The organism is Thalassotalea litorea (assembly GCF_043642205.1).
In the GTDB taxonomy this organism is placed as follows: Bacteria; Pseudomonadota; Gammaproteobacteria; order Enterobacterales; family Alteromonadaceae; genus Thalassotalea_A; species Thalassotalea_A litorea.
In genome coordinates this window covers 1-57,671 of the sequence record NZ_JBHZSG010000016.1, presented here as the reverse complement: position 1 = coordinate 57,671, position 57,671 = coordinate 1, and the positions used below count along the sequence as shown (strand labels likewise).

54 protein-coding genes (1 of these 54 running past the window's edge) are annotated in these 57,671 nt (G+C 44.1%); 24 read left to right on the top strand and 30 right to left on the bottom strand.

The window, feature by feature from the left end; all coding sequences use genetic code 11:
* A protein-coding gene (locus ACHUFQ_RS09530) for a M20 family peptidase (RefSeq protein WP_394175043.1) crosses the window boundary here: on the bottom strand, window positions 1–556 show its start. Its footprint begins 971 nt before the window's first position; only the first 556 of its 1,527 coding nucleotides appear in the window; its start codon is at window positions 554–556; its stop codon lies beyond the left edge, outside the window.
* A gap of 472 nt (window positions 557–1,028) precedes the next feature.
* On the opposite strand from ACHUFQ_RS09530, the gene folA reads away from it, so the two are divergent.
* From folA to ACHUFQ_RS09515, 3 genes are all read left to right on the top strand, one after another.
* Window positions 1,029–1,520, top strand: a complete 492-nt coding sequence (folA, locus tag ACHUFQ_RS09525; RefSeq protein ID WP_394175041.1) for a type 3 dihydrofolate reductase — start codon at window positions 1,029–1,031, stop codon at window positions 1,518–1,520.
* Window positions 1,521–1,781: 261 nt separating this feature from the next.
* A complete protein-coding gene (locus ACHUFQ_RS09520; RefSeq protein ID WP_394175040.1) occupies window positions 1,782–2,504 on the top strand; it encodes a hypothetical protein in 723 nt (240 codons plus the stop codon).
* Entirely contained in the window at window positions 2,497–3,270 is a 774-nt protein-coding gene (locus ACHUFQ_RS09515; RefSeq protein ID WP_394175038.1) for a sulfotransferase family protein, read from the top strand. The genes ACHUFQ_RS09520 and ACHUFQ_RS09515 overlap by 8 nt, the downstream gene beginning before the upstream one ends.
* A gap of 142 nt (window positions 3,271–3,412) precedes the next feature.
* Here the strand turns inward: ACHUFQ_RS09515 and ACHUFQ_RS09510 are convergent, their stop codons facing one another.
* The 3 genes from ACHUFQ_RS09510 to ACHUFQ_RS09500 form a co-directional block, all read right to left on the bottom strand.
* Window positions 3,413–5,107 (bottom strand): NAD-dependent malic enzyme, encoded by a 1,695-nt coding sequence (locus ACHUFQ_RS09510; RefSeq protein WP_394175036.1) that lies wholly within the window; start codon window positions 5,105–5,107, stop codon window positions 3,413–3,415.
* A 159-nt stretch (window positions 5,108–5,266) separates the two neighbouring features.
* Window positions 5,267–5,467, bottom strand: coding sequence for a Fe-S cluster assembly protein IscX (gene iscX / locus ACHUFQ_RS09505; protein ID WP_394175034.1), 201 nt, complete (start codon window positions 5,465–5,467; stop codon window positions 5,267–5,269).
* A gap of 116 nt (window positions 5,468–5,583) precedes the next feature.
* Window positions 5,584–7,893 carry an aminotransferase class V-fold PLP-dependent enzyme gene (locus ACHUFQ_RS09500; protein ID WP_394175032.1) on the bottom strand — a complete coding sequence of 770 codons (2,310 nt, stop codon included), beginning with the start codon at window positions 7,891–7,893 and terminating at the stop codon, window positions 5,584–5,586.
* Window positions 7,894–8,127: 234 nt separating this feature from the next.
* Here ACHUFQ_RS09500 and ACHUFQ_RS09495 point away from each other — a divergent pair, with 234 nt between their 5' ends.
* Both ACHUFQ_RS09495 and ACHUFQ_RS09490 read left to right on the top strand, forming a co-directional pair.
* Entirely contained in the window at window positions 8,128–9,303 is a 1,176-nt protein-coding gene (locus ACHUFQ_RS09495; protein WP_394175030.1) for a porin, read from the top strand.
* A 131-nt stretch (window positions 9,304–9,434) separates the two neighbouring features.
* Entirely contained in the window at window positions 9,435–10,388 is a 954-nt protein-coding gene (locus ACHUFQ_RS09490; protein ID WP_394175028.1) for a D-2-hydroxyacid dehydrogenase, read from the top strand.
* Window positions 10,389–10,562: 174 nt separating this feature from the next.
* On the opposite strand, the gene ACHUFQ_RS09485 is transcribed toward ACHUFQ_RS09490, so the two are convergent.
* Window positions 10,563–10,766, bottom strand: a complete 204-nt coding sequence (locus ACHUFQ_RS09485; RefSeq protein ID WP_394175027.1) for a TIGR02922 family protein — start codon at window positions 10,764–10,766, stop codon at window positions 10,563–10,565.
* Between the two features lie 189 nt (window positions 10,767–10,955).
* Entirely contained in the window at window positions 10,956–12,287 is a 1,332-nt protein-coding gene (locus ACHUFQ_RS09480; RefSeq protein WP_394175025.1) for an NAD(P)/FAD-dependent oxidoreductase, read from the bottom strand.
* Window positions 12,288–12,386: 99 nt separating this feature from the next.
* On the opposite strand from ACHUFQ_RS09480, the gene ACHUFQ_RS09475 reads away from it, so the two are divergent.
* Window positions 12,387–12,953 carry a GNAT family N-acetyltransferase gene (locus ACHUFQ_RS09475; protein ID WP_394175023.1) on the top strand — a complete coding sequence of 189 codons (567 nt, stop codon included), beginning with the start codon at window positions 12,387–12,389 and terminating at the stop codon, window positions 12,951–12,953.
* A 317-nt stretch (window positions 12,954–13,270) separates the two neighbouring features.
* Here the strand turns inward: ACHUFQ_RS09475 and ung are convergent, their stop codons facing one another.
* The 6 genes from ung to ACHUFQ_RS09445 all read right to left on the bottom strand — a co-directional run bounded on the left by ung (window position 13,271) and on the right by ACHUFQ_RS09445 (window position 20,184).
* Window positions 13,271–13,993, bottom strand: a complete 723-nt coding sequence (ung, locus tag ACHUFQ_RS09470; RefSeq protein ID WP_394175021.1) for a uracil-DNA glycosylase — start codon at window positions 13,991–13,993, stop codon at window positions 13,271–13,273.
* Window positions 13,993–15,315: a threonine synthase gene (gene thrC / locus ACHUFQ_RS09465; RefSeq protein ID WP_394175019.1), complete on the bottom strand. Its 1,323-nt coding sequence runs from the start codon at window positions 15,313–15,315 to the stop codon at window positions 13,993–13,995. The genes ung and thrC overlap by 1 nt, the downstream gene beginning before the upstream one ends.
* Before the next feature lie 13 nt (window positions 15,316–15,328).
* On the bottom strand, window positions 15,329–16,276 hold the full coding sequence (gene thrB / locus ACHUFQ_RS09460) for a homoserine kinase (protein ID WP_394175017.1): 948 nt from the start codon (window positions 16,274–16,276) through the stop codon (window positions 15,329–15,331).
* A complete protein-coding gene (thrA, locus tag ACHUFQ_RS09455) occupies window positions 16,277–18,730 on the bottom strand; it encodes a bifunctional aspartate kinase/homoserine dehydrogenase I (protein ID WP_394175015.1) in 2,454 nt (817 codons plus the stop codon). It abuts the gene before it with no gap.
* 277 nt (window positions 18,731–19,007) lie between these two features.
* Entirely contained in the window at window positions 19,008–19,826 is an 819-nt protein-coding gene (locus ACHUFQ_RS09450; RefSeq protein WP_394175014.1) for a M48 family metallopeptidase, read from the bottom strand.
* A 19-nt stretch (window positions 19,827–19,845) separates the two neighbouring features.
* Window positions 19,846–20,184 carry a YebG family protein gene (locus ACHUFQ_RS09445; protein ID WP_394175013.1) on the bottom strand — a complete coding sequence of 113 codons (339 nt, stop codon included), beginning with the start codon at window positions 20,182–20,184 and terminating at the stop codon, window positions 19,846–19,848.
* A gap of 392 nt (window positions 20,185–20,576) precedes the next feature.
* Between ACHUFQ_RS09445 and ACHUFQ_RS09440 the strand changes: the two genes are divergently transcribed.
* Window positions 20,577–20,903 carry a DUF3718 domain-containing protein gene (locus ACHUFQ_RS09440; RefSeq protein ID WP_394175012.1) on the top strand — a complete coding sequence of 109 codons (327 nt, stop codon included), beginning with the start codon at window positions 20,577–20,579 and terminating at the stop codon, window positions 20,901–20,903.
* A 134-nt stretch (window positions 20,904–21,037) separates the two neighbouring features.
* On the opposite strand, the gene ACHUFQ_RS09435 is transcribed toward ACHUFQ_RS09440, so the two are convergent.
* The gene (locus tag ACHUFQ_RS09435; RefSeq protein ID WP_394175010.1) at window positions 21,038–21,784 is read right to left on the bottom strand and encodes an SDR family oxidoreductase; all 747 of its coding nucleotides are present in this window, start codon (window positions 21,782–21,784) and stop codon (window positions 21,038–21,040) included.
* Window positions 21,785–22,142: 358 nt separating this feature from the next.
* Between ACHUFQ_RS09435 and ACHUFQ_RS09430 the strand changes: the two genes are divergently transcribed.
* The gene (locus ACHUFQ_RS09430; protein ID WP_394175009.1) at window positions 22,143–22,334 is read left to right on the top strand and encodes a PA3496 family putative envelope integrity protein; all 192 of its coding nucleotides are present in this window, start codon (window positions 22,143–22,145) and stop codon (window positions 22,332–22,334) included.
* A 62-nt stretch (window positions 22,335–22,396) separates the two neighbouring features.
* Here the strand turns inward: ACHUFQ_RS09430 and rraB are convergent, their stop codons facing one another.
* From rraB to ACHUFQ_RS09365, 13 genes are all read right to left on the bottom strand, one after another.
* Window positions 22,397–22,747, bottom strand: a complete 351-nt coding sequence (gene rraB, locus ACHUFQ_RS09425; protein WP_394175008.1) for a ribonuclease E inhibitor RraB — start codon at window positions 22,745–22,747, stop codon at window positions 22,397–22,399.
* Window position 22,748: 1 nt separating this feature from the next.
* On the bottom strand, window positions 22,749–23,507 hold the full coding sequence (locus ACHUFQ_RS09420; protein ID WP_394175006.1) for a 1-acylglycerol-3-phosphate O-acyltransferase: 759 nt from the start codon (window positions 23,505–23,507) through the stop codon (window positions 22,749–22,751).
* A gap of 236 nt (window positions 23,508–23,743) precedes the next feature.
* The gene (gene parC / locus ACHUFQ_RS09415; RefSeq protein WP_394175005.1) at window positions 23,744–26,008 is read right to left on the bottom strand and encodes a DNA topoisomerase IV subunit A; all 2,265 of its coding nucleotides are present in this window, start codon (window positions 26,006–26,008) and stop codon (window positions 23,744–23,746) included.
* Between the two features lie 233 nt (window positions 26,009–26,241).
* On the bottom strand, window positions 26,242–26,682 hold the full coding sequence (locus tag ACHUFQ_RS09410) for a VOC family protein (protein WP_394175003.1): 441 nt from the start codon (window positions 26,680–26,682) through the stop codon (window positions 26,242–26,244).
* Window positions 26,683–26,816: 134 nt separating this feature from the next.
* Window positions 26,817–28,052 carry an organoarsenical effux MFS transporter ArsJ gene (gene arsJ, locus ACHUFQ_RS09405; protein WP_394175055.1) on the bottom strand — a complete coding sequence of 412 codons (1,236 nt, stop codon included), beginning with the start codon at window positions 28,050–28,052 and terminating at the stop codon, window positions 26,817–26,819.
* Window positions 28,053–28,054: 2 nt separating this feature from the next.
* Window positions 28,055–29,059, bottom strand: a complete 1,005-nt coding sequence (locus tag ACHUFQ_RS09400) for an ArsJ-associated glyceraldehyde-3-phosphate dehydrogenase (protein ID WP_394175002.1) — start codon at window positions 29,057–29,059, stop codon at window positions 28,055–28,057.
* Between the two features lie 57 nt (window positions 29,060–29,116).
* Complete coding sequence (locus ACHUFQ_RS09395; protein WP_394175000.1) at window positions 29,117–29,452, bottom strand: ArsR/SmtB family transcription factor; 336 nt, start codon at window positions 29,450–29,452, stop codon at window positions 29,117–29,119.
* 314 nt (window positions 29,453–29,766) lie between these two features.
* Window positions 29,767–30,318: a lipid-binding SYLF domain-containing protein gene (locus ACHUFQ_RS09390; protein WP_394174999.1), complete on the bottom strand. Its 552-nt coding sequence runs from the start codon at window positions 30,316–30,318 to the stop codon at window positions 29,767–29,769.
* A 34-nt stretch (window positions 30,319–30,352) separates the two neighbouring features.
* On the bottom strand, window positions 30,353–32,239 hold the full coding sequence (gene parE / locus ACHUFQ_RS09385) for a DNA topoisomerase IV subunit B (RefSeq protein WP_394174997.1): 1,887 nt from the start codon (window positions 32,237–32,239) through the stop codon (window positions 30,353–30,355).
* Window positions 32,236–32,865, bottom strand: a complete 630-nt coding sequence (locus ACHUFQ_RS09380) for a YqiA/YcfP family alpha/beta fold hydrolase (protein ID WP_394174995.1) — start codon at window positions 32,863–32,865, stop codon at window positions 32,236–32,238. Before ACHUFQ_RS09380 ends, parE begins: the two co-directional genes overlap by 4 nt.
* Window positions 32,866–32,904: 39 nt before the next feature.
* Window positions 32,905–33,666, bottom strand: coding sequence for a metallophosphoesterase (locus tag ACHUFQ_RS09375; RefSeq protein ID WP_394174994.1), 762 nt, complete (start codon window positions 33,664–33,666; stop codon window positions 32,905–32,907).
* 18 nt (window positions 33,667–33,684) lie between these two features.
* On the bottom strand, window positions 33,685–34,134 hold the full coding sequence (locus ACHUFQ_RS09370) for a DUF1249 domain-containing protein (protein ID WP_394174992.1): 450 nt from the start codon (window positions 34,132–34,134) through the stop codon (window positions 33,685–33,687).
* 15 nt (window positions 34,135–34,149) lie between these two features.
* The gene (locus ACHUFQ_RS09365) at window positions 34,150–34,785 is read right to left on the bottom strand and encodes an NUDIX domain-containing protein (protein ID WP_394174991.1); all 636 of its coding nucleotides are present in this window, start codon (window positions 34,783–34,785) and stop codon (window positions 34,150–34,152) included.
* A gap of 150 nt (window positions 34,786–34,935) precedes the next feature.
* Between ACHUFQ_RS09365 and tolC the strand changes: the two genes are divergently transcribed.
* Window positions 34,936–36,351: an outer membrane channel protein TolC gene (gene tolC / locus ACHUFQ_RS09360; RefSeq protein ID WP_394174989.1), complete on the top strand. Its 1,416-nt coding sequence runs from the start codon at window positions 34,936–34,938 to the stop codon at window positions 36,349–36,351.
* Between the two features lie 86 nt (window positions 36,352–36,437).
* On the opposite strand, the gene hldE is transcribed toward tolC, so the two are convergent.
* Window positions 36,438–37,865 carry a bifunctional D-glycero-beta-D-manno-heptose-7-phosphate kinase/D-glycero-beta-D-manno-heptose 1-phosphate adenylyltransferase HldE gene (gene hldE / locus ACHUFQ_RS09355; protein ID WP_394174988.1) on the bottom strand — a complete coding sequence of 476 codons (1,428 nt, stop codon included), beginning with the start codon at window positions 37,863–37,865 and terminating at the stop codon, window positions 36,438–36,440.
* 119 nt (window positions 37,866–37,984) lie between these two features.
* Between hldE and lpxL the strand changes: the two genes are divergently transcribed.
* Window positions 37,985–38,926, top strand: a complete 942-nt coding sequence (gene lpxL / locus ACHUFQ_RS09350; RefSeq protein WP_394174986.1) for an LpxL/LpxP family Kdo(2)-lipid IV(A) lauroyl/palmitoleoyl acyltransferase — start codon at window positions 37,985–37,987, stop codon at window positions 38,924–38,926.
* A gap of 35 nt (window positions 38,927–38,961) precedes the next feature.
* Here lpxL and glnE read toward each other — a convergent pair whose 3' ends face one another.
* A complete protein-coding gene (glnE, locus tag ACHUFQ_RS09345) occupies window positions 38,962–41,829 on the bottom strand; it encodes a bifunctional [glutamate--ammonia ligase]-adenylyl-L-tyrosine phosphorylase/[glutamate--ammonia-ligase] adenylyltransferase (protein WP_394174984.1) in 2,868 nt (955 codons plus the stop codon).
* A gap of 500 nt (window positions 41,830–42,329) precedes the next feature.
* Between glnE and ACHUFQ_RS09340 the strand changes: the two genes are divergently transcribed.
* The 5 genes from ACHUFQ_RS09340 (at window position 42,330) to ACHUFQ_RS09320 (ending at window position 45,789) form a co-directional block, all read left to right on the top strand.
* Entirely contained in the window at window positions 42,330–43,154 is an 825-nt protein-coding gene (locus tag ACHUFQ_RS09340; RefSeq protein WP_394174983.1) for a hypothetical protein, read from the top strand.
* A 27-nt stretch (window positions 43,155–43,181) separates the two neighbouring features.
* A complete protein-coding gene (locus ACHUFQ_RS09335; protein WP_394174982.1) occupies window positions 43,182–44,084 on the top strand; it encodes a DUF350 domain-containing protein in 903 nt (300 codons plus the stop codon).
* 177 nt (window positions 44,085–44,261) lie between these two features.
* Window positions 44,262–44,675 carry a YjfI family protein gene (locus ACHUFQ_RS09330; RefSeq protein WP_394174981.1) on the top strand — a complete coding sequence of 138 codons (414 nt, stop codon included), beginning with the start codon at window positions 44,262–44,264 and terminating at the stop codon, window positions 44,673–44,675.
* Between the two features lie 19 nt (window positions 44,676–44,694).
* Complete coding sequence (locus ACHUFQ_RS09325) at window positions 44,695–45,384, top strand: PspA/IM30 family protein (RefSeq protein ID WP_394174980.1); 690 nt, start codon at window positions 44,695–44,697, stop codon at window positions 45,382–45,384.
* Window positions 45,385–45,468: 84 nt separating this feature from the next.
* On the top strand, window positions 45,469–45,789 hold the full coding sequence (locus ACHUFQ_RS09320) for a hypothetical protein (protein WP_394174979.1): 321 nt from the start codon (window positions 45,469–45,471) through the stop codon (window positions 45,787–45,789).
* Window positions 45,790–45,846: 57 nt separating this feature from the next.
* On the opposite strand, the gene ACHUFQ_RS09315 is transcribed toward ACHUFQ_RS09320, so the two are convergent.
* Entirely contained in the window at window positions 45,847–47,358 is a 1,512-nt protein-coding gene (locus ACHUFQ_RS09315; RefSeq protein ID WP_394174978.1) for a CYTH domain-containing protein, read from the bottom strand.
* Window positions 47,359–47,646: 288 nt separating this feature from the next.
* Between ACHUFQ_RS09315 and ACHUFQ_RS09310 the strand changes: the two genes are divergently transcribed.
* From ACHUFQ_RS09310 to ACHUFQ_RS09290, 5 genes are all read left to right on the top strand, one after another.
* The gene (locus ACHUFQ_RS09310; RefSeq protein WP_394174977.1) at window positions 47,647–48,255 is read left to right on the top strand and encodes a TIGR04211 family SH3 domain-containing protein; all 609 of its coding nucleotides are present in this window, start codon (window positions 47,647–47,649) and stop codon (window positions 48,253–48,255) included.
* 11 nt (window positions 48,256–48,266) lie between these two features.
* Window positions 48,267–49,334, top strand: coding sequence for a CDP-glycerol glycerophosphotransferase family protein (locus tag ACHUFQ_RS09305; protein ID WP_394174976.1), 1,068 nt, complete (start codon window positions 48,267–48,269; stop codon window positions 49,332–49,334).
* 76 nt (window positions 49,335–49,410) lie between these two features.
* Entirely contained in the window at window positions 49,411–49,824 is a 414-nt protein-coding gene (locus ACHUFQ_RS09300) for an adenylyltransferase/cytidyltransferase family protein (RefSeq protein WP_394174975.1), read from the top strand.
* 16 nt (window positions 49,825–49,840) lie between these two features.
* Complete coding sequence (locus ACHUFQ_RS09295) at window positions 49,841–50,884, top strand: CDP-glycerol glycerophosphotransferase family protein (RefSeq protein ID WP_394174974.1); 1,044 nt, start codon at window positions 49,841–49,843, stop codon at window positions 50,882–50,884.
* A 198-nt stretch (window positions 50,885–51,082) separates the two neighbouring features.
* Window positions 51,083–52,123 (top strand): CDP-glycerol glycerophosphotransferase family protein, encoded by a 1,041-nt coding sequence (locus ACHUFQ_RS09290; RefSeq protein WP_394174973.1) that lies wholly within the window; start codon window positions 51,083–51,085, stop codon window positions 52,121–52,123.
* A gap of 19 nt (window positions 52,124–52,142) precedes the next feature.
* Here ACHUFQ_RS09290 and ACHUFQ_RS09285 read toward each other — a convergent pair whose 3' ends face one another.
* Window positions 52,143–52,541 carry an adenylyltransferase/cytidyltransferase family protein gene (locus ACHUFQ_RS09285; protein ID WP_138318546.1) on the bottom strand — a complete coding sequence of 133 codons (399 nt, stop codon included), beginning with the start codon at window positions 52,539–52,541 and terminating at the stop codon, window positions 52,143–52,145.
* 371 nt (window positions 52,542–52,912) lie between these two features.
* Between ACHUFQ_RS09285 and leuA the strand changes: the two genes are divergently transcribed.
* Genes leuA through leuD form a run of 4 tightly spaced genes read left to right on the top strand, consistent with a single transcriptional unit; the run spans window position 52,913 to window position 57,599 of the window.
* Entirely contained in the window at window positions 52,913–54,478 is a 1,566-nt protein-coding gene (gene leuA, locus ACHUFQ_RS09280; RefSeq protein WP_394174971.1) for a 2-isopropylmalate synthase, read from the top strand.
* A 10-nt stretch (window positions 54,479–54,488) separates the two neighbouring features.
* On the top strand, window positions 54,489–55,601 hold the full coding sequence (leuB, locus tag ACHUFQ_RS09275; protein WP_394175053.1) for a 3-isopropylmalate dehydrogenase: 1,113 nt from the start codon (window positions 54,489–54,491) through the stop codon (window positions 55,599–55,601).
* A complete protein-coding gene (leuC, locus tag ACHUFQ_RS09270) occupies window positions 55,594–57,000 on the top strand; it encodes a 3-isopropylmalate dehydratase large subunit (RefSeq protein WP_394174969.1) in 1,407 nt (468 codons plus the stop codon). Before leuB ends, leuC begins: the two co-directional genes overlap by 8 nt.
* Before the next feature lie 2 nt (window positions 57,001–57,002).
* Window positions 57,003–57,599: a 3-isopropylmalate dehydratase small subunit gene (gene leuD, locus ACHUFQ_RS09265; protein ID WP_394174968.1), complete on the top strand. Its 597-nt coding sequence runs from the start codon at window positions 57,003–57,005 to the stop codon at window positions 57,597–57,599.
* The last annotated feature ends 72 nt before the right edge of the window (window positions 57,600–57,671 follow it).

Here is a 57,671-nt window from a genome sequence, read left to right as displayed (position 1 = left end):
TGGAAGGCTGCCAGCCTTCTTTAAGTTTCATTTCAGCCGCTTCTAATATGGCATGTATTTGGTTCTTATCGTCTAAAACACCACGTCCCCAGATATAGCCATCTTTTACCGTACCTGCGAAAGGGTCTGCATGCCATTGATCTCTCGATTCATCAGGCACAGGAACCACATCCTGATGCGCGTATAGTAGTGCTGGTTGTAACGACGGGTCTTTACCTTCCCAGGTATAAAGCAAGCTATAAGGTCTAGGATCGCCCAGAACTTCTTTTTTTAGATTTTTATGAACATTTGGGTATGATTTTTCAATAAAGGCATGATAATCAGTAAATGCTTGTTCATCAAAGTCATTGCGATCCTGGTTAGAAATCGTTTTAAATGTAACCGCCTTTGATAAACGCTTTACTGCGCCGTCAAGATCAACGTCTACATCAATTTGTTCAACACCAGTCATCTGCATTGACGTAAAGTCAGATTCGTTATCGGCGCAGGCAAATTGGCTGATAGCAACAATTACGGCGGCAACAGCAATGTAAATAATGTTGGTTAGTCGCAACATGGTCGTTCCTTATAGCATAAATGTGTATATAACCTCATCATATTGAAAGCAATCTTAAGACGCCTTAGCGAAATGGCCGCATTTAATTGCTCACCTTAATTAAGATAGACGGTTTAACAATATTGACCAGTTAGGCTCTGCGTCTTGCCCAATACTGGTCGCGAAAAATTTGATTATGCAAGCGCAAGCCCTAAGCTGCTAGCCACTTTTTCAAGATTGCGTTAACGCGCCACAACCTAGATAACTGAGTATTGCTCTTCATAAGCAGTACGCTTAAAGACAAAAGCAATGAAAGGTAAGGTAATTGCTTGTCTGTCCTCTGGTAATTACCCGGTCGCTTGCCAAACGTCGCGTCCAGCATCTGAGGATTTTGCCATCCCGAGCCTACATCACCATTGCCGATAATCCCGATTCGTGACACAATTTGTGGTTAACCACTTACCGAATTAACAATTAAGCCAGCCGTATCACTATGCCTGTATTATCCATGATAGTTGCCCACGCCGCGGATCGCGTCATTGGCAAAGACAATAAAATGCCCTGGCATCTGCCAGCAGATCTTAAGTACTTTAAACAGACTACGTTGAAAAAACCCGTGGTCATGGGTCGTAAAACATTTGAATCTATAGGTTTCCCATTACCTGGGCGACGCAATATTGTTATATCCAGAGATAAGCACTATCGCGCTGAAGGTATTGAAGTGGTATCGAGTATCGATGCGGCACTGGCATGCGCTAAAGATTGCGAAGAAATTATGGTAATAGGAGGCGGTAGTATTTATGAGCACTGCCTGGCGTCAGCAGATCGTTTATATATCACAGAAATTGATTTGCAAACCGACGGAGATACCCGTTTTCCCGAATACCTAACCTGTGGTCAATGGCGATGTATCTCACAGCAAGCCCATCTGGCGGATGATAAAAATCCGCATGACTATACGTTTAAAGTCTATGAGCGCGCATAACGTTATTTTCTCCTAACACTCAGGTATTACCTCGATTTAAAGAGCCTGTAATGTTTATCGATACAGGCTTTACTACCCTGCCCGATTATCCTAACTTATTTTGTACCTCCGCAAAATTCTGGTCTAGACTCAAGTAATTAAATTACGTGATTTCAGCGTTCTAGCTATATCGTATATCGACCACATTAACATCAGGGATGATGACTGCTACACCCCTTGCTTCCCTCGATGTTAAGTTCACGGAAACGACAGAGGAAGGCAATGGCGAATCTAATCGACCATCTACTATTTTATTTGCGCAAGCCAAAAACCGTTTTAATTCATGTTGGCAAATGCGGTGGCGGTACCTTGCAAAAAACCCTGGCACGAGATCCACGAAAGATACGCTTCTACTCCATACATGTGGAAAAGCCAATTTATCGCAATAAGGATCGATATTATATTCTTGCCAGAGATCCCATCAGTCGGAGTATTTCAGCTTTTAACTGGCGTTATAAACTGGTTGTCGAAAGCAATGAACAAGCAGATAGGTTTCCCGGTGAATATCAAGCGTTAAGTAAACATAACAGCCTCAACAACCTTGCTGAATCCTTGTATGATGAACACGGCATCAGTAATCACCAGACGATGAAAGAGTTTGAGTCCATCCATCATCTTAAAGAAGACATAGGGTTTTATCTAAAAGATTTTTTGAAAAAATGCCCGGCCGAAAAAATTAAAGGAGTACTGATGCAAGAGTCTCTGAGCGCCGATATGCAAAAACTTTTTGCCGTCAAGAGCGAACAGATAGGCCACGATAAACGTAACCCATCATCGTCTAATGAGACATTGAGTATCCGCGCCAGAAAAAACTTGGTGCGTTATCTTGAAGATGATTACCACTGCCTTTTCAAGCTCCACAACCTCGGTTTAATTAACGACGAAACCATGCTCAATATCTACCAAAATGCCTTTTTAACGGATAAGGTTAGCACCTATGGTTAAGCGCAAACCCATCGTCAACTTTATCATTGCAGGCACCCAAAAAGGCGGTACTACGGCATTAGATTTTTACTTACGACAGCACCCTGAAATCGAGATGGCGAAAAAAAAAGAAGTGCATTTTTTTGACCGCGACGATAGATATCAGCGTTGGAGAAATATTGCCTACTACCATAAAAACTTTAATGTTAAGAGTAACAATGCGTTAATCGGCGAAGCGACACCGAGTTACATGTATAGTGGCGATGCCATCAAACGTATATACGAATACAACCCTGATATTAAACTCATTTGTGTGTTACGAAATCCCATAGAAAGAGCTTATTCGCACTGGAATATGGCACGGCAAAATCAGTTTGAAGCGCTGCCTTTTGGGCTGTCCATCGAAAAAGAAGCCGACAGGATCAGGCAACATCTACCGTCAATCTGCCAACGCTACTCATACATCGACCGAGGATTTTACAGCGAACAAATTCGCCGCATGCAACGTTATTTCAACGCTGAACAGCTGTTGTTTATTCGTCATGAATCATTAAAGCAATCCCCTACTGAAACGCTTGCAAAAGTTACCGACTTTTTACAAATATCGCCATTCCCTAAGATTCAGGCGAAAGATGTACACAGCAGACCTTATGAGACGACAATGAGTGCGACGGAAAGAGCTCGTTTGAATGATATTTATTATTATGAAATTAAACAATTGGAACGGATGTTGGGCTGGGATTGCAGTGCCTGGCTACCCCCTTCTTCTCAACAAAAAACCGTATAAAAAACCGGGCTATTGCCCGGCTTCTAATTTATCTGATATGTAACAAGTCACGGTAAGGACAAATGACCATGGCTTACGAAGCACTAGTCCAACCCTGTATTTGCGACTTCAGCCCAGTCAATATGACAGCGAAATGTCTCGACTAAATCGTTGAACGGCGGTATTGCCGATACTGCGGCTTCCAGAAATTCTTCTCGATGTTTTTCTGTAATTGCTCGTCACTGATCTCAAGCGCTAAACCTTGCGCTTGCGCCAGTTTGCCAATGCCAAAAGCGATTTTCTTACTCAACGAGGCTATCTGCGTCAAAGGTGGCAACAAATCACCGCTACCGGTATTTGCCAACGGTGATGCATCCGCGAGTGTTTCACTGGCAATCATTAACATTTCATCACTAATAAACTTAATATTGGCAGCCAAAACACCCAAACCGATCCCAGGAAAAATATAGGCATTGTTACACTGGGAAATCGAGTGGGTTTTCCCCTTATAGGTTACAGGCTCAAATGGGCTTCCGGTAGCCACAATAACCTCGCCATCCGTCCATTCAATGACTTGCTCAGGTCTCGCTTCCACCTGACGTGAAGGGTTACTTAACGGGAATACAATAGGTTTTGTACAGCCCAGTTTCATCGATTTAATCACTTGCTCGGTGAACAAGCCACCGACACCGGAAACCCCCACTAAGACAGTTGGTTTGATGTTTTCGATAACATCCAGCAAAGACGCTTGTTCGCCTTGTATGGCCCAATCGCTTAACAAAGCGTAAGGTTGCGCTAATCGTTGCTGGAAATCGCGCAGGCCATCCATATTATCCATCACCAAGCCATTGCGGTCGATCATAAATACCCGAGCGCGGGCTTCGGCATCAGATAACCCTTCCTGCTTCATTTGTGCGATTACCTGCTCGGCAATACCACAACCGGCGCTGCCGCCACCAACAAATACAACTCTTTGGTCCGACAACGATTCTTGTTTAGAACGGCATGCCGCCAGTAAAGTGCCAACAGTGACAGAAGCCGTCCCTTGGATATCATCATTAAAACAACAAATTTCGTTCTTATAACGCTGCAATAAAGGCATGGCATTTGGCTGCGCGAAATCTTCAAATTGCAACATCACATTCGGCCAACGGCGTTTCACTGCACGAATAAACAGTTCAACGAACTCGTTGTATTCTTCTTGGCTGATGCGCTTGTGGCGAGCCCCCATATACATTGGGTCATTAAGTAATTTTTCATTATTGGTGCCAACATCCAACATCACAGGTAACGTATACGCCGGACTAATACCTCCGCAGGCGGTATACAGCGACAGCTTACCAATCGGAATGCCCATACCACCGATGCCCTGATCACCAAGGCCAAGGATACGTTCACCATCGGTAACCACAATGACTTTGACTTTTTGTTTCGTGGCATTATGCAAAATATCGTCAATTTGATGGCGCTCGGCATAGGAGATAAACAAGCCGCGGTTCGAACGATAAATGTCGGAAAACTTTTCACAGGCATCACCCACGGTCGGGGTGTAAATAATCGGCATCATTTCTGCTAGATGCGCCTGCACCAAAGCGTGAAATAATGTCTCGTTTTTATCCTGAATATTGCGAAGATAAATGTGCTTATTAAGAGAGTCTCTAAAGCTCGAATACTGTAAGTACGCGCGTTCTACCTGTTCTTCAATGGTTTCGAAGCGCGGTGGCAACAGCCCCGTCAGATTAAAACTGACACGTTCTTGCGCCGAAAACGCACTGCCTTTGTTCAGTAAGGGAGTTTCTAACAGGGTTGGGCCCGCATAAGGAATATACAGTGGACCTTTTTCAGACTGTGTTGTCATAAATACTTCGCTTGTCAATGAATACCAATAGGGCACAAGGCCGCGTATTGTACTGAGTTTTCACCGCAGATAATACCAGTTCGTAGCAGATCAGACCTGTTTTGTTACCGTTCGTTAAACTCAGCGTTTTAGCATCATTGTCGACCATTTAAAATGGCCTCAATCCATCTCATCCATCCAGGCTAGCTGAATCGCTTCTAGCACACGCTCACCGCAATGATTCGGATCATCGTCAAATCGTTCCAACGCCAGTACCCATTGCATTAACTCAGGAAAGTGCAATTGTCGAGGATCGACATCAGGGTGTTGCTCCATTAGATCTAATGCAATTTCAAGGGAATCAACCCATTTCAAGCCCATAGACTATCTCCTGATTAGTTATCCATTAGCATAGTAAAAACCCACCAGAACTGCACGTACGCGCAGCTTTAGTGGGTTTAATTGGTTGCCCAAGATTGGGTGATTAACTTTTACCGCTAATTGACCAGCGCGAAGCCTCCCGGAACATGGTACACACGTTCAAAATCCATACGCTTTAATGCGTTCGCCGCGGCGCCACTGCGACTGCCACTGCGGCAAATACAAATAAATTTGGTTTGCTTTTTTTCGCCAGTAAAGCGATGGATAAAATCGGTAATACGCGTTAAAGGAATATTTACGATTTTTAGGTCATCAAGGTAAGCTCTGCGATGCGCTTCAAATTCATGGGGCTCACGCACATCAACGACCTGTACATCCGGATTTTCCACTAAGAACCGTTGGAGTTTATCCGGAGAAACATCGATCAGCGATTTATTCTGCTGGGCAATAAGGCCACATAATTGTTGCTCTTCATGCATGCCAATTGCGGCATCAAGCTTAGCTTTTTCAGCAATAAATTCCGCTTTGCTTATATTTTCCATTAAGAGTTTTGCAAGCAGTGGATTTGACGTCGCTTCCAATGCCAATGTCGTAGAAAACAATTGCTGATAATCATGTGCTGGGCATAATAACGTATCCGGACTGATAACATCGGCCAACAGTCGTATTGAGTCATAAAGGTGTTCTGGTATGGATCCATGCAAATCACTGCGACCAAGGCCACCAATCTGGATCAGATCGCCGGCAAACACATAATCAATATTGTCTTTTTTAAGCACCCCATCGATCACGTCACCAAGCAAGTATGCACGGCTATTTTCGGTATGTCCGGGTAAATTTAGCTTAGCGAGGGTTTTATTGCCTATCTGAATAGCATCTACCTGTTGGCCGTTTTCCAGCTTGACCGATACTCCCTCGTCAGGCCAACCAAGCGCATCGACAGAAGTTGTAGTCATCGCATCACTCATGACCGTGCGCAACATAGATGCACAGTCATCCTGTTCCCGGTGCAAGTGGGTATTGAGGATACCAACCACGTTAAATTGTCGGCAGTTTACTAACGTCTGAAAACGCTCACTCAATTCAGGGATGGGATCGATCAATAATACCTGTCGCTGGCTCTGGTCCACATAACACCAGGTAATTTGATTGTCATAACCCCACTGCTGCAGGCCATCAACGTCGGCATCCGATTCACCATCGGTATCAGCCAATAATAAACAATGGTGTTGCATGGCAATCACAGCATCCTCGATCGCTTTACAGGCACGATCGATTTCTTCCTGCGTTGCCGCGGGTCCAAAGGACAGACGAATCGCCCCTTCTGATTGCCACTTTGGTTTCCCCATCGCATCAAGCACGAAACTGCCAGTAACTTTTGAGCTACAGGCTGAGCCGCTACTAACACGGATCCTAGCCGCATCAAAAAGATCCATAATGTCTTTGCTGGCCAACCCCTTAACGGAAAAGTTTAACGTCGTTGGCAATGAGCAGGAAAAATCATGGTTGTAGACAATATTGGGAAAGGCTTTATTTAGTGTTTCAGCCAGCTGCTGTCGATAAGCGCATAACACGTCGTGACTCTTGAATGTATTATCGTCTTGATCCACCAGTAGATTAAAAATCGCATTTAAGGAGGCAATGCCGGGCAGGTTTTCTGTACCAGAGCGTAGACCGCTTTCCTGGCCACCACCGGCAATAATCGCCGTATACGGCGCGTTTTGGCGCACATACAACATACCAATGCCTTTGGGTCCATAAAGCTTGTGTCCGGAAAATGGTGCATAATCAATGCTGGTTTTGGCAATATCCAAATTGATTTTCCCCAAACCCTGTACACAATCTACCATCCATAAAACGTCAGGGTTGTTTGCTCGAATGACTTGCTCTAGCTTTCCCAGATCCTGAAAAACGCCGGTCTCATTGTTGGCAACCATGGTACAAATCATCAGTGCATTGGCGGCATGTTTGGCAATAAACTCACCATCAAGAATACCCCGTTCATCTACAGGAATGGCAACCACCTGAGCATTTATGTTGAGCATGTTATTCCAGTGTTTTAACGTTTCCGGCACAGCTTTGTGCTCGGTCGCGCCGTAAAGCAGCACTGGACTGTCCATCAGTTTCGCTTGCTCTCGACAGGCATTTAGTGCTGAGATAATTGACGTTTGGATACCTTCGGTAGCGCCGGATGTAAAGATAATCTCTCCCCTGTCTGCACCAATAACCTGGCGCGCCAACGTTCGGGTTGATTCGAGTATATATTTGGCTTTCAGACCCGTCATATGACTGGAACTTGGATTACCATAACAAAGGTTCATGGTGTGAATTGCAGCTTCAGCAGCTTGGGGAAGCACAGGCGTAGTGGCGTTATTATCGAGATAAATTTCATCGGCCTGAGGCTGAATATCGGTAAGATTCAACATATTTACTAACAGTCATGGTTAAACAACGAGGGCTTATTCTACATAATTATATATTGTAACACTAGGTTATAAGGGTGATTTTTGGATAAAACCTAAACAAAAGGTGAATCGCCTTTTTTCTTTGCTTTTAGTTCTTAAATTACGCTAATCCATAAAGTTTTTGTTCAACCGCCATATCCTTGCATATACTTGAAAAGCATCGTTTAAAATTAATGCAACACTGAGAACTGAGCAATGAAAACAAACTACCAGTTGTCGTGTCTTGCCGTGATACTTGCCGCCTTTTGCCGCCCCAGTTTTGCCGCAATCGAAGTGTATAAGGACGAAAATACTTCCATCGTAACCCAGGGATTTGTCCGTGTGGTCTATCAGAAAATTGATGAGTTCGACCAATTTACGGACTCGGGCTCTCGTCTTGGTTTTAAAATTTTTCATGAGATTCAGAATGACTGGACCACCGGCATCAATGTGGAATGGGGCACTCAGTTTGAAGTAAATGGTAATTTTTCCATTGGTGGTAACTCGCAACCACCAGCCGATGCTGGTGATGCGGCGCTTACCTCGCGCCTTGGTAATTTATTTTTAAAGCACGATTACTGGGGACAGATAACCCTAGGTAAGCAGTTGTCGGTTTACTATTTAGCGCTTTATCACACCGACTGGTATAACTACTGGGGGGGCTCGGCAAACGGTGCTTTCAATTTAGGTACCGATGGTGGGTTCTCTGGAACCGGACGAGCGGAACAGGCATTGAGTTGGACACAATCTTATGGCGCATTTGATCTTGGTGTGCAACTTCATGTTCAAGATGAGCCTCTCAATATCAACGTGCGCTCCTGCGCTGAAGAGGAGTTACCTGATCAACTATGCCGCCTAATTCAACAACGTAATGGGGAGGAGCTGGGTCGCACGGGCAATGGCTACGGTTTTTCATTGGGTTATCATTGGAAGCAATGGTTATTTTCTGTTGCCTATAACCTTAATACGATCAAATTAGACCCTGCTTTTGGCAACCTTGACATCGACGATGGCGAAGACAAAATCTGGGGGGTTGGTATCAAGTATGGTGAATTTGGTAGTCAGGGGCTCTATCTTGCCGCCATGTATAACCAATCATCCTTGCACGAAGTTGATGATAGCGGTCTTTTCTATGATGCCAAAGGTTCTGAACTCATGGTTAAATATAACGTCAATAAATTCGGTGTGTATGCAGGCTACAATGATCTCAGAGCCCGTGATTCGTCAACACCGTATCAACTCCATCATACGCTCGCAGGTGTTGAATACCGATTCGATCACATCAGCGGTTTGATATTTTTCGAAGCCAAACGCAATGATCTTATTTTCAGTGATAATACAACCAATGATGCCTTTGAAATCGCTCTTGGGGTGACGTACAACCTGTACTAATATCCATAGCGACAAAATGATGTGCAGCGTAAACAAACTGCGTCAGATATCAACGAATATCGCCTATAGTAAAGTACAAATTTTCCATTTATCATTAACAACCAAATCTTTTACCTTTGCAGGATCATAGAATGCGCGCCGTCTTTTTGGATCGAAGCACGATTAATCAACAAATTAATTTCGATGCCATTGAACAAACCGTTGATAATTTTAGTTACTTTGCCAGCACCAGCGATGACAAAATTGTTACACGAGCCAAGTTTGCCGATATTATCATTACCAATAAAGTGGTAATTTCAGCGAACGTAATCGCGCAACTGCCTAAGTTAAAACTAATCTGCATCACTGCCACCGGTACCAATAATGTTGATTTAGACGCTGCGAAACAAGCGAATGTGCAAGTGTGTAATGTCGCAGGCTATTCGACCTCTTCGGTCACCCAATATGTGTTTGCCATGTTGCTGGAATATTTTCAGAAAACCAGTCAGCAGATCGATGATATTCACGCGGGAGAATGGCAAAAAAGTTCGGTTTTTTGTCATTTTGCTGCGCCTGTTGAAGAGCTAGCCGGAAAGACCATGGCAATTATTGGTCATGGCGCCATCGGTCAGTCAGTAGCAAATGTAGCGAAAGCTTTCGGCATTAACGTGCTCATCAGTGAACGCAAAGAAAGTGGGCATATACGCCCTGGAAGAGTCAGTTTTACCGATGCGCTGAGTCAGGCTGATATCGTAAGCTTGCATAGCCCCCTGACACCAGAAACCGACAATTTAATTAATAAAGATACGTTATCTTTAATGAAACGTAATGCGGTATTGGTAAACACCGCGCGCGGTCAACTTGTTAATAGTAAAGACTTACTTACCGCCCTACGTAGTAAACGTATAGCGGGCGCTATTTTAGATGTATTGGAGCAGGAACCTCCTAAGCCAGGCCATCCCCTGCTGCAGCAACCAATGAGCAACCTGATGATTACCGCTCATATTGCCTGGGGAAGTCAGTCAGCGCAACAAAGGCTTATTGACATTACAGGTACCAATATCGTTAATTACAAACAAGGGCACTTAACCAATCGCGTTGCCTGACGCCTTCGTTAGCGCTGTTATCGTCTAAGTCATTAACGTCGCTGTCAAAGTAATTTTTGCAAGGTAATCGGTTCTAGCTGTGAGCGGTGGATGCTGTTAGAAATCGTATCGAATGGCAAAAACGAATAAAAACCCGGAACAACAACCCGGGCATTTTTGTTTTTTTAGCTGGGGCTAAGCGCAGGCTGAAACCGGCAAAATCCGGTCGCCAACTTTATTTAGCACGTCAACTTCACCTTCGCAGACCGCAATAATGGACTTATTGACTTTGTATTCATCCGGGATGACTACCCGACCATTGCTCTTACATTCTGCGGTGATAAATTTGTGATGTAACTCTAACGAGTTATTATCGTAGTAAATTACGGTAACTTTCATGGTTTAATCCGATATGAAATTTGCACTGTGTGTTTTTATTTTTGTCAGTTATTTAAACGCTGAATATTACGTCCTTTACCAGCTTATTTTCTCAGAATCCTTTCCATATCTTGTTGGCCATACTACCAATACGACCTCTACTGGCAACAACTTTCTGTTTGATTGACAAATAAGTTTTTCAGATAGTTGTTATAAATAGTTATCACGCACTCTACCATACTGGAAGTACAACCACTGCCCCGACCTGCGTAATGACGGTAGCGGAAACTTACGCAACCCTTGTTGATACAGAGGCAATGCCGGTAATGCTTTTCCAACCACTCGCTCCGCCAGGCGCTTACCCGCTTGCACGGAAAATGACACGCCAGAGCCACAATATCCCATGCCGTAAAAGATATTATCCTGTTCATAAACGTGGGGAATATCATCAAGCGACATACATATCCAACCAGCCCAGGCATAGTCATAACCCACATTACCAAGTGCAGGAAAACTTGCTTTTAATACGGATAACAATCGGTTCGCGTAAAATGGGTCTTCGGCGCCTTTGCCAGTGATCGCACCGCGGCCACCAAACAAAATCCGATTATCCGGCAGTTTACGGTAGTAATACTTTAACGAGCGCGTATCCATTACAACATTCGACGTCAGAAAGTTACAGGCTTTTAACTGCTCTTTCGTTAACGGCTCGGTCACGATAATTTGTGATAATACCGGTAAAAAGCGATTATTGATAACAGGATTAAACCCTTTAGGCGTATACCCATTAGTGGCGATCACCAGTTTTTTAGCGACAATTCGACCTTTAGGCGTGGTTATAACGTGACCTTTATCGGTTTTTTCATAACCTAACGCCGGCGTGCCGGTATGAATATTCACCCCCGCTTTCGCCAAAAGGTCCTGATAGCCGAGCGCTAACTTCAACGGATTTAATCCGAAACCGTCCTCAAACCGTATCGCCCCGTGCGCCATTTCATCTTGCATAAATTCATTGTGCAACTGCGCTCGGGATAAAACATCAACGTCATAACCAAACATACGCTGCAATAGTTTCGCTTGCTGCTCAAGGCCAGGCATCATACTCGGTTTGTGAGCAACCTTGATGTAACCTTTATCTTGTACCTGGCAATCAATTCCTTCGCTGATCAGGCTATTGACGATATCCACACCGGAGCAGGCTTCATGGTAAATACCGCGCATCACCTCTTCACCCCACTTTTTCTGCATCGCCGTCCATGCCATTCGGCCTGTCGATTTGAGAATAAATCCGGCATTACGGCCGCTGCAACCCCAGGCTGTCTGATTGGCTTCGATAATGAGCGGCTGTACATTGTGCTCTCGGGCTAAATGCAAAGCGGTAGACATGCCAGTGTATCCGGCACCAACAATCAATACCTCCGTGTTATGGTCGCCAATAATCGGACCCGCAGAGGGAGTCTCAGGAGATACGGTCGTCGCCCAATAACTGTTAGGATAAGGCGCGTTTTCACCGGGGAATTTATGATGGACTGGATCGTACATAACAGAAGATTTTGACCTTAAAAATTAAGCTAGAGACAAATCGACGCCAATCATGGCAAAATACGCGCAAATATAACAGGCTTGATTACACTAAATTCTATGCAAGATCGAAAAATCACCTATCAGGAACTGACAGAGCCCTATTATGAAGCGGTCGTAGCTTTGGGCACGCTCGTCCATGGCAATGGCTATTTAGACGAAAAAAATATCGTTGAATGGGCTCAAAAGGGTCAAAAGAATGGGGTTAATTCCGATTTTATCGCCTTAGATGGGGAAACCTTAGTCGGTTTTCGGCTGTGTTATTCTCCGGGTCAATGGCAAACAGATCAATGGTGCAGTCCTGAGTTGTGGAAAAGTGCTCAGTCGCAGACCGCCTATTTTAAATGCAACACCGTGGATGCTAACTACCGAGGCTATGGCATTGGCTCAAGGTTACTGAAACTCTCGATCGAAGCTTTGAAAAAACAAGGTGCGAAGGCTGGGGTGAGCCATTTATGGCGACAAAGCCCGGGAAACAGTGCGGTGAAATATTTTAGCAAGTGTGGTGGTGAATTAGTAAAAGATCATCCTGGCAAATGGCATCAGGATTCTCTTGAAGGTTATGATTGTCCTATTTGCAGCTTTAACTGCCATTGCGTTGCCGCGGAAATGGCGATTTATTTTTAACAGCCACAATTCAGTTTCTAAAGGTTATTATACCAATCACATTAAATTATTGCTCACTCAATGAGAATTTAAAGGCTTTTAGACAAGGCTTTGATTGCAGAGAATGGTCGCTCCATTATTTCAAAATCGGCCAAAATCAGTAACGCAGGATAAATGCCTTTAAAACTCACCCGTAGGGAGTTTACCTTAAGGCCCATTTACGGCCCTATATTTCATTAATATAGAATGACTATATCAATGAAATCTATGTTGTAAGTGGACCTCTGCCTTAACTCTGAGTTGTGCACAAACTTAATGTGATTGGTATTATGCGCTACTTAAAACAAGCTACCTTGATGATCCGGTGCATGACATTGCGGTGCTAGCCGCCAATCAATCGGGATCTCGCCCTGCTCTTGTAAATAGGCATTAGCCATAGAAAAATGCTGACAACCGAAAAACCCTCGATACGCCGATAGCGGAGATGGATGAACCGCCGTCAACACCCTATGCTTGGGGTTATCAATTACCTGACCTTTAGATTGCGCATGGGACCCCCAAAGCAAATAGACAATAGGCCCCGGTTGTTTGTTTAATTCGAGCATGACCTGCTGTGTAAAGGTTTCCCAACCGAGCTTACTGTGCGAGTGCGCTTTACCCTGTTGTACCGATAATACCGTATTTAGCAATAATACCCCCTGCTTTGCCCAAGCGGTTAAATCACCGCTTTGGGGTATATTAAAGCCTTCAATATCCTGCTCAAGCTCTTTGAAAATATTACGCAGTGACGGCGGAACTTTAACCCCTTCGTTTACCGAAAAGGCCAGGCCATGGGCTTGATTCGGACCATGATAGGGATCTTGCCCAAGCACCACGACTTTAACCTGATCTAATGGGGTTAATGTGAACGCTCGAAACAACTGCCCATCTTCAGGATAAATCACCTCACCGGCATGACGCTGAGCACGTATGCTGTCTTCAATTTCCCGAAAGTATGGCTGGCTTTTTTGTTGTTCAAAAAAGCCCTGCCAACTATGCTCAGGAAGTTGCCAGTGAGACACTAACTGGCCGCCTCATTCATTAACGGCGATGCATATTTTCCCATCAATAAGGTACGCAGCTGCGCAAAGTCGTTATCAAGCGGCAATGACAGAATTTTTTCAGATGCGCAATCCGCTAACTCTTTGGGTAAGGCCAAAGGCTGACCGAGCACACTTTCTACCGTTTCCTTAAACTTAGCAGGGTGTGCAGTCCCAAGGAAGATGCCAAATTCACCGGTATCCAGGTCTTGCTGTAATGCCCGGTATGCAACACAGGCATGAGGCTCACTGATATAGCCCAGACTGTTCAACTTAAGCAAAGTCATTTGCGTTTGCTCTTCGTCTATGGTTTGCGCACTCAGACTCTCAGGTGACACTAACCCAGAGTTAACTAAGTGCTCAACCCGTGGCCAGTTGTTCGGTCGAGAAACATCCATAGCGTTTGACATCGTCGCAACCGTTGGGTTTGGTGACCATTGCCCGGATTGCAAATAACGTGGCACGGTATCATTGGCATTGGTTGCGGCGATAAAGCGTTTAATCGGCAACCCTAACGCTTTTGCTAACATGCCGGCAGTGAGATTACCAAAATTACCGCTAGGCACAGAAAAGACTAAATCGTCAATTTTTCCTCGTTGACGATGCAATTGTGCAGCCGCTTCAAAGTAATAACAAATTTGTGCAAGTAAGCGGGAGATGTTGATGGAATTGGCCGAATTCAGTCCAATCGATGCACTTAATTCGTGATCATCAAAACTGTCTTTAACCAGTTGCTGACAATCATCGAAACTGCCGCTCACCGCTAATGTCGAGATATTTCCACCTATGGTGGTAAACATTTTTTCCTGCAGTAAGCTGATTTTTCCTTTCGGATAAAGGATCACCACATTGATATTTTCAAGGCCACTAAATGCATGAGCGACCGCAGCACCAGTGTCGCCGGACGTTGCGGTTAAAATGGTAATTTTCTGTTTAGACTTACGTGTGAACGATTGCAGACATTGGGCCATAAAGCGGCCGCCAAAATCTTTAAATGCCAATGTTGGTCCATGGAAAAGTTCCAATACCGAGCAATTTTCTGAAATAGGTTGGACAAGAGCCGGGAAATTAAAGGCGCGAGTTACGATATCTTTTAAATCATCTTCACTTAAATCTTCACCGACAAACGGTGCAAGAATTTTACAGCTGCGTTCTACCAATGGTAATGATAACAGCCCTTCAATATCGTCAAGTGGCGTAACGGTTTCAGGAAAGAATAACCCCTGATCTTTACCCAGTCCCTGACGTACAGCCTGGCTAAAACTTACTTTTTCATCTGGATGTTTTAAATTATAAAATTGCATTTTGATCTCTTCCCTAACACACCAATCGGGCACCATGAACGTCTGTCTGGCAAATATAGACAAAACCTTCCGATGACTGTAGATAATTTTCTTGTAAAAATGTTTTGATTTGCTCCGCCTTTTCCTTGTCATCGGATACCACAAACATGGTTGGTCCGGAACCGGAAATACCACTGGCTAATGCCCCTAATTCACTAACCCCCTGGCGACAGGCGTCAAAACCCGGTAACAGACTTGCCCGGTAAGGTTCGGCGAGCACATCTTTAAGGTGGGTCATTGCCTGGGATAAGTCCTGGCGATAACACGCATCGATAAATGTTGCCAGATTCTGGCCAAATTCAATTGCTGTGGCCTTGTCATATTGCTCGGGAAGCACTTCACGAGCAGCCTTGGTCGATACATTAATACCGGAATAAGCCATGACAAAATAACATTGCTTGAAACTTGGGATCTCACGACTGATGATCTGCGTGTCATTTACCATAAGTTGCAAGCCGCCGAGGTAGCATGGCGCAACATTGTCATAATGTAAGCTGCCACTGATTTGCGCTTCCATCTGCCCCATCATCGCCAGCAGTTGGGCTTGGTTAAAAGGTTGCTGATAGTACTCATTCAATGCCACAAGCGCTGCGACGATAGAGCAAGCACTTGAACCTAAACCACTGCCTACTGGCATGCGTTTTTCTAGGGTTAACTTAACCCAGTCGAACGCTTGTTTGTTGTCAGTCATCGCCTGTTGAAACAGTTCAATACAGGTAAATACAATATTTTCCTTAGGATCCTTGGGCAGTTTATCGACAAACGGACCTTCCATTACCAACTGATTAGCGCCATCGCAACCTTCGATAGCAACAATATCACCGAGCAACTCACCATTTATCGGCTGTACAGCCATACCCAGCACATCAAAGCCAACACTGACGTTGCCTATCGATGCCGGGGCAAAAACTTTGATCATCATTTATAGCTCCTGCTTCCATGCTAATGTTCGTAACAGATCGCCAAATACTCCGGCAGCCGTTACGGCTGCGCCGGCACCATATCCACGCAGCACAAATGGAATTGGCTGATAATAGCGAGAGTGAATCGCCAGGGCGTTCTCACCATCCTTAATCGCATATAACGGATGACTGCTGTCCACCGCCTGGATGGATACGTTGCAGCCGTTTTCATCAATACAGCCGACATAACGAAGAACTTTGCCTTCGCTGGCCGCTGAGGCAACCTTGTCCGCATACACTTCATCTAACTGGTTTAAATTCGCCATAAACTCTTCAACACTGCCACTGGCGTCAAACCCTGCAGGTAAAACCGATTCCACTTGAATGTCATCTAATTCTAATGCCATGCCTGCTTCACGCGCCATAATAAGTAGCTTACGTGCCACATCCATACCACTTAAATCATCACGAGGATCCGGCTCGGTAAATCCATTTTGCTTGGCAATTGCTGTCGCCTCAGACAGATTCATACCTTCATCGAGTTTACCAAACATATACGACAAAGAACCAGATAACACCCCTTCAAAGCGAAGCAATTGATCGCCCGCTTTAAACAGATTTTGTAACGTGTCGATAACTGGCAAGCCTGCACCGACATTCGTTTCGTACAAAAATAAACGGTGGGTTTTTGCCGCTGCAGAACGTAATTGACGATAATAATCCATCGACATGGTATTCGCTTTTTTGTTAGGTGTTACCACATGGAAACCTTCTGACAAAAAGTCGACGTATTGCTCGGAGGTTTTATCACTGGAGGTACAATCGACAATCACCGGGTTGATCAGGTGATTGGCTCGGACAAATTGTTTTAGCGTATTCAAATCCCAGGGTTGCACGTTTTCAAGCAACTGGGGCCAGCGTTCCAAATCCAATCCATTATTGTCCACTACCATGCCTTTACTATTGGCAAGACCATGAACACGCAACTCTATCTGTTGACTTTTCAGGCTGGACTGTTGACGTTTGATTTGCTCAAGCAACTCACTACCAACAACACCAGAACCGATGACAAAGGCATCGATCGTATGGCGATGAGAGAAGAAGTTTTGGTGGCAGACTTTTAAGGCATCGGTACATTTTCGTTGCTCAATCACCACAGAAATGCTGCGCTCGGATGAGTCCTGAGCGATAGCAACCACATTAACTCGAGCCTGCGACAAGGAACCAAATAACCTTGCAGCCACGCCACGTTGTTGTTGCATACCATCACCAACCAGAGAAATAATCGACAAGCTTGACTGCAATGCGATCGGCTCTAACAACTGATTTAACAGCTCAAGTTCAAATTCCTGCTGCAGGCTTTGCTGGGCGCGAACCGCATCCTGGCTATGGATACAAAATGAGATGCAGTATTCGGAAGACGATTGCGAAATCATCACCACAGAAATTTGCTCACGGCTCATGCAGTCAAATACCCGACTGGCCATGCCAACCATGCCTTTCATGCCAGGGCCTGAAACATTAACCATGGTCAGGTTGTCTAGATTAGAAATCGCTTTAACCTGTTTTTTGCCTTCATCTTCATTGGCAATCAGTGTACCCGGAGCTTGTGGATTGGTAGTGTTTTTGATTAGACAGGGAATGTGATATTGGGCAATGGGACCTATGGTTTTCGGGTGTAACACCTTAGCACCAAAATACGACAGCTCCATCGCTTCCTGATATGACAGATAATCGAGCAGCTTTGCGTCTTTAATCAGTCTCGGATCGGTATTGTAAACCCCGTCAACGTCGGTCCAGATTTCACAACAGGTCGCGCTACAACATACCGACAAAACCGCTGCAGAATAATCTGACCCATTACGTCCTAACGTTGTTAACTGACCATGACTATCAACGCCGATAAACCCCGGCATCAGCGCAATGTCTTCCAGGTTTTGATATGCGCTGGCAAATTTATCTCGACAGGCGGTTAAGTCGGCTACCGCGTTTAACGGCGAATCGTTAGTTTGAAGAAATAGTTCCGGTTGTAACACCGAGCATTTACGCAAGTTTGCCGTGACCAGCGCTTGTAAGGTCGCCACACTTAAGCGCTCTCCCATACTGATGATCTTTGCTTTAATGTGGTCTGGACAATGGTTCAACATTGCCGCTCCCTGCAAATAACGTCGTAATTGCGTCAACTGATCCGCTAACGCCTGCTCTGCAAGTTGCTGATCAAAAGCCGTTTCAGACTGAGCAAGTCCAGAAAAGATAGATTGTACCGCATGTCGCAACTTATCAAGGCCAGCCTCCAGCGCTTCACCTTCAGGCAGCTCTTCACTTAAGGCAACCAAATGGTTGGTCACACCTTGAGGTGCAGAAACCACAACCGAGATTGGTGACTCCTGGCTCTTGTCGACAATAATGTTATATACGGTTAAAAATCTGTCCGCATTGGCTAATGAAGAACCACCAAATTTCAGTACTCGCATATCTATCTACTCCTGATTTTTATTAACTATTTTGTGTCGGGATCCGTACCGACTGCCCTAAAACGAAAAAACCCGTGAACTTTGCAGGTCACGGGCTTAGGTAAAATTTTTTTCTACGCGTCAGCCAATGCCCACCATAATAATGGTGGTGGTAATAATAATGCGGGTAAGGTGCGTAAAAACATTCATGTGGCCACTCTGCCGCACAAATTATCGTCTGTCAACCGATTTTTTAACAATTATAACAGGAAATTAAATAGTGTAAGATTTCAAAGGATTAATTATGCAAAAGGTTGCTTTGGTACTGTTTTAACCAAAGGCGAGAATGTTGAAATTGCGGACAAAAGCGTTCAACCAGAGACCAAAATCTAGGCGAATGATTTTGGTGGGTGATATGACATAATTCATGAATGATCACATAATCTAATACGTTTTCAGGCACCATGATTAAGCGGTTGTTTAAGGTCACTCGGGAACGGTTGTCACAACTGCCCCAGCGCGATTTATAGTACCGAACTTTTAATTCAGAGGCGTACAGGCCCATAATCTCCTGCCAATGCTCTAACCGCTGCGTAAATCTAACCTGTGCCTGTTGCTGACAATAATCATTGAATGCGACAACAAATAACGCTTGCTTTTCAAGGTCAGAAGCTCCGAGAATTTCATCGTGTACATAAAAGTAAATTCGATGTTGTGTAAGATCTGCCCGAATACTTACAGCAGCAGTTTTAGATCGAAGATGAACTGAAGGTCGATTATTGGCACTACCTGCATCTTTGCTGACAACCTCACCAGTCACATGGACAATTTTACAAAGCTGTCCCTGGATGAGAATTTGTTGGCCATGCTCCAGCCAGAACACCTTCGGTTGCGTCAATGCGATGCGTTGTAAATCAAGTTTCTCATTGATCCAATGTTGCTTTTCTGCGATGAAACCTTGCAGCTGTGACATCTTAACCCAGGATGGGCAAAGCACCCGGACTTTTCCCGCTTTGACTTGCAAAGAAATGGTTTTGCGCCGGGCTGAACGTACAATCTCAACCCCTTCCATATAATCTGGAACCGGGCGTTTTTTAGAGAATAACATTTGCTTCATGGCCCTACATAGGCGCTGACTATGCGGATTTCTTGACTTTCGGTTTGGCCTTAGGCTCGGCTTTCGTCGTCACTTTATCAGCAACGACTGGCGCTGCCTCAGCCGCTTTGACAGCTTTGACTGCTTTAGGCTTTTTTGCCTGCAATGCGATTAAGATATCCTCACGATTTTTCGCCAGATAAATACTAATTTCTTCAATATGGTTTTCGTTTAATTGCAGTTCAGATTGCTCTAGCAAAGCGCTTAAGTTATCCGCCATATCGAGCATTTTGTCATACTCATCAGCCGTTTTCTTATCCATAAACGTCTCGACCTCCACGCCATTGCGAACTACTACGAATCGACTCTCTACAGCCATAATTATCCCTTCATCTCGATGTGTTGAATTCAGTCAGCCTAACTCTTTGCTCCGAATCGCTGACGGAACGGGTTGATACCAACAATAAATAGTGGATATTTATCCAGTATATTAACAAGTTAATTTGTGACCTGCCAGATCCAATTGTTGTTTTTAATGATATTTTGCCAAAACCCCCTCGCCAATGTAAAAATTTATGTCATCACCAATCATCAAGGTTTTCAGGTAAGTCCCCAAAAATACTGACTTAACACAAGTATTACTGCCTACTTTATAACCAGCTTCGTTACATCAATGGTTACATCCGCAAGTGTTATGGAAACAACTTATTGTCGTTAATGCGCCACTATATAGGTGAACACAACTTAACGGATTCAATTGGGGAAGACACGATGAAAACACTGACTTTAATCGCTACATGTACAGCAACATTACTCACCTTGGCAGCAACACAAGCCACAGCAAAAATGGACCCATATGTTCAATCAGCGTTGCAGGATATTTGCCAGTCAGCAAAAAGCGACAATGTAATGCGTATGAACAAAACCATTAAAAGCTATCGTCTCGATCACGAAACTGTGGCGCTGAATGTTGTTTGTAACCAGCAGGACATTATCAGCTTCGCCTATGATAATGGCGCCAGCAAAACCGCAGAACGACTGCAACAAAGTGTCGGCGAGACGAAAATCACCGACTTGGCCATGCAAACGTCATTCTAAGCCGTTGCAAATACGCGGGTAAACCAGCAATAGAGAACACCCGGTCAAGGGCACAAGACTTTTCCTATGATATCGATTCGATATCTCTAGTGGGGGAAGTCTTGTTTACCCCTTGTGTTTTCATGGTTTTTCCGTTAGCTGAATTTACGCATCATATTCAATGGTAACCAAGCTAAAAGATAACGCACAAAAGCCCAGGGCCAGGTGGGTAAAAATGCTTTATCCACTTCTTTTTCTATCGCTTTGACAATGCTTTTGCACCCCGTAGGGGCATCTACCATAAAAGGCGGTGTGTTACCCTCATCTATAATTTCGGTGGCGATATAACCCGGGTGTATAGTGGTAACCGAAATGGGTTTATCAAGGACATCAATTCGGATCCCTTCGGTTAGTGACGCCAGGCCAGCCTTGGTGGCGGCGTAGGTTGTAAATGCGCCGCGAAAGCCCCGTTCTGAGCTTACCGAGGAAATGGTTACAAGATGTCCCTCATTTTGTTCTCTGAAAATTTCCATTGCGGCTTCACATTGTGCCAATGCCGCAACGAAGTTGGTCATCGCGGTGCGCTTATTGGCGGCAAAAAAGCCTTTGCCAATTGAGCCTCCCTGGCCAATACCGGCATTGACAATCAACCGATCCAGTTGCCCTAACTGTAACTTAGCGTTGTGAAATACCTCAAAGACCTGCTGATGGTCATTGACGTCCAGAGGCAAAACTAAAATTGTCAGCTCAGGAAAGCGCTCTGTTAATTCACTGGCCAACGCCTGCAAGGCTTCCTGACGTCGCGCACACAGCACCAGGTTTCGTCCTAAGGCGGCAAATTGTCTGGCCATCTCTTGCCCCAGACCTGAGCTGGCGCCAGTAATCAAAATATTTTTTCTCATCGTATTGGCTGCTTATTGTTTATCCATGGTCCCACCATACGTTACCTTTACCTGTGATAAATTCCCAGTCGCTCACACTCAAATCAGCGTATCGAAACTTTCCCAGTGCTCAAAGCGCATCGGTTTTTAACCATAAAACGCACCATAAAGATGGTGAAAAACAGTATCCACCGGCAAAAACCTACGATTTTTTATGCAATCTGAATAATTTTAAAACAAACAAATCAGACAGTTATTTTTTCATTTGACCTTATAAAAAATTTTGCCTATTTTTGCTTTGAGAGCCCCTGTGTTGCACAGCCTATCAATAATTAAAGCCCAATATTCGTATTTCTATTTTTATTTTAAGGTATACCAAATGACTGGCAATGACATGATTGATGACGATTTCGATGATAATCTGGACTCAGAAATTGACGCTGAAGAAACAAGTACAGATTTACCGAAAAAAGATAGTGAAATGAGCGCAAAAACTCGAAAAAGAATTGATGAATTGCTCGAGAAAAAGCGTTTGCGAGAGTTATTAGATGAAGACGAATGGGAGCTATAGTGCTCCCACGACGCTATGTTTTTAGCAAAAACTACCCACGAATAAAGGAAGATTGATCAAGGCTACTCTTCGAAATAGGTGCCCCACCCGTCATATTCTACCTTGCATTTTTGCGCTAACGCATACATGGCTTTGGTTTCCTCTAACAACACATCTTCATCAAGGTACTGCTCGGTGACAATATCAAAACAAAACACCGGCGTACCGTCTTCAAGCTCGGCTTGCTCTGGCTCCTGAACTTCCAGCCCTTGTTTGAAGGCAATAACCGCTGCATTTTCTAGCGTCTCAAAATCTTCGCTGGCAAAATGATGTTCTATGGTATGCACGGCCTCAGGATTGGAACCATCTTCCAGTAGCTCTTCCAGTAAAACTGTGGTGTGTTCTAACCATTCATTTAATTCTGATTGTTCCATACTAGTTCTGCTCTGCCTGTTGACGCTCATGTAATTGATTAAACGGATTACCTGCTTCTATGCTCAATTCGTTTATTTTAGCCAACATTAGCTCATGGGTATTGTTGGCAACATGACGTACACCTTCTTTGGATTTGTCATGGATAAAGATTGGCGGTAAGAACTCAATGATCATTTTACCGTTTTTCCAACGATTTAAATCGACCATATCATGGGAGTTACTTACACAAACCGGTACAATAGGCACACCTGCCTGCATCGCAGTATGAAACGCACCCGTTTTAAAGGGCAGCAAGCCTCGACCATAACTGCGTGTGCCTTCGGGAAATAACCATACCGATATATTTCTTTCTTTAATTTTTTGTGCAGCAGAAGCAATGGTATTGTGGGCTTTGGAGCGATTTGCCCGATCGATCAAAATATTGCCGGTAAACCAGTACATCTGACCGAAAAATGGGATCCATTTAAGACTTTTCTTACCGATACTAACTGTGCCTTTGGGCAACGAAGCAGCAACCGTAAAAATGTCGTAGCTATTTTGGTGGTTACAAACGTAAACCACAGGTCCTGTGTGTTCGACACCCTCAGGCTTACGAATTTCCACATCAACGCCCACGACCGGTGACAAATTACCAACCATGTGCGCGGAAAAATATACATTATCGCGATGGAATGGACGAATAATACACATCAATAATGACGCGAATGTAGTCAGCACTAAAGAAAGCGCTAATGTCAGAATGCGCAGAATCGCTAACACAATAAACCTCTATAGCTTAATTAAGGAGCGCAATTATACACAATTGTCGATAACAGAGGAAAACTTCTTACAAAATTGAAATGGTCGGAGGTTTGCAGATGAATTTAAATCGTTTTAAATGGCTGACGAATCGTGAAAACAACAGCGCCAGAAACTAAAACAGCCGACATATGTCGGCTGTTTTAAGAAAAAGGGCAATGTTTACCCACCATCACTATTGGCTATAGCCCTCGGTTTTAGCTTTCACTACCCGAGTCAATTTCCATTCGTTCAACCCGCTGCAACCCTCTGGGTAGTTTGTTTCCGCGGCGTCCGCGTTCACCGCGATAATGTTCAAGATCGCTGGGCTTAAGCGTCAATTTACGTTTTCCTGCATACAGCGTCACCGAATCTTGATGGCCAATGGCGCTTAGAATAACCAGTAACTCCTCTCTCGCTTTTGCTCGCGCGGTTGGAATATTAATGATCTTGTTGCCTTTACCCTTACTTAATTGAGGCAAATCTTTTAGTGGAAAAAGCAGCATTCTGCCTTCCGTTGTAATGGCTAAACAAGAAAGCGAGTCGATGTCAGATACCGGTTGCGGCGCCATAACCTGCGCACCTTGAGGTAAACTTAACAACGCCTTACCATTTTTATTGCGCGACACCATATCCGCATATTTACCAATAAACCCATAGCCGCTGTCACTGGCAAGCAAAAATGCCTGTTCATCATCAGCCATCACCGTTTGCGTGATATTTTGGCCAGTGGCAATATTAAAGCGGCCAGTCAAAGGTTCGCCCTGGCTCCTTGCCGAAGGCAAGGTATGGGCGTCAGTGGCAAATGCCCGGCCTGAAGAATCAATAAACACCACAGGACGGTTACTACGCCCCTTGGCCGAACACAAATAACTATCTCCCGCTTTATAAGACAAAGCCGCTGGATCTATATCGTGACCTTTAGCACAACGCGCCCAGCCTTTTTCTGACACAACCACAGATACCGCTTCAGAGGGCACCAAATCTTTCTCTGACATGGCTCTGGCTTCTGCCCGTTCGACCAGTTGCGAACGACGCTCATCACCATAATCCTCAGCGGCTGCCAGGATCTCTTTTTTCATTAGCGTATTCAAACGGGCTTTAGAACCTAGAATTTTTTCAAGCTGATCACGCTCTTTGCTCAATTCATCCTGCTCAGCGCGGATCTTAATCTCTTCCAGCTTTGCCAACTGACGGAGTTTGATTTCAAGAATTGCTTCCGCCTGGGTTTTGGATAAATCAAAGCGCTGTATTAATTCGGTTTTGGGATCATCGTATTCTCGAATAATCGCAATCACTTCATCAATGTTTAGATAGGCGATGAGCAAGCCATCAAGAATATGTAATCGAGCTAACACTTTATCGAGACGATACTGCAAGCGTCGGCGAATGGTTTCGCGGCGATATTCCAGCCATTCCGATAAGATTTGTTTCAGGTTTTTGACCGCTGGGCGATTGTCCAATCCCAGCATATTTAAATTAACCCGATAATTTTTTTCTAAATCTGTGGATGCGAATAGATGCTGCATCAAAGGTTCAATTTCAACCCGATTCGAGCGTGGCACTATCACCAGTCGTGTTGGATTTTCATGATCCGATTCATCGCGTAAATCCACCACCATGGGCAATTTTTTCGCCTGCATTTGCCCTGCGATTTGTTCGAGGATTTTGGCACCCGATGCTTGATGCGGCAGCGAGGTAATAACAATATCACCTTGTTCCATTTCATAAACCGCGCGCATTTTGATACTGCCGCGTCCGGTTTCATAGATTTTTTCGATATCCGCCTTTGGCGTAATGATTTCTGCATCCGTCGGATAGTCCGGGCCTTTTACATATCCCAGTAAATCTTGCAGTTCCGCTTTTGGCTGGTCGATAAGATGGACACAGGCATCGGCAACTTCGCGGACGTTATGGGGTGGAATATCGGTAGCCATACCCACCGCAATACCGGTGATACCGTTAAGCATAATATGCGGTAAGCGCGCCGGTAAGGATTTTGGCTCTTTTAACGTACCATCAAAGTTCGGCAGCCAGTCAACCGTACCTTGTCCTAACTCAGACAGTAACACTTCGCTGAATTTCGATAACTTGGCCTCGGTATACCGCATCGCTGCAAACGATTTAGGATCATCCGGGGCTCCCCAGTTTCCTTGACCATCAACCAGCGGATAACGATAAGAAAAAGGCTGAGCCATTAACACCATAGCTTCATAGCATGCCGAATCACCATGTGGGTGAAATTTACCTAAGACATCACCCACGGTACGCGCAGACTTTTTGTATTTCGCTAACGCGTTCAGTCCTAATTCGGACATCGCGTAGATGATACGACGTTGAACCGGTTTTAACCCATCGCCAATGTGAGGGAGTGCCCGATCCATGATCACGTACATGGAGTAATTTAAATAGGCATCTTCGGTGAAGCGCCGTAAGGGAAGTTGTTCAATCCCTTCGAGACTCATATCAATTGCATCAGACATAGTATTACAATTTCCTGGAGGTTCGCCCGTACTATAGCAAGTCTACTAAATATCGATTCATTAGAGATCAACGAACTGCTGCGCCGAACCACCTATTGATCACATACTTAATTAGATAGGCATTATATTGTTATTATTGATAACCCTAGCTTATCGGATATTTCCTTTTCACTAAATAGAGAAAATAAAATATTCTTAAAATTTAACGGTTTTGATGATGATTGGCCTGGCAATTACGCATTTTTCAACGCCTGGGCTAATTCAAAGTCCCAGAAACTTGCTTCAATGCGGTGACCTTCAGGGTCGATAATGAAGCAACCAAAATAGGCGTCACCATAATCTTTACGCGGACCTGGCGCACCATTACACGTTGCCCCCAAAGCCAGTGCAGTTTGGTAAAATTTTTCTACCTGTGATTTATTGGTCGCCATAAAACCGATATGACTGCCGTTACCCACTGTCGCCTTCTCGCCATTAAAAGGCGTTTGTAACCAAAACGTGGGGTAGCCCTTACCAAAAGCGACAGCTTGGGCGTGTTCCGCCACCAGTCCGATATCCAGCGTTGCTAATAATGGCCGATAAAACCCTATCATTTTCGTTAAATCATTACACCCCAAAGAAAGGTGACAGATACTTTTCTGGGCTTGTTCTAACATTTTTTGTTGAGCCGTCACACGAGCGCTCCTGTTTAAAATTTCAATTGTCGGAGGTAGTTAGCAATGGCTAGCCACTAAATGTCAGTCATTGCTATGCACCATTTACAACCACGTCTGTTGTTTAGCACTATGGGTACTTAATTCGTTAAAGGTTAACGAGTTGCTGTCTTTGCAGGCACCGGTACGAACTTAACGGTCACACTGGCAATGGCCAACATCAGGGTTGCCACCATTAAGCACGCGGATAACCCATAATTTAAATACAGATACCCAGACGCCAGCGTACCAAGTAGACGTCCCATCGCATTAGCCATGTAATAGAATCCAACATCCAGAGACACCCCATCGGATTTTGCTAACGCAACAATCAGATAACTATGCAGTGAAGAATTGATGGCAAAAGTAAAACCAAATAACAGTAAACCAATAACCAATATCCATGTCAGGGGCTGATTTTCCGCGGCGAAAAAGTAAAACACAATCGTCAACGACAAGGTAGTCAGGGTTAATGTCCAACCCCACAATACCGCACTTTGTACGACATTACGTTCTGAGCGTTCGGTTATTTTTGGAGCCAGCCCCTGCACGACGCCATAAGCAATTACCCAAACCGCCATAAAGGTTCCAACGCTCCAGTCATCCCAACCCGACTGGCTGGCAAAATATACCGGTAGTGCCACCACAAACCACACATCCCTCGCCGCAAACAAACACAGACGAGCTAAGGATAGATAGTTTATCGCCGGACTTTTTGAGAATATCTGTTTAAACTTGGCTTTAAAGCTGGCTTTACCAATGTCTTGCTGTAAATAGATCGCCGATATCACCGCCATTACCGCCAAAAACATAGCCATTGCAACCATGGCATACTGAAAGCCTAAGATACTTAACAGTATGGCGCCGAGAAAAAATCCGACGCCTTTTAAGGTGTTTTTTGAGCCCGTTAGTATGGCCACCCACTGGTATAAACGACCTTGTTGTTGTTCCGATACCAAATGCTTAACGCTGGATTTAGCGCTCATCTTATTAAGATCTTTAGCGATGCCCGACAGTGCCTGGGCAGCCATCACCCAGGGGATAAGTAAATATTCCGCTGGTACCGTGAGCATAAGCAATGCCAGAACCTGCATCACCAGTCCTATTTGCATGGTTCGATTCAAGCCGATTCGAGCCCCGAGCCAACCACCAAGGAGATTGGTGACGACGCCAAAAAACTCATAAAACAAGAACAACATGGCAATTTGCAGAGCGTCATAACCGAGTTGATGAAAGTGCAATACCACTAACATCCGCAAGGCGCCATCGGTTAGCGTAAACGCCCAGTAATTTAAGGTTACCAATAAATACTGGCGTACCTTTTCGGGCAAAGCTTGGATTGCCGGCAACATCATTACAGGGATTTAGCCACTTTCAACATTAATTCAGCAGTCCGGTTTGCGTAACCCCACTCATTGTCGTACCAAAGGTAAAGCTTTACCTGGCGTTTATTGATAACCATCGTAGAGAGCGCATCAACAATGCACGACCGTGGATCAGTTTTATAGTCAATCGAAACTAGCGGGCGCTCTTCGTATCCTAAGATACCAGCTAACTCCCCTTGCGCTGCCTGTGCAAATAATTGATTCACTTCTTCAATGTAGGTATCACGGCTCATTTCAAAGGCGCAATCGGTTAATGACGCATTAGCCAATGGTACTCGAACCGCATGACCATTAAGGCGTCCTTTAAGCTCGGGGAAGATGTGCGTAATCGCAGTAGCAGACCCTGTCGTTGTTGGGATCAAGCTCATCCCGCATGCCCGGGAGCGACGTAAATCCTTGTGGGGGGCGTCAAGAATCGTTTGCGTATTGGTAATATCGTGAATCGTTGTCATGCTGCCATGGTGAATACCGATGGCTTCATGCAGTACTTTCACCGCTGGCGCCAGGCAATTGGTGGTACAAGATGCGGCCGTGACTATATCGTAGGTATCACCATCATATAAATGATCATTAACCCCCATAACAACATCCAGTACTCCGGATTGTTTTACCGGCGCGGTAACCACAACTTTTTTTACGCCTTGTTGCAGATATGCGTTCAGCGTTTCCTTCGTTTTCATTTTGCCACTGGCTTCTATAACAATATCGCAACCTGACCAGTCAGTCGCGTCAATGGTGTTATTTTGACTGGTCGTTAACCGTTTATCGCCGATCTCAATACAATCCTGGCTGACACCTGCCTCGTTATGCCAACGCCCATGTACGGAATCAAAATTCATCAAATGCGCCAGCGTACTCGCATTTCCGGCTGGGTCATTGATATGCACAAATTCAACCTCGGGCCAATCCCAGGCTGCACGCATGACCAGACGTCCCATACGTCCAAAGCCATTAATACCTATTCGAATTGTCATGGTAATCTTCCTAATAAATCATTCATTGTTAAAATCAGCCTCTAAAATCTGCAGAAGCTATGCACAGCCCGGCGCCATGCGCGTCAGGCGGGCCAAATCGGCTTGCATATAGGCTTGATGTTCAGTAAAGCACTCTCGCAATGTCTGCGCACACCAATCCGGTAAACCGGAGCTCAGAGAATAGAATACCCATTGTCCCTGGCGGCGACTTGAGATCAGTTCTTGTTGCTTTAATAAAGACAAATGACGAGATATTTTCGGTTGTGATAACGCCAGTGCCGACGTCAGTTCACATACACAAAGTTCCTGCTCGGCGATAAGCAACAGTAGAATTTTAAGCCGGGTATCATCAGCCAGGGATTTAAAAAACAGTAAAGGAAAGTTGTCTGGCATTATCAATAGACCCTCAGTGAAAAGATAGCCTGATTTATACCCCCTACAATATACGCTTAATCATATATATGCAATTGCGAATATTATAAAATTCGGATTCGAATTCTGATTCATTACCTACAACGAGTGCTTAATTTGCAAAAATAAATACCTAAGTGTTCGCCCAGTCGTAGTTGATGGGAGTCCAACCAGTCCGATTTCCTGGTTGTGCGGTTACGATCAGCCTTACCAGGGGTTGATTGCCGCGGATAACTTGAAAATCAGCCACAAAAAAGGCAGGTTTTACCTGCCTTTTTCAGTGAAAAAATATAAACCTAGTTCAGTTCATCGTTTTTCACGTATTTGGTACCTTTCAAAGTCGCCTGCAATGCTAAACCGTTTTCGGTAATTTGGTAAACAATGATATCGCCAATCGTTACGCCACCACTGGTTTGACCGCCTTTATCACCGGCTTTAGCGGCAGCATCAGCTTCTCCACCAAAGGCCCAGCCATCTTCAACAAATTTTTCCATTGCGGCTTTAGTTTTAAACACAAATACCGCCCGGAAATCTTTCGCACCCAAACCCAGTCCTACACCACCTTCATACATATCCATATAGGTGTTTTCGCCACTGGTATTATCATGAACCACACCGTAACCAGTACCGGCAGCAACAATCAGTAAGTTCACCTGAGCATTGGTAAATACGGCATAGCCCGGTGCTTTCATAATGATATCTTTGGCGCCAGGACTTTCTTTCTCAACATCAGCAACCACTTCTTCACTCATCGATAAAATGGTAGCGCGTTGTTCTTCAGGGGTATCGCCGTCGGCTGAACAGCCAGCCAACATCAATACGGCCAGTAGACTTAAAAGTTTTTTCATTGCATTGCCTCTCTTGGATAGAAATTGAGTGTCGTTAGAGGCTTACCAAATTTCCTTTTTCCTGAAGCCATTCCTTCCGATCACCGGCACGTTTCTTGGAAAGCAACATATCCATTAATTCCATGGTATGGTCGTAATCATCGACTGTCAGTTGCACCAAGCGCCTGGTATTCGGATCCATGGTGGTTTCACGCAATTGCAAGGGATTCATTTCACCCAAACCTTTAAACCGCTGTACGTTAACCTTGCCACGTTTTTTTTCTGCTTCAATTCGATCCAGTATCCCTTCTTTTTCCTGTTCATCCAAGGCGTAAAATACTTCTTTACCGACGTCGATACGATACAACGGCGGCATCGCCACATAAACATGACCGGCCTGAACCAAAGGTAAAAAATGTTGGGTAAATAGCGCACAAAGCAAGGTTGCAATGTGCAATCCATCCGAATCAGCATCGGCAAGGATACAAATTTTGCCGTACCGCAACGACGAAAGATCTTCACTGTCCGGATCGATTCCCAAGGCCACGGATATATCGTGGATCTCTTGTGAGGCGAGAATCTGTCCAGATTCCACTTCCCAAGAGTTCAAAATTTTACCTCGTAAAGGCATTATAGCCTGAAAATCGCGATCGCGTGCCTGTTTAGCACTTCCTCCGGCTGAATCCCCCTCTACAAGAAATAATTCTGTCCTTTCAGGCTCTTGAGAACCGCAATCGGTGAGCTTACCGGGCAAGGCTGGCCCTTGAGTGACCTTTTTACGAACCACTTTTTTACTGGCTCGCATCCGTCGCTGAGCATTGTTAATACAAAATTCTGCTAATGCTTCGGCAATGTCGGTATGTTCATTTAGCCACAGACTAAATGCATCTTTAACCACACCAGAAACAAACGCTGAACATTGACGAGAAGACAAGCGTTCTTTGGTTTGTCCGGCAAATTGTGGGTCCTGAATTTTAACCGATAAAATAAAACAGCATTTGTCCCAGATATCATCCGGGGTGAGCTTTACCCCCCGAGGAATTAGGTTTCGAAATTCACAAAACTCCCGCATTGAGTCCAGTAGTCCCTGGCGCAGACCATTGACATGGGTACCGCCCTGAATGGTGGGGATGAGGTTAACATAGCTCTCGCCAATGGTTTCGCCACCTTCTACTAACCAGTTAACGGCCCAGTCAACCGCTTCATGCTGGGATGAATAGCTGCCGATAAAAGGCTGCTCAGGTAAGCTGGTCCAATTGCTCACCGCATCTTTCAAATAATCTTCAAGGCCATTTTCATAACACCAATGGTGTTTTTCATTTTTGACTTTATCGTGAAATTTGATGCTTAACCCAGGACACAACACCGCTTTTGCTTTTAAAATATGGCAAAGCTTATTAACGGAAAATTTGGGTGAATCAAAATAGCTGGCATCTGGCCAAAAGCGCACCTGAGTACCGGTATTGCGTTTTCCTACGGTTCCCGTTTCAACTAAATCAGATGCTTTTTCGCCGTTTTCAAATGCCATTTCAAACACTTTAGCATTGCGTCTTACGGTCACTTCGACCCGAGTTGACAATGCATTGACAACGGAGATACCCACCCCATGCAAACCACCAGAGAATTGATAGTTTTTATTGGAAAACTTACCACCGGCATGCAGTTTGGTAAAAATAAGCTCTACGCCCGGAACACCCTCCTCCGGATGCACATCGGTTGGCATACCGCGACCATCATCAATGACTTCTAACGATTGGTCTTCATGCAGAATAACCTGGATATTGCTGGCGTGACCAGCAAGAGCCTCATCGACGGAGTTATCGATAACTTCCTGTCCGAGATGATTTGGACGAATGGTGTCTGTATACATGCCTGGACGACGGCGAACCGGATCCAGGCCACTTAGTACTTCGATTGATTCAGAATTATATTGCTCGGTCATCTGCTTAATCTGGCTGTTGAGTTATTAGAATTATTATTTAAATGAGTGTTTTGCAATTGAAAAAAATCAGCAATATCATCCAGCATATTGGCAAAACCAACAAAACTGTGATCCCCCCCCTGTTGGACAATCATTTGACATTGCTTATATTTTTCTACTGCCTGACGATAATCTAACACTTCATCACCGGTTTGTACCATCACTAATATATTTTGTGGAATTTCGATGTTAACAAAATATTCCCTTAATGATTGCAGATGGCTGGCCGTGACGTGATAGGTTTGCGCCGTATATGGGTTTGTATGCTCGCCGAGCACCCCTTGTAGTAACTCAAAAGGTCGAACCGCTGGATTAATTAATACGGCTTTGGCGTGTAACGTTTGCGCGAGATAGGTTGCAAAATAACCTCCTAGAGAACTGCCGATAAAATACCAGGTACTCAAAGGTTTTGAACGCACAATGTCCTGCAATTGCGCCATGGCTTGATCTGGTGTTGTCTCTAATTGCGGACAATGAAATCCAATTTCCGGATAGTGACGGGTGAAATATTCTCGGGCTTTTTCCGCTTTTAAGGATTTTGGCGAGCTATTAAACCCATGAATAAATAATATTTCTGAATTGTTCAAAGGTAAATCCTAATTAAATCAAACAATAACGTTGATACTTTAACTAACCCTATCGCCATCAAAAGACAGGCGCTTAATCTCGGTGGTTAGTTGCGTGTTTTGAAAACAAAATTTTCGGTACGCCGGGCCCTCAGGCAATGCTTTTACACCATCAAATTCAGGATCGAACTGAATTGACGTTGCCGGGCAACCATATAAGGGGGCTTTGTTTTGCACACCAGGCGCAATGGTGATACCACGGTGAATATGACCGCAGGCAACGCCGATTACCTTGTCCTGAATATTGACCGCATGCCAAAACTCTTCTCGGTTTAGCAATCCATGGCGATCAATAAAATAATTTACCGGTATCGCATGATGATGCATCATCACTAAAGTCGGCTTCGATACATGAGCCAGTCGTTCAAGTTCTGTCGGCCTTACGAAGCCGGCAGGCGTATCGGATTTAGAGTTTAACAAGATAAGCTGTAATCCTTGGATTTCGATATCTTTATCATGGCAAATTAACCGGTGTGTAAGTAGGTTTTCCATATATCGTAGAGAATCGTGATTGCCCGCTAACCAGTATATGGGAATGTTGATCTTACTTTCTTCAACTGCCTGGACAAAATTTCGATAGGACTGTTTACTATGATCCTGACTCAAATCGCCGCTAAAAATGGCAAACTGCATGTCACCATCTTCACCAATCTGCGCTAATACTCGTAACAGATTTTGATAAACATTCTGTCCGAAATGCATTGCGGATTTATCGCCATATAAATGGCTATCACTAAACTGGGCGAAAACGACACTAGACACGTTTAAAAACTTAATGAGTTATTTAACTGCAGTTTGCCCCAGACGAAGGCAGGTTTGCAACCACTCCGTAAGGAATTGATGTGTCTGCTGTTTTTCGTCTGGTTGCATCATCGATTGATTTGGGTAGTCATAACGCGGTTTGATGCGACGTGTTTGCGCAGACTCAATGACTTCTGCAACACGAGCATCATGGTACAGTCGGATCACCATAAACGGCTTGCTCATCAGTTTTCCCAAAACCTGAGAGCTTAATTCTTTGCGGGTTAGCTGGATAAACTCAACAACATTGGTGTAACGTGACTGCTCGGTGATGGTCAGCTGAAATGCATGGTTATCATCAATAAAAAACTTTCGCATTTCACCCACATCATTAATGCCGCCCATCAATCTTGACAGCAATACATAATTTATCTCACAGCTATTTAGTAGCTGTTTTAAATTGGGATGATAACGCTGAGATTGAGCCACGATGAATTCCACTGCTTATTGTTTGGACGTCAGATTTTGATAATTTAACGCCAGCCATTGTAAGGCAATTATAGTTGATGCATTAGTAATCTGACCCTGCATCATTAAATCGAGGGCTTGTTCGCGAGAAAAAAGGTGAGTACGAATGTCTTCATTTTCATAGTCCAGGCCATGCAACTGTCCGCTCAGATGCTCTGGTAATTCACAAAGGGCAAGATACAAATACAATTTTTCGCTGGTACCGCCAGGACTGGAAAAATACTCCATCACAAAAATCAAATCATCTTCATTTAAAGCTAAACCAGCCTCTTCCTGTGCTTCCCTAATAGCAACGGCAGATGGCGTTTCCTGTGCCTCAATCATGCCGGCAATCGGCTCAAGTAACCAAGGGTTCTCATCAGGGCGCACCGCCCCAGCACGAAACTGCTCAACCAATAACACCTTGTCCTGTCGCTTATCGTATGGGAGTACAATTACCGCGTCACCACGTTCGAATATTTCCCGGGTAAACGCCTTGGACATCCCACCAGCAAACAGTTCATGTTGCAGGTGCCATTCATCAACTCGAAAGAAACCTTTGAATACTGTCTTCTTCTCGTTAACTAAAACTTTGGCTGGATTTGCTTTAATGTTGTTGTTTTCTGAAGTCATGTTGGATACTTAGTAATCAATACAAGGCGTTAGAAATAAATTCTGTTACACTTTAGTCGATATCATTGACTAATATATCTTCAGCATACCATTAATAATCGATACAATGACTGAAAATAATTAAAGTTTGAGTAGAAACAGGAAAAACTCATGACAAATAAACTGAATGCGTTATTTGTTGGCGTGGTAATGGCGTGTACCAGCTCCGTTGTCGCTGCCGAAGATTTAAAAGAAGTTTACCAGTTGGCATTAGCCAATGATCCAACGGTTCAAAAAGCAAAAGCTCAATATCTGGCCAGTGAAGAGCGTATCACTCAGGCTCGTTCGGTACTATTACCGCAAATAAATGGTTCCCTTGGATATTCAACATCAGAATCCGAAAGTCCAGCTGAAATTGCAGGTTTCTTAGGACCAGAAACAGTCCAGGCTACAACTTCAACAGACGTATTTAGTTATGGGTTGAGCTTAAGTATGCAGCTTTATCATCACAATAGCTGGATCACTCTGGATACCACGCAAAAAGCTGCGCATCAGTTTGACTTGAATTATCAATTTGCCAAGCAACAATTGATTACTCGCGTTACAACTGCGTATTTCGATGTATTGGCAGCGCAAGATGGTTTGGAATTTGCGATTGCTGAAAAAAATGCCATTGAACGTCAATTAGAGCAAACCAAACAACGTTTCTCAGTTGGTCTTACAGCCATTACCGATGTTCATGAAGCGCAAGCCCAATACGACAATTCGATTGCAGAAGAAATTCGTGCCCAAAACGCGGTCTATCAGGCCGAGGAAATTCTTCGTGAAATCACCGGTAAATATCCTCGTAAACTAGACACATTAAATACCGAACGATTCAGTGCCGTTATGCCTAAACCGGGTTCAGCCGATAACTGGCAACAACTGGCTGAAGCGAAAAATCTGCAGTTAATTAACCAAAAGGTTGCAGTTGATATCGCCAAAGAGAATATTGATCTCGCTTTTTCAGGTCACTTGCCCACCCTAAGCTTAACCGGAAATATAGGTGGTTCATCAACGGATCGGTCTCGTGATCCTGATTCTGTCAACGAATCTGGTGAAATCACGTCAAATTTAAATGGTTACCGAGCGGATAATAGCTCACTTGGGATTCAGTTAGACGTGCCGATCTTTTCAGGTTTGCGCACAAGCTCACAAGTGGATGAAGCAAAACATTTGTATGTGTCTGCTAATCAGGATTTACAAATTACCTATCGCGCCATCGTTCGTGAATCGCGCAGTGCCTACAATACCATTGTAGCGACCATTTCTGGCGTAAAAGCGTTTGAACAATCGGTTGTTTCCGCGGAAAGTGCATTAAAAGCGACTGAAGCGGGTTTTGAAGTGGGTACCCGTACCATCGTCGACGTTTTAGACAGCACGCGTAATTTGTATAACGCGAAACGCAATTTATCAACGACGCGTTACCAGTACATTATAAACATGCTGTTGTTAAAAGAAGCGGCTGGAACCATAACCGAAGAAGATATTAATACCATCAATGCAGGCTTGCAAAAAGCCAAGCCCATGGACCCGGACAACGTCTAATCCGAAAAAAGCCCGCTAAGCGGGCTTTTTTGTTTTAGGGGAAAGATGAACAGAGGGATTCGCGTCAATCTCGACAGCGAATCGAATCAATCTTCTAATCGAATCGTATTGATAATTTCCGTGGTGGATATGCCATCTTCAAAGTTCAACACCCTGACTTCACCACCATTAAGAATCACTTCTTTACCGCCGGCAATATCTTCCACTTTATAATCGCCACCTTTAACCAGAATATCGGGTAATAATCCGGCAATTAATCGTTGCGGGGTATCCTCAGAAAAGTTCACGACCCAATCAACCGCCCCAAGGCCGGCTAATACTGCCATACGACGATCTACAGGGTTAATGGGTCGACCCGAGCCTTTTAATCGTTTCACTGAGTCATCATCATTAACGGCAACGATTAACCGGTCACCGAGTTCAGCCGCATGGCTTAGATAAGACACATGACCGGCGTGCAGAATGTCAAAGCAACCATTGGTCATAACAATTTTTTCACCGCGCTCTTTAGCCTGTACCATAATTGACTTGAGTTGCTGTTCTGTCACCACCCCGGAGCCACTTTCCTGACCGGAATGAATCGCCTGAGCAATTTCGACTTCACTGACCGTAGACGTCCCTAGTTTCCCAACCACAATACCGGCCGCTATATTGGCCAATGCACTGGCCTGACCGAATGATGAACCCGCGGCAATCGATAATGCCAACGTGGCAATAACCGTATCGCCAGCACCCGTTACGTCAAACACTTCTTTGGCATGGGTAGGCAAATGTAACGCATCTTCATTAGCGCGGATTAACGTCATACCATGCTCTGAGCGAGTAACAAGTAAGGCATTTAATTGCAAATCAACCAACAATTGCTGCCCTTTTTCCAGGATGTCCTGCTCATCTTTACAAGGTCCGACAACCGCTTCAAATTCAGACATATTCGGGGTGATCAAATCGGCGCCACTGTATTTGCTAAAATCATCCCCTTTCGGATCAACTAATACCGGAATGTTATGTTGCTTCGCCAGCGATATCAGTTTTTGTACATCACTTAAGGTACCTTTGGCATAATCAGACAGCAGCAATAAATGATGTTGATCGATGTGCTGTTCCACATGTTGATGCAAGTCATTCTTGTCAAGCGACTCAAGAGAATCTTCAAAATCAAGACGGATGAGTTGTTGATTACGACTCATTACCCGAAGTTTGGTGATCGTAGGAATGTCAGGATAACGGGCAAACTGGCAGATCACATCCAGTGACGACAGGCATGAGTCTAACGCATCACTGGCTTCATCTTCACCAGTGATCCCCGATAACGTTACCTGGCCGCCTAGACTGGCAATATTCAGCGCGACGTTGGCAGCACCACCGGGTCGGTCTTCGTGATTATTGATTTTGACGACTGGAACAGGAGCCTCCGGAGATATTCGTGACGTTGGCCCTAACCAGTATCGGTCGAGCATTATATCACCAACTACCATTACTCTTGCGTCGCTAAAATTTGGAATATCTACTTTCATACCGCTTTCCATTTTGGATATAATTTCAAACGTGTGTCCGTCACTACACTCTGAAATCACTTGTAAGTGTTAATTATGGGTATAGTGTATCATAAGCTTTTTAATGAGTTGACGTTGCCTTGAGTAAAAACAAAGTATTACAAACTAAATTCAAAGCCAGTTTTCTTCTACCAAAGTACTGGTTAACCTGGCTCGGGGTGGTTGTGCTATTCACCATTTCTCTTTTGCCCTACCGCATACAGTTTTTTCTCGGACGCGGCATTGGTCGGCTACTACAGAAAATTGGCGGCTCGCGTCAACGGGTCGCAGAAAAAAATATCGAGGTTTGCTTTCCGCAGTTAAGTCAGCAGGAAAGAGATACATTGATTCGCAAAAATTTTGAAAACACCGGAATTGCTCTATTAGAAACGGGCATGGGCTGGTGGTGGCCAGATTGGCGAGTTAAGCGTAAGTTTAGCCTCAAAGGCCTGGAGCATATTACCAACGCCCAACAACAAGGGCATGGGGTGTTGTTGCTGGCATTTCACAATTTATCCCTCGAATTACATTGTCGAGGTTTTGGTTTGCATCAAAAAAGTGTGGTTTTCTACCGCCCCCACAACAATCCGCTGATGGAATACTTTCAATACAAAGGACGAGGACGTTCCAATAAATATATGCTTGGTAAGCGCGACGTTAAAGGGTTAATCGCGGCGCTACACGATCAAGAAAGCTGTATTTATCTGCCGGATCAGGATTATGGCCGCAACCGTTCGGTGTTTATCCCATTTTTCAATGTGCCAGATACCGCAACGACAACCGGCACGATGATTTTCGCCAAACAGAAAAATGTCAAAACCTTGTTAATTGAACCAAGTCGCGATGACAAAACAGGCCAATATCTGGTAGAAATTAAACCTGTTTTTGACGATATTCCCAGTGGCGACGATATTGCGGACCTCACTAAAATAAACCAAGAACTTGAAAGAGCCATCAGCGCCAACCCCGAGCAGTATATGTGGCTGCACCGTCGCTTTAAAACCCGACCGGACGTCAATGCAGAGCCTTTCTATAAAAAGTAACCTTTGGTTGAACTCGAAGAAGGCCTTTATAACAATTATTGGTCTTGTTCGAGTAAATACCCTGACCAGCAGTTCCAAACTAAATCGACTTGTTTGCTAATATGCGCTTTGAGAATGATTTTAGGCCGGTTCTGTAATGCCAATTCATGACCCAGATCGCGCAGATAACAGTATGCTTCGCTCAGTTGCTCGGCCATATGCTGTTCTATCAATTCAAGCCTTGCCAGACTTTCAAAAATCCGCACATTGTCAGAATAGTCAGCCAATGCTTGATGGCGATTGCTGTATCCGAGTACGAAGAACTGAGCCATAAATTCAATATCAGCGAGCCCGCCCTGTCCTTGCTTGATATCAAATAAATTAGCGTCACTTTTATCCAGATGCTTGCGCATTTTCTCGCGCATACTGATCACTTCCCGTCGTAGCTTATCAAGATCCCGGTTAGACGCAAGAACAGCAATTCGAAGATCATTAAACTGATTGACCAGTGTTTGATCTCCGGCAATCACCCGCGCACGAACCAATGCCTGATGCTCCCAGGTCCAGGCATCATTTTGCAGATATTGATGATAAGTTTCGATATGAACCACCATTAACCCGGAATTGCCAGAAGGACGCAGACGCATATCCGCTTCGTATAAAATGCCACTTGCGGTGCGCGTATTAAACAAATGTAATATGCGTTGTGCCATTTTCAGATAAAACTGGCTCGCGGGTATTTGCTTATCACCACTGGTCATCGCGTTTGCGTCACAGTTGTGGACAAACACCATATCCAAATCCGAACTATAACCTAATTCAATGCCGCCTAACTTGCCATAACCTAATACCGCAAACCCTTTACTGTCGGTACCTAACGTTGCTTCTGGCTGGCCATAGCGGGTGCACATTTGTTGCCAGGCTAATTCGATCACTTCCGCAACAATGCCCTGGGCAAGACCCGTTAGCTGATCACTGACTTTCATCACCGGCAATACATCGCTAACATCCGCTGCAGCAATCTTTAATTGATGAGCCTGCTTAAACTGACGCAATGTTTCCATTTGACCTTCAAGGTCATCGTTAGGCACTCGCATCAGTGCTTCCTGAAGCAAGGTTTGATATTCCTCAGGCACTGGCAAAGCCATAAGCAACTCAGGATCAATTAATTCATCAAGCAAGATCGGAAACCGGGCTAAGGTTTCGGTAATCCATTCACTCTCACGGCACAGTTTGATCAGCTGCTTCAGCGCCCCCTGATTTTCATACAACAGCTCCAGATAAGCGGTTCGACTGACAATTTTCAACAACACATGCAAACATCGTTTCAACGTCATCAACGGCGACTGTTCCGAGATCAGACTAAGTAATAAAGGGATAAGTTTGTCTAAAATTATCTGACCACGACGACCAATCGGGCGTTTGTGAATATCCAGTTTAAAATTCAATAGCGCTTGATGGACCTTGCTATGGGGCCAATGCGGGCGCAGATCCTGAAGCCAGCTGATCGATTCTTCCGTGTCCCAGTCAGCAAGCCAATACGTTACCCAGCGATCACTCAAAGGCAATTCATTAGGGTTATCTTCACCGATCAACAGGTTAAACTCTCGATGTACACGGGCCATGTGTTCGCGACATTGCTGGTAATAATCTGCCCAGCTATCACATTGCATCACCTCAACCAAACGCAGTTGATTTAACTCATCACTTGGCAGTAATTGAGTTTGCGTGTCGGTAAATGCCTGTATAGCGTTTTCACTGCGCCGTAAAAACGTATAGGCGCTGAGTAAAGTCTGGTAAGTTTCGGCACTAATGCTGCCATATTCGGTAAGCAACGCCAGCGCTTTGAATATGTTGCGTTCCTGTAATTGAGGATGCCGACCACCACGAATTAACTGAAACACCTGGACGATAAACTCGATTTCCCGGATCCCACCCTGACCAAGCTTTATATTGTCCTGAACCGATTTTCGTCGAGCTTCCTGAGCAATCATCAATTTCATTTTCCGAAAACTCTCAATAACAGAGAAATCAATGTAACGCCGGTACACAAAGGGCCTTAGCATTGAGGACAAGCGTTTATGATATTGAGTATTGCCAATCAGACGAGCTTTCAACATGGCATAGCGTTCCCAATCTCGTCCTTGATCCTGGTAGTAGTTTTCCATCGCAGAAAAACTTAAGACTAAAGGTCCGCTTTCACCAAACGGTCTAAGTCGCATATCGACCCGATAGACAAAACCGTCCTCAGTGACCTGATTTAATGCAGAAATAAGTTTTTGTCCCAGGCGAGTAAAAAATTGCTGATTGTCGATGCTCTTTCTGGCTCCCTGCGTTTCACCACGATGGGGGTACGCAAAAATAAGATCGATATCCGAGGAGAAGTTTAATTCTCCCCCTCCTAATTTACCCATCGCATAAACCAGTAATGGTTGTTCATGGCCTGATGAATCGACTGGGCATCCCCAGCGTTGCTGACAAAACTGCGTCAACCAGTTTAATGTGCAGGTTATAAGGGCTTCGGCTAAATCGGTTAAATGGCCAAGACTGACCTTTAAAGACAAGTCGGAACAGAAATCATTAATCGCAAATCGAACTAAATACTGATTTCGAAATTGACGTAAAGCCCGATGCAATTGCGCTTCATCGGCACACTCATTCAATATCGCCGTCAATGCTATGATCAATTGTTCGCGGCTGAATTGATGCGTATCTTCTGGAGTAAATATCGATTCAATCAGGGCGGGATTACTTAGCAGGATTTCCCTGACATAATCTGACAAAGCAATGCTACGTTTCAAATCCGCAAGCTGGCTTGGGGTTAACGAGGGTAAATAAGGCGCAAAAACGCTCTGGCAATGACTCCAGAATAAGTCTGCTTGTTGCTCCATCGCAGTTAACGTAAATGAATTTGATTTACTCACGAGATAATCCTGTGCTCTGTTGAGGCTTTTTAAAACCATGGACCATACTAATACCAATCACATTAAGTTTGTGCACAACTCAGAGTTAGGGCAGAGGTTCAGTTACAACATAGATTTCATTAATATAGTCATTCTATATTAATGAAATATAGGGTCGAAAATGGGCCTCTGGTAAACTCCCTAGGGGTGAGTTTTAAAGGCGTTTATCCTGCGTTACTGATTTTGGCTCATTTTAAGAGCGGAATAACCATTCTCTGCAATCAAAGCCTTGTCTAAAAGCCTTTAAATTCTCACTGAGTGAGCAATCATTTAATGTGATTGGTATCATAATGTCACCGGGCATTAGTTAGTCGCGCTTTTCTTGTTGCTGACGCAATCAGGTAAATAGCAAGGTACGGTTTAATCTGGCAATTTTGTGCTGGCTAACACCATAACTAAACCATGAAACACCACATATAATTAACGCTAACTTAACATTTTAACAGCAATTACGCAGACCTATGAGACATTTTATATCGATAGCTTTTGTATGCCTGTTGCTGCTCAGTGCCTGTATGGAGCTTGTGGAAGAACAAATTAATCACCAGATCCCTTTAACAGAGCAGAAACTCGGACAATTACATCGCGCATTAAACCAAGGTGAAGTCGCCAACGCCAGTTTACTAATCGATTATGCGAAGCAACTTAGCGCCAAACTACCTGAACAGCAAAAGCTGATTGCCCAAATCGCCAAAAATGCGACGCCGCAAGGATTACTGTATCAGTCTCTAAAACAGCGTTTTCAAGCAGCCAACTACCAGGCTGAAATGTTCGCCAACCAGGAGCTTCGCTATCAGGAATTGCTCGATATATACCAAGCTGCCGATCCCGATTTATTTTCCGATGCGCTCAGTGATCCACTCAATGTTTTGGCGGCAATGTCTGAGGGAGAACTTGCCCGGGTCAATGCACAAACGAAGCGCGATACTCTGCAAATCAATCACGCACAGGACTTCGGGGCGGCGGCCACATTAATCGGTCATCCGGCGTTTGGGCGCTGGCAATCCGATCAAAATGGCGCGTTCGTCTGGCAATGGTTGAAACGCGCTCGAACATTAAACGCCTTGACCCGTGAACCTCCAATAACCTATAGACATTGGGCCGAAAATCGTGACTATAGCTATTATGCCGACGTAGGCCGTTCACGTTTTACTTCGATATTTCTTCAGGCAAAACAACAGAAAATAGACAATAAACTCGGCAGTATTGGCGCATTTGCACAGCAACGTCAGGGAGATAGAGATTTATCTGCGGCCAGTTTAGTGTTAAAAAGCACTTATGATTAAAATGCAAAGTAAGCAACATGTGATTTTATGGAAAAAATGTTCAGTTTCAGTCATGTAGACTCGCAAGTACTATTAATACTTGCTGCCGAGATCATCATTGCCATATTTCTACTAGGCCTGATGCGTTATTTGTTTGGGATATCCATGAAAGTGAGTACTCAACAAGAATTGGCGCAAAATGACAATTTTGCCTTTGGTATCAGCATGGCTGGATCGATTGGCGGATTGGGTATTGTTCTAACCGGCGCGATCACCCCGCAAAATAGTGCCGGCGTAGGCGATGAATTGGTCACCATGTTTAGTTACGGATTGCTTGGTTTATTGTTACTTTATCTGGGTCGTTATGTTCACGACCGTTGGGCGTTAAACCTTATCGATAAGCGTACGCAAATCGAAAATAAAAACATCACCATGGGAATTGTTGATGCGGCCTCTGTTATCGCTACCGCAATTATCATCCGCGAAATGCTACTGTGGGTAGAAGGGCTTAATGCGTTTGCTATTATCGCAATGATCAGTGCATTTATGGTTGCGCAAACGATTCTCACTATCGTCACCCGCATCCGTGAAAAACATTTCGCCAAGCACAACCAACTCGATTCCTTGCAAGAGGCATTTGTTGATGGTCAGATCGCTTTATCATTACGTTACAGTGGACAGCTAATATCTACCGCACTTGCGGTGACCGCCGCCAGCTATTTTCTGGATTACCATCCAGACACTATCGTCCAAAACCTAATCGGCTGGTTAATTTTTGGTTTCCTGATGACCCTGGCAATGTGGATACTGACCACCTTCGCAAAAAAGATCATTTTAATTGGCATCAATCTCGAGTCGGAAGTTGATCATCAGCACAATATTGGCGTTGCCAGCATTGAAATGGCGATCAGTATTGGCGTCGCATTAATGCTAACCACGTTACTGGCATAAAGTCAGCCATCATTGCTGACTATCACGATAATCCGATGCCCACTCGATCAGATTAATTAAAAAAACTTATTGACATATTATGTCTAAATGCTAATGTGTAGCTATCGACATATTATGTCACGGAAATCGTTAACAGCTAAATTCAGGATGTTAACGTTAAAAACAACGAGGAAGACTATGAATATTCACAGCATCGCTGCTTACTTGAACGAATTGGCAGACAACGCCAGTACCGGAATGGTGTTTGATTGTCAGCCGATTTCCGGTGATGTAGACGTATTGCAAATTACCGTGCAGGGACGTGAAGAGCTGCCTGTATTTTTGTCAGTAACCGACGATCAAATCATTTGCATTACCTACCTATGGGGTGAGCAGGAGATCGTAACGGAAAAACGCGTAGCTATGTTGGAAGCTATGTTAGAAATGAGCATCCCGATGCCACTTTCTTCATTTTCGAAAATCGGCGATAAATACGCGATTTTTGGCGCTCTGTCTATCAATTCCAGCTTCGATGATATCGAGCATGAGTTGGCGGTTTTAAGTAACAACGCCATCGAAGTAATTGATGATATGAGCGAATTCTTAATTTAACCGGCAAGGAAAGACGAACATGAGTATTTTTAAAAAGATTATGACCGCAATTCGTGGTGGTGCCAGTGAAATGGGCGAAACTATCGTTGATGCCAATGCCACACGAATTTTCGAACAAGAGATACGCGACGCGCAAAATCACTTAACCAAAGCCAAGCGCGATTTAACGAGCGTTATGGCACAGCAAATGTCGGCGAATCGAGATGTTGAACGCATTAAGCGTGATATTGCCGAGCATGAAGGTTACGCACAGCAAGCTCTGGCTCAGGATAATGAAGCTCTGGCTCTACAGGTTGCTGAAAAGATTGCAGGCATGGAGAATGAACTGGAAACTCAGCAGCAAGCGCTGGATAGCTACAGTACCAATGTCGATCGTTTAAAAGAGCTAGTGAAAAAGAGTGAGCGCCAAGTTTCAGAATTTAAGCGCCAGTTGTCTATGGTAAAAACCACGGAAAACGTGCAAAAAGCAACATCGGCCATTACTGATAACTTTTCTTCGAGCAATTCAAAGCTTCTAAACGCTAAAGATTCACTTGAGCGCATCAAGGCTAAGCAACAAAAGTTTGATGATCAAATGAAGGCCGCAGAATTACTTGAATCAGAAAATTCGGACGGTTCTTTGCAAGCCGAATTGAAAGCTGCAGGTATCGGTAAAGCTGATAATAACGCATCTTCGGTTCTTGACAGAATCAAAGCGAAACAGTCGTAACATTATCGACAAGGGTGTTGGTCCAGCCAACGCCCTTTTTTTGTCAAGCGGATGATAGTCAACAATAGCGAGTTATCGGATACTATGAGCGATCGTAAAATACCGCAAAAGTGGGAATCGAATGTTAAGGCATTAAAAGCGGTTCAAGTGGCTTTTGATATGGATGAAAAAGTTCAAAAAACCATCCGAAAAACAGCAGTTGATGCGGGCTTAAGCCCCTCTGATCAAATCCGCCTAATCTTAGGTCTGCCAGTTAACAAGCGTCCGAAGAGACCTCGCCTGACCGTATCTTTAAATGAACAGGACTATCAAATTCTTGCAGACAAATACCAGTTGGACGTAGACGATCAATTGGAAATTAAGCGTAAGTTAATGGAAGAACTCATCGCCTTTGTTGATGAATGATCATCATCTTGCTACACCGCATGCAACGCATGCTTCCTTGACCTTGCGAGCCAATCACTAATGCCAGTAAGGGCGTATGGTGAGGGCAACCTGACGACAATGCTCTAATGCCTGAAGCAAACTGTCGACTTTATTCTCCAACCAATTAACTAATTTTTTCGGTAATTCATTTTGTTGCAGTAATGTTGTTCGCAACAAACAAAGGTTTTCCAGCTCATCGATGCCCGAATGCATATCCATCCAGGGGCGGCGAAATTGACTACGTTCTTCCCCTTCAAATAAGTGCCCAAACCAATAGCCAGTCAGTAAACTTCGAATTAACAACGCATGGCTTTGCAAATATTGCTGCTCTTCCATACTTTGCTCCAAAGATATTGCTTGTTGCAAACGATGCAGGCCGTCATCCAGCCATTCACATGCAAATTCCATTAGGCTTTGTTTGGGTGACTCTACGTTTTCCAGCAAAAGGATCAGCTGCAACTGTGATAATTGTAATTCATTAAACTTAAGGGAGGTGAAGTATTCCTGCATTTCCTGCTCGGTTGGAAAGGTATCCAACTTATCTTTGAGCTCGACCAGTAAATTTTGACTATATTCAATCTTTTTTCGATAGTTGCCAGTTTTGGTGGTTAGCTCCTGTAACTGCAGAGCACTCTCTACCCAGGTCAAATCTTGTAAAACACCGCCAAACTGTATTCGTAATTGCTGTGAATCCTGTTCAGGTAAGTAGCGTTCATATAGCCATAAACCATGCCGGGACAATGCAAGAACATCCGCGATTTGTTTAATGATTTCCAGCTTAGGCTCTCGCAAGTATTCGGCAACTAATCGTTGCATTAGCGATAAGGCCTGGGAAAAACCGCTGGTAAAGGATTCGATAATCCCCATGTTCTGTTTGAGTTGAATCACCGCACTATTAAAGCTGACGATGGGCAAGGATTGGGCAAATGCCAAAGCATAGCCACGAGCCGCTTTACTGAGTTGCCCGGGGCGGAGTTTAAAGCGGGTAAATAACAATCGAGCAAAACTCATCAGGTGTTGCTGATCACCCTTTAACCATTCAATCTCTATTTCCCGTATCGTTTCCTGAAGACCTTCAGCCTCGATCGTGCCGATATCCAAAGCCAATTCCACTTCGCTGCCATCGGCAAATGTAATATGCCAGGCATTACGCTGAAAATCGGTGGTAAAAATCGGCCGTAGGGATGATTCCAGAGATTCGCTATCCACCTCGTTAGGCCATATATGATCAGGGAATTTAGACAAGGATGGGAAGTTGCCGATTACAGGTAAATTATATTCCGGACGTTGGTGTAACCCTGCGACGACTTTGCCTGCCGTTTTAATGGTTTGTTCGGCTTCACCGGTTGTAAATTTTCGAATACGCAGGCCGATATCCATGCCGCGTAATGATTGTGCCTGATCATCAAAATAAATATTATTCAGTGTTTTTTGTTGATGACTTGTGGTTACGTCTAACTCGTCTATAAGATCGTTAAGCTCTTGAATCAATTTACTATTATCAAGATTTTCACAGATCAGATATTTGAGTTCTATCTCAGTGTCCATTTTCGAGGAAAAATCGCCTTTTTTAAACCAGTAACAATATAACTGTACAAAAGCCAGACTACGCTGGCAAACAAATTTCCCTATTGTTGAAAAAGGTTGAGAAAACAACCAAGTAATTAAAACAATCCATATCTAATCGCTTGCTACCTTACCGCAATTGCCCGAACATTTAAATATCCCCCTATCGCGGTTGCTAAATTACACTTTTTTACTTTTCTACGTCTTGCCTTAACTGTCACAAACACCTAATATCGTTAAATCTTAAACCCATCAGTTGTAACGGTTTACATGAAAAAACTTTCAAATATCTTGCTGGTAAGCCTGCTGGCATTTTCCAGCATCAGCATAGCGCAGGAAGAAGCGCAAATCACACCCGTGAGCGTAACGCCAGGCGCGACAGGCTATGTCAGCGATAACCTTTATGTGTTTTTTCACTCAGGTGCAGGTAATCAGTATCGAATTCTGGGCAGTATTAATGCCGGCGATGAAGTCGAATTTATGGCCGGTCCCGTCAATAATTATGTGCAAATCAAAGATAGCAAGGGCAGAAGTGGTTGGATTGAACAAAGTTTCTTATCCAATAGCCCAGGCCTGAGACATACCGTAAGTCAGTTAAATTCTGAACTCGCTGACAACAAGGTCCTTACCGAAGAATTACAGACTAAGTTGAACGATGCTCGTCAACAACTTGGTGAATTGTCACGTAATCATAAGCAATTGCAAAGTGATCACAATAAGCTGACTAAAGACTATGCAACCGCTCAGGAACAAATAGACAGTGCCAGCATGGAAGTTATGAAAACCTACTTCGTTTATGGTGGTGGTGTACTTTTTGCGGGCCTACTGTTTGGGTTAATTTTACCGAAACTAATGCCGCGTAAGAAAAGTAGCTGGTAAGCGGAAAATTCATGATGTACGTGTTGTTTGATGTTTTACATCTGTATTATCTTCCGCAGTATTTGCCGGTGCAGCAAAAGCTGGCAAAGAATAATATTAAAACGGCTTTCGTTTTCTATCGCAGTAACCACGACGATATTATGGAACAGATTGCCCTGAATAACGATCTCCAATACACCTGGGTTGAAGATGACCATCAGGCCACGGACTTTTATCTGCAGGAAAAAGCTGACTGGGTATTTTTCGCCAATAGTTTCCCCCACCTTGAGCAACTTCATCAGGTCAGCAATTCAGCGCAAATTGGTCATGGTATAGGCCCTAAATCCTGTTATTACACTAAGTCCGATACAGCCATGAACGTGCGTTTTGTGGAAGGGGAATATCGTTGTCAGCGATTACGGTCCATGTACCCGGAAAATACATTTGTGGATGTCGGTTTCAGTAAACTTGATTCGTTGATTCGCGGTGAAGAAGCAGGGTTTGATTTACGACAGTTAGGCTTAGATCCGAATAAACCCACGTTGACTTATGCACCAACCTTTTATCCCAGCTCCATCGAATGTTTTGCCAAAGACTGGCCGGCGGATTTTTCTGATTTCAACATCCTGTTAAAGCCTCATTATTTTTCTATCGCCAAACAAAAATATCACCGGCAAAAAGCGCTATTGCAACATTGGGCGAGCTTTGACAATGTGTACCTTGCAAAGGCAGGCGACTACAATCTAGTACCTTTTATGGCAAGTTCCGATATTTTAATCAGTGATGCATCATCAGCATTATTTGAATTTGCCGCCTTAAATAAACCGGTGATCTGGTGTGACTTTCTTAAGTTACGCTGGAGCTACCGCGGGATATTTTCCTATCGTTTTAAAAAGCGTATGGATGAAGATTTCGGAGAATATGCCAACATTGCGGTACATGCGAAGCATTATAAACAACTGCGCCCCCTGGTGCTTGAACAATATCGACAGCCTGCTTTACTGGAATCCACCCGAATGGCACTTGCGGAAAAACTCGCCGGTCGCCTTGATGGTAAAGCCAGCAATCGCGTCGTAGATTATTTATTGAGTCAGCCATAAGCTGTATTCTACGCCCTTTATATCGAGCATGCGATTGCATGCTCAGACCATTTCCCAGTTTACTATCGGATATATAATGAAAACCATAGGTTATACCACTGGCGTATTTGATTTATTTCACATTGGCCATCTCAACGTTTTAAAACGTGCCAGCCTGGAATGCGACCATTTGATTGTCGGTATCAGCACCGACGAATTATCTTTGCAAAGCAAAGGTAAACAACCGATCATTCCATTTCAAGAACGTATGGATATCGTTGAAGCGATTAAATTTGTGGATGAAGTCGTGCCTCAGGTAAACTACGACAAATTTGAGGCCTGGAATAATCTGCGATTCGACCGCATGTTTGTCGGTGATGATTGGAAGGGCTCAGATAAATGGATTAATTACGAAAAGGAATTCTCAGACGTTGGTGTTGAAATACTATATTTCCCTTACACCAAACATACCTCTAGCACCAAACTTAGAGAAATTCTCAGTAAAATTTAATTAGAAAGTAGATTTAATGGCCGGTAAGAAGTATCTGTTTTACATATCGCAAAATTATAGCTTTGCGATTTTACGCCCTGTGCAAGATGAAATTATTCGTCGTGGAGATCAGGTAAGGTGGTTTTTGTACAGAGACGCTAACCCTGACTACTTAAAGCCTAATGAAATATCTTTGGGTTCCATCGAAGAGGTCATAAGCTACAACCCAGTTGCAACCTTAGTTCCTGGTAACGTCATTCCCAATTTCATTCCCGGTCTAAAAGTACAGGTATTTCATGGGTTTGATCCGGGAAAAATCAACCGACGTGGTGGCAACAGCCATTTTCAAATTCGCAATTGCTTTGATCTCTATTGCACTCAAGGTCCAAATACAACCAGCACGTTTAAAAATCTCGAACAAAAGCATGGACACTTTAAAGTCATCGAAACCGGCTGGTCTGCACTAGACCCTTTATTTACATCCCAACACACGCCTGCACGAAACGAGCGCCCGGTCATTCTTTTATGCCCGACATTTTCCCGAAACCTGACATGTGCTCCTCACTTATACGATACCATTGCTAAATTGAGCAAACGCGACAATTGGCAATGGCTCATCAAATTTCACCCGAAAATGTCTAAAGATTTAGTCGAACAATATAAAAATCTGGAAAATGACAATTTAACCTTTATTGAAACAGACAATATTATTCCATTATTGCAACAAGCTGACGTCATGGTTTCCGACACATCATCCGTACACATTATGTTTGCTCTGCAAGGAAAACCTGTTGTTACATTCCGCAGTTTAAACCCTAAACCGCATATGATTAATATTGAGCAAGCTCAAAATCTTGAAGCTGCAATTGAGGAAGCGCTTACGCCAAGTCAACAGCGACTTGATAAAATACAAGCATACATCAGCGAAACACACCCTTATCAGGATGGTAAATCATCGCACAGAGTTTTAGATGCTATCGACGAAATGATTCAAGGAAAACACAAGCTCGCACCTAAGCCTAAAAATTTGCTGCGCCAGATAAAAATGCGTCGTAGATTATCCTATTGGAAGTTTTACTAAATTCGAGCCAGCGACTCATTAATTAAAGATTGTTGTCGCTGTATTTTTCTTAATACCCAAGCATGTGTCAGACATTCAATTAACCCAAAACGAATAAAATTTGTTTGTTTACCCAAGCCTCAGTTAAACTATCTGTGCAATTTTCAAGCAACGAATAAAATTAGTCCCCGTTAAATAAAGCTTGTTGGTAAACCATATATGGCGGAAAAAAAATACTTATTTTACATTTCACAAAATTATAGCTTCGCGATTTTGCGTCCTGTGCAAGATGAAATTATTCGGCGTGGAGATCAGGTAAAATGGTTTTTATATCGAGATGCTAATCCTGACTATTTAAAGCCTCATGAAATAGCATTAGAATCTATCGAGGACGTTATTCGCTACAACCCAGTTGCATCGTTAGTTCCTGGCAACGTAATCCCCAATTTCATTCCTGGCTTGAAAGTTCAGGTATTTCATGGGTTTGACCCTGGAAAAATCAATCGTCGTAGTGGTAACGCCCATTTTCAAATTCGTAATTGCTTTGATCTTTATTGCACTCAAGGTCCGAATACAACGACACGGTTTAAGGAATTGGCAAAGCAACTGGGGCATTTCAAGGCAATCGAAACTGGCTGGCCGGCATTGGACCCGCTTTTTCATCAGGGTGAAGTACCAGCTCCCCACCCGCGCCCTACCATCTTAATGTGTTCAACGTTTTCTCGAAATTTAACTTGTGCACCGCATTTATATGAAACCGTCAAGCAACTCAGTCAATATAATCGCTGGCAGTGGTTGATTCAGTTTCATCCGAAAATGGCGAAAAACATCGTCGATATGTATAAAGACCTTGAGAATGAAAACCTGAAATTTATCGAAACGGATAATGTCATTCCTTTGCTCCAGCAAGCCGATGTGATGGTGTGTGATACATCATCAGTGTTAATCATGTTTGCGTTGCAGGGAAAGCCTGTGGTGACATTTAAAAATGCCAACCCCAAACCATACTTAATAGATATCGACAATCCAGAACATCTGCAATCTGCTATAGAAAAAGCCTTACAGCCATCACCGGAATTACACAATCACCTTAACCACTTAGTTGAAGATACCCATCCTTATCGCGATGGCAAGTCTGCGGGGAGGGTGTTGGATGCTATCGATGAGATGCTAAGTGGCAAATATCCGTTAAAACCACGGCCAAAAAACTGGTTACGCCAGTTTAAAATGCGTCGTAAGTTAGGTTATTGGAAGCTTTAAAGCAGCTCTTCTATTCGGGTTAAGGGTTGTGATCGGTTTTAACAATTTCGATGATTTCAGTTGTCGATACTGATGGAGTTCGTGGTAAGTAAATCACCTGACAAATATCCTTGAGGTGATCAAATTTACCTTGCCAGTCATCCCCCATCACCAAGATATCAGCATTGTAATATTTGATGTATTCGGCTTTTAATTCTAAAGATTCTTCAACAAACACCTCATCAACGCTGCGCATGGAACGGATGATATGCATGCGATCTTTTTCTGAATAGATTGGGTAACGTTTTTTCTTTGCCATATTCAGAGCATCAGACGAGACGCCAACAATTAAATGATCGCCATGCAGTCTGGCCCGTTCAAGAATATTCACATGCCCAACATGAAAAACGTCAAATGTACCGAAAGTGATAACACGCATAAAAACCACAAAACTTCGTTGAATTGTCACAAAAGTAAAGCAAAACGGCGTAAGTATCCAGACATTGTGGCACAAACCTGAACGACCGCTTGTTTTTTCAACGATTATTTATTTAAGTAATTATTCTATTTTTCTGTTGACAGTCACTTTTTGAACACATACATTTAGGGTTAATTAATTGTGACAAATATTGTATCACTAACCATGCATATCTATTTAAACAAAGGTTTACTTCTAGTTCTCCTCCTGCTTCCTGGACGCGGGCGTTTTTCTGTTGTTTAAATAAACTAAAAGATTAACAAAAACCCGCACTAACCATGCGGGTTTTTTCGTTCTCAGGTCGATATTTTAGAAAAGGGTAAGGTAACACCATGACAGACAAGGTAATAATCTTTGATACCACGTTGCGAGATGGCGAGCAGGCGTTAACTGCAAGCCTGTCGTTTCATGAAAAAATTCAAATTGCCCTGGCTCTCGAACGACTTGGTGTTGATATTATCGAAGCAGGTTTTCCGGTTTCTTCCCCGGGAGATTTTCACTCAGTTCAGGAAATTGCCAAGACCGTGAAAAATGCCACCGTTTGTGGCTTATCACGGGCGGTTGAGGCCGACATAAAAGCCTGTGCCGATGCCTTGAAGGTTGCAGATCACTTCCGCATTCACACCTTTATTTCAACCTCCGATGTGCATGTACAGCAAAAGTTGCGCAAAGAGTTTAGTGATGTTGAAGCTATGGCCGTTCACGCCGTCAAGTATGCACGCCAATTTACTGATGATGTCGAATTTTCGTGTGAAGATGCAGGGCGAACCCCAATCGACAATCTGTGCCGCATGGTTGAATCGGCGATCAAAGCTGGCGCAAGCACCGTCAATATTCCCGACACCGTCGGTTATACCTTACCAGATGAGTTTGGTGGCATTATCACTCAGCTATTTAATCGGGTTCCGAATATCGACCAGGCGATCATCTCCGTACATTGTCATAATGATTTAGGTATGGCGGTTGCCAATTCGATGGCTGCGGTGCAAGCAGGTGCCAGACAAGTCGAATGTACCGTTAACGGTATCGGCGAGCGCGCCGGTAACTGCTCGCTTGAAGAAATAGCCATGATCATGAAAACCCGAGAGCAATATCTGAATGTCAGTACTGGCATTAAACACCAGGAAATTGCCCGTACTTCGAAGCTGGTCAGTCAATTATGTAATATGCCGGTCCAACCGAATAAAGCCATTGTCGGGGCAAATGCTTTTTCCCATTCCTCTGGTATCCATCAAGATGGCATGTTAAAGGCCAGCAACACCTACGAGATCATGACACCAGAAAGTGTCGGTATCAGTAAAACCAAACTAAACCTGACCTCGCGCAGTGGTCGCCATGTGATAAAACATCGAATGGAATCTCTGGGGTATCAGGAAAATGATTACGATTTGAATTATCTGTATGAAAAGTTTTTAAAGCTTGCCGATAAAAAAGGTCAGGTATTTGATGACGATCTTGAAGCGATTTTATTTGATTCGCAGCAAAAAGTTGCCGATGACTTCTATCAGCTTCGCTATTGTTCCGTACAATCCGGTTCCGGTGATTTTGCCACCGCAAGTGTCAAATTGGCCACCGGCGACCAAGAACAAGTGACTTCAGCAACAGGTAATGGTCCTGTTGACGCTCTGTTCCAAGCCATCAAACAAGCGGTTGATATTGAGTTCGACGTTTCCGATTACAGCATATCCAATAAAGGTGAAGGCGAGGATGGATTGGGTGTTGCGAACCTGGTGGTGAGCTGGCAGGAACGCAAATTTCATGGTTATGGATTGGAAACCGATATCATTCAGGCATCCGCTAATGCCCTGATACATACATTAAATAGTATTCACCGTGCCCAACGGGTTGCACAACTAAAGCGCGATGCGCAAATACAACAAACCAGTAAACACATTTAAGGCAATAACGATAATGGCAAATATAGCAATTTTGGCCGGTGACGGCATAGGTCCGGAAGTCATGCAGGAAGCTGAGAAAGTTTTATTGCAAGTCGCCGAAAGCTTTTCACTGGATTTTTCATTAAATCATTATGATGTCGGTGGTTGTGCCATCGACAAGCATGGCGAAGCCCTGCCAGAGCAAACCGTTAAAGGTTGTGAACAGGCTGATGCTGTTCTGTTTGGCTCCGTCGGTGGTCCTAAGTGGTCTTCTTTGCCGCCAACAGAACAACCGGAACGAGCGGCATTGTTAGGATTGCGGGGGCATTTTGGCTTATTCTGCAATATGCGTCCGGCGGCGTTACAAAGTGCGCTGTCGCATTTATCGACCTTGCGTGCCGATATTGCCGAGGCGGGTTTTGATATTTTGGTCATGCGTGAATTAACCGGCGGCATCTATTTTGGAGAGCCGAAGGGTCGTCGTGGTGAAGGCGAGCAAGAAACAGGTTTCGATACCATGTTATATAGCAGCAGTGAAATCAAACGAATCACTCACCTGGCCTTTAAGGCTGCGCAAAAGCGTCGCAGTAAAGTCACATCCGTTGATAAAGCCAATGTACTGGCAACCAGCCAGTTATGGCGTCAGGTGGTAGAGGAAGTCGCCCCTGAATATCCCGATGTCGAATTAGACCATATGTATGTTGATAATGCTGCGATGCAATTAGTCAAAAACCCTGGTCAGTTTGATGTCATCCTAACCTCTAATCTATTTGGCGATATTCTTTCAGATATCTGCGCCATGGTTACCGGTTCAATGGGTCTGTTGCCAAGTGCCAGTTTAAATGAACAAGGGTTTGGTCTTTATGAACCTGCCGGTGGTTCGGCCCCGGATATTGCCGGTCTTGGTATTGCAAATCCAATCGCACAGATTTTAAGCGCTGCCTTGTTATTGCGTTATAGCTTAAATCAGGGTGACGCTGCAGATGCCATTGAATCTGCCGTTAGCGCGGCGTTGGATCAACAATTTATTACCCGAGATTTGTTAACTCAGGAACAAGCTCACTTAGCGAAAACTACCCAAGAAATGGGTGACTTTATATGCGCTTATATCAAACAAAATACAAAGGAAACCAGTCATGCCTAGCACCTTGTATGAAAAATTATGGCAACGCCATTTAGTCGAAGATAAAAGCGGAGAAACCCCGTTAATCTTTGTCGATCGCCATTTGATCCATGAAGTTACATCGCCGCAGGCATTTGCTAATCTGAAATTTCATGGCCGTAAGGTTTACAGCCCAGAGCGCACTATTGCGACCATGGATCACAACATATCTACCCGTTCTGCCGACATTAATGCTGCTGGCGAAAATGCGGCAAATCAGCTTAAGACCTTAGAAAGAAACTGTGCAGAATTTGGCGTTAAACTTTATGGTATGGGTCATAAGAATCAGGGCATAGTTCATGTCATGGGACCGGAGCTTGGTTTAACATTACCTGGGCAGGTTATTGTTTGTGGCGACTCACATACGGCGACACACGGTGCGTTTGGCTCCCTGGCATTTGGTATCGGCACCTCCGAAGTTGAACATGTGTTAGCGACTCAGACGTTGCGTCAGAACAAAGCCAAGACCATGAAAATCGATATCGTTGGTAAACGTCCTTTAGGGATCAGCGCAAAAGATATTATTCTTGCCGTCATTGGTAAAGTCGGCCATGCCGGCGCAACCGGATATGTGGTTGAGTATACGGGAGAGACTATCCGTGAATTGACCATGGAAGAGCGCATGACGGTATGTAACATGAGTATTGAATTTGGTGCAAAAGCTGGATTGATCGCACCGGACCACACGACTTTTGAATACCTCAAAGGTAAAGAGTTTTCACCAAAAGCGGATACCTGGTTACAAGCAGTTAATGACTGGCAAACCCTGCACAGTGATGAACAGGCATCTTTCGATACTGTCGTGACCATTGCGGCCAAAGATATCAAACCACAAGTTACCTGGGGTACAAATCCTGGACAGGTTACCGCGATAGATGCCGTCGTACCATCACCTGAAGATTTCAGTGATGCAGTGGAGCGTGAGTCTTGCGTCAATGCACTCGAATACATGGATTTAAAACCGGGTACGAAAATTACTGACATTAACATTAATAATGTATTTATCGGTTCATGCACCAATTCACGCATCGAAGATTTACGTATTGCCGCATCAGTTGTCAAAGGCAAAACCGTATCACCCGCTGTGACAGCGATTGTGGTTCCTGGCTCGTACCGGGTTAAGCAACAGGCGGAATCAGAAGGCCTTGATGAGGTGTTCAAACAAGCAGGATTTGAATGGCGCTTGCCGGGCTGTTCGATGTGTTTGGGAATGAATGACGACAAACTTACGGCTGGCGATCGTTGCGCATCAACCTCAAATCGCAATTTTGAAGGACGTCAGGGGCGCGGTAGTCGAACGCACCTGGTCAGTCCGGCGATGGCAGCCGCAGCAGCCATTGCTGGTCACTTTGTCGACGTAAACCAAGTTGCAGGAGCGTAATCATGGAAAAGTTTATTAAGCATACTGGTCGTGTCGTTCCATTAGATCGCGCAAATGTCGATACGGACCAAATCATTCCAAAGCAGTTTTTACAAAAGACCACACGTACGGGTTTTGCCCAGCACCTGTTTCATGACTGGCGATTTCTTGACGATGATGGTTTACAACCAAACCCGGATTTCATTCTCAATAAGGAAGAATATCAGGGCGTTAGCATCTTATTAGCCCGTGAAAACTTTGGCTGCGGCTCATCCCGTGAACATGCCCCCTGGGCGATTCAGGAATTCGGTTTTAAAGTCGTCATTGCACCAAGTTTCGCAGATATCTTTTATGGGAATTGCATCAACATTGGGGTTCTGCCAATTATTCTCGATGAGCAGACCATAGATGAATTATTTGTCCATGCATTGCAAAAAACCTTAGAGCTAACCGTCGATTTGGAAACCATGTCTCTGCGCTATGGTGAGAAAAGCTATCCATTCGAGCTAACCCAGTTTCAACAATATTGTTTACAAAACGGTATCGATAGTGTCGGCTGGACTTTACAAAGCCAGGATAAAATTGACGATTTCGCAGCGTCATTGCCAGCCTGGCAATAATACCAATCCCATTAAATTATTGCTCACTCAGTGAGAATTTAAAGGCTTTTAGACAAGGCTTTGATTGCAGAG

Excerpts from the sequence above, each read along its gene's own strand:
- ACHUFQ_RS09520 (WP_394175040.1), top strand. The coding sequence starts at position 1,782 with ATGGCGAATCTAATCGACCATCTACTATTTTATTTGCGCAAGCCAAAA.
- ACHUFQ_RS09400 (WP_394175002.1), bottom strand. The coding sequence starts at position 29,059 with ATGACAATTCGAATAGGTATTAATGGCTTTGGACGTATGGGACGTCTG.
- ACHUFQ_RS09475 (WP_394175023.1), top strand. The coding sequence starts at position 12,387 with ATGCAAGATCGAAAAATCACCTATCAGGAACTGACAGAGCCCTATTAT.
- parE (WP_394174997.1), bottom strand. The coding sequence starts at position 32,239 with ATGACCGAGCAATATAATTCTGAATCAATCGAAGTACTAAGTGGCCTG.
- ACHUFQ_RS09490 (WP_394175028.1), top strand. The coding sequence starts at position 9,435 with ATGCGCGCCGTCTTTTTGGATCGAAGCACGATTAATCAACAAATTAAT.
- ACHUFQ_RS09440 (WP_394175012.1), top strand. The coding sequence starts at position 20,577 with ATGAAAACACTGACTTTAATCGCTACATGTACAGCAACATTACTCACC.
- rraB (WP_394175008.1), bottom strand. The coding sequence starts at position 22,747 with ATGGAACAATCAGAATTAAATGAATGGTTAGAACACACCACAGTTTTA.
- ACHUFQ_RS09325 (WP_394174980.1), top strand. The coding sequence starts at position 44,695 with ATGAGTATTTTTAAAAAGATTATGACCGCAATTCGTGGTGGTGCCAGT.
- folA (WP_394175041.1), top strand. The coding sequence starts at position 1,029 with ATGCCTGTATTATCCATGATAGTTGCCCACGCCGCGGATCGCGTCATT.
- ACHUFQ_RS09320 (WP_394174979.1), top strand. The coding sequence starts at position 45,469 with ATGAGCGATCGTAAAATACCGCAAAAGTGGGAATCGAATGTTAAGGCA.
- thrA (WP_394175015.1), bottom strand. The coding sequence starts at position 18,730 with ATGCGAGTACTGAAATTTGGTGGTTCTTCATTAGCCAATGCGGACAGA.
- tolC (WP_394174989.1), top strand. The coding sequence starts at position 34,936 with ATGACAAATAAACTGAATGCGTTATTTGTTGGCGTGGTAATGGCGTGT.
- thrB (WP_394175017.1), bottom strand. The coding sequence starts at position 16,276 with ATGATGATCAAAGTTTTTGCCCCGGCATCGATAGGCAACGTCAGTGTT.
- ACHUFQ_RS09395 (WP_394175000.1), bottom strand. The coding sequence starts at position 29,452 with ATGCCAGACAACTTTCCTTTACTGTTTTTTAAATCCCTGGCTGATGAT.
- ACHUFQ_RS09500 (WP_394175032.1), bottom strand. The coding sequence starts at position 7,893 with ATGTTGAATCTTACCGATATTCAGCCTCAGGCCGATGAAATTTATCTC.
- ACHUFQ_RS09515 (WP_394175038.1), top strand. The coding sequence starts at position 2,497 with ATGGTTAAGCGCAAACCCATCGTCAACTTTATCATTGCAGGCACCCAA.
- arsJ (WP_394175055.1), bottom strand. The coding sequence starts at position 28,052 with ATGTTGCCGGCAATCCAAGCTTTGCCCGAAAAGGTACGCCAGTATTTA.
- ACHUFQ_RS09435 (WP_394175010.1), bottom strand. The coding sequence starts at position 21,784 with ATGAGAAAAAATATTTTGATTACTGGCGCCAGCTCAGGTCTGGGGCAA.
- ACHUFQ_RS09315 (WP_394174978.1), bottom strand. The coding sequence starts at position 47,358 with ATGGACACTGAGATAGAACTCAAATATCTGATCTGTGAAAATCTTGAT.
- ACHUFQ_RS09480 (WP_394175025.1), bottom strand. The coding sequence starts at position 12,287 with ATGTACGATCCAGTCCATCATAAATTCCCCGGTGAAAACGCGCCTTAT.
- ACHUFQ_RS09335 (WP_394174982.1), top strand. The coding sequence starts at position 43,182 with ATGGAAAAAATGTTCAGTTTCAGTCATGTAGACTCGCAAGTACTATTA.
- ACHUFQ_RS09485 (WP_394175027.1), bottom strand. The coding sequence starts at position 10,766 with ATGAAAGTTACCGTAATTTACTACGATAATAACTCGTTAGAGTTACAT.
- ACHUFQ_RS09285 (WP_138318546.1), bottom strand. The coding sequence starts at position 52,541 with ATGCGTGTTATCACTTTCGGTACATTTGACGTTTTTCATGTTGGGCAT.
- leuC (WP_394174969.1), top strand. The coding sequence starts at position 55,594 with ATGCCTAGCACCTTGTATGAAAAATTATGGCAACGCCATTTAGTCGAA.
- parC (WP_394175005.1), bottom strand. The coding sequence starts at position 26,008 with ATGTCTGATGCAATTGATATGAGTCTCGAAGGGATTGAACAACTTCCC.
- ACHUFQ_RS09295 (WP_394174974.1), top strand. The coding sequence starts at position 49,841 with ATGGCCGGTAAGAAGTATCTGTTTTACATATCGCAAAATTATAGCTTT.
- hldE (WP_394174988.1), bottom strand. The coding sequence starts at position 37,865 with ATGAAAGTAGATATTCCAAATTTTAGCGACGCAAGAGTAATGGTAGTT.
- ACHUFQ_RS09390 (WP_394174999.1), bottom strand. The coding sequence starts at position 30,318 with ATGAAAAAACTTTTAAGTCTACTGGCCGTATTGATGTTGGCTGGCTGT.
- ACHUFQ_RS09510 (WP_394175036.1), bottom strand. The coding sequence starts at position 5,107 with ATGACAACACAGTCTGAAAAAGGTCCACTGTATATTCCTTATGCGGGC.
- ACHUFQ_RS09300 (WP_394174975.1), top strand. The coding sequence starts at position 49,411 with ATGAAAACCATAGGTTATACCACTGGCGTATTTGATTTATTTCACATT.
- ACHUFQ_RS09310 (WP_394174977.1), top strand. The coding sequence starts at position 47,647 with ATGAAAAAACTTTCAAATATCTTGCTGGTAAGCCTGCTGGCATTTTCC.
- leuA (WP_394174971.1), top strand. The coding sequence starts at position 52,913 with ATGACAGACAAGGTAATAATCTTTGATACCACGTTGCGAGATGGCGAG.
- ACHUFQ_RS09340 (WP_394174983.1), top strand. The coding sequence starts at position 42,330 with ATGAGACATTTTATATCGATAGCTTTTGTATGCCTGTTGCTGCTCAGT.
- ACHUFQ_RS09445 (WP_394175013.1), bottom strand. The coding sequence starts at position 20,184 with ATGGCTGTAGAGAGTCGATTCGTAGTAGTTCGCAATGGCGTGGAGGTC.
- ACHUFQ_RS09305 (WP_394174976.1), top strand. The coding sequence starts at position 48,267 with ATGATGTACGTGTTGTTTGATGTTTTACATCTGTATTATCTTCCGCAG.
- ACHUFQ_RS09495 (WP_394175030.1), top strand. The coding sequence starts at position 8,128 with ATGAAAACAAACTACCAGTTGTCGTGTCTTGCCGTGATACTTGCCGCC.
- iscX (WP_394175034.1), bottom strand. The coding sequence starts at position 5,467 with ATGGGCTTGAAATGGGTTGATTCCCTTGAAATTGCATTAGATCTAATG.
- leuD (WP_394174968.1), top strand. The coding sequence starts at position 57,003 with ATGGAAAAGTTTATTAAGCATACTGGTCGTGTCGTTCCATTAGATCGC.
- ACHUFQ_RS09330 (WP_394174981.1), top strand. The coding sequence starts at position 44,262 with ATGAATATTCACAGCATCGCTGCTTACTTGAACGAATTGGCAGACAAC.
- ACHUFQ_RS09450 (WP_394175014.1), bottom strand. The coding sequence starts at position 19,826 with ATGAAGCAAATGTTATTCTCTAAAAAACGCCCGGTTCCAGATTATATG.
- thrC (WP_394175019.1), bottom strand. The coding sequence starts at position 15,315 with ATGCAATTTTATAATTTAAAACATCCAGATGAAAAAGTAAGTTTTAGC.
- ACHUFQ_RS09430 (WP_394175009.1), top strand. The coding sequence starts at position 22,143 with ATGACTGGCAATGACATGATTGATGACGATTTCGATGATAATCTGGAC.
- ACHUFQ_RS09365 (WP_394174991.1), bottom strand. The coding sequence starts at position 34,785 with ATGACTTCAGAAAACAACAACATTAAAGCAAATCCAGCCAAAGTTTTA.
- ACHUFQ_RS09290 (WP_394174973.1), top strand. The coding sequence starts at position 51,083 with ATGGCGGAAAAAAAATACTTATTTTACATTTCACAAAATTATAGCTTC.